This is a genomic window from Sedimentitalea sediminis, assembly GCF_042687825.1.
GTDB lineage: Bacteria > Pseudomonadota > Alphaproteobacteria > Rhodobacterales > Rhodobacteraceae > Sedimentitalea.
Genome location: NZ_JBHUQE010000002.1, coordinates 227747 through 283994 on the forward strand (window position 1 = coordinate 227747; position 56248 = coordinate 283994).

Sequence of the window (56248 nt, forward strand, 5' to 3'; positions counted from 1 at the left end):
CGCCGATGTCGATTTCCTGACCATCGGCCAGTATCTGCAGCCGACACCGAAACATCACCGGGTCGACCGCTTTGTCACGCCCGAGGAATTCGCGGCCTATGAAAAGGCCGCCTTTGGCAAGGGGTTCCTGATGGTGTCGGCGACGCCGCTGACCCGGTCCTCGTATCATGCCGGCGACGATTTCGCGCGCCTGCGCACGGCGCGGCAGCAAAAGCTGGAACAGGTCTGAACCTCTGCCCGCGATCCAGCGGCCATGATGCGGCATCGGGCGCGGTGCTGCGCCCGGTGTTACGGGGTCAGGGCAGGGCCAATAGATAGGCGGCGATGGCGGCGCGATCCTCTTTCGTCAACTTGCCCATGTTGGCCACGACCTTGCCCATCTGGCCGCCGGCGCTGTCGTAATCCGGGGTGAATCCGGTTTCCAGATAAAAGGCGATGTCGGTGGCGTTCCATTTCAGGTTCGCCGGGTCGATCGCCGGGATCTTGCCCTTGCCCGACGGGTTCGGTGCGCCGGCCATCCAGCGGCTGCGGTCCAGTCCGCCGGTGGCATCACGGGGCGTGTGGCATTCGCCGCAATGGCCCAGCGCCTCGACCAGATAGCGGCCACGTTCCAGCTCGGGCGTGGCGGCCTCGGTCAGAACCCAGTCCGGCGACATGTTGATGCGTTTCCACAGGCCCAGCGCCCGGCGGATATTGAACGGAAAGCCCAGCTCGTGCGGCAGGCTGGCCACGTCCGATACCGGAAGCGTGTCCAGAAACGCCTTGAGATCGGCGACATCCTGCGGCTGCATCCGGACATAGGTTGTATAGGGCAGCGAGGGGTACAGATGCCGGCCCTCGGGCGAGACGCCGGCGATCAGCGCATTGGCCAGGTCCTGGGCGCTCCAGCCACCGATGCCGGCCGGGCCGGGCGAGATGTTGGGCGCGATGAAGGTGCCAAAGGGGCTGACCATGCGATAGCCGCCCGAAAGAACCAGTTTGTCGTCCTCCTTGGCGTCAGGTGCCGTGTGGCAGGACGCACAGCCGCCGGCCCAGAACACCGTTTCGCCTTTTGCCGCATCGCCGGTCAGACCGGCCATCAGATCGTCGCGTACGGGCCGGGGGGCGCTCAGAATATAGGCCGCGACGGCCGCTAGTATCGCCAGCCCAAGGCCCAGCCTGATCACTCGTGACATCGGGTTCCTCGTTATCGGTGGCCGGTTCGGGGCCGCATGGAACGGGGCGGCCGAGACCGCCCCGAAAATCAGTATCGCCGTGCCGTCAGTTCATGGGCTTGCGATAGGTCTCGTGGCAATTGGTGCAAGCCTTGCCCAGCGGTCCGATGGCGCCCCGCAGCGCGTCCAGACCACCGCCGGCGGCCTGTTCCATGTTGGCCGCGGCTTCGACCATTGCCTTGGCGCTTTCGCCGACCTTGCTGTCGGCTTCCCAGATTTTCGGCAGGGCCTCGGTGGCCTCGTCGCCCAGGGTCTGATTGTCGGAACCAGGCGGCCAATAGCGCGACTGGTCCAGTTTGATCAGGGTCGTCAGATTCGATGCGGCGGCGCTGGCGGCAGCGGCATCGTATTCGACGGCCCCTTTTGCCATTTCGCCCAGCAGCTCGATATTGAACGCATACAGCGTCATCTGCGATTGCCGGGCCTGAACCGCGGCCATGGTCGCCTTGTTGGCGTGACCGTCACTTACTGCGGTTGTACCGACTACGCCCGCTACAAGCAGACCGGTCATCAGTGTCAATCCGTATTTCATCGAAACCCTCCAGGAAAACTGTTATGCGATCCAATATACATGTGAGTTTTTTGGGGTATACTGGAAAAATACGCATAGGACCTCTTAATTCATGCACAGTCAGAATTGGGACAATCTGCGCTTTGTTCTGACCGTGGCAGATCATGGATCGGTCAGCGCAGCCGCGCGGGCCCTGGGGGTCAATCATGCCACCGTGCTGCGCCGGGTGGCGGCCTTTGAGGCAGACCATGGCGGCCCGGTATTCGAAAAATCCGCCAGTGGCTATCGGGTTCTTCCGGCACGGGAAAAAGTAATCGAGGCCGCGCGGGACGTGGAAAACGCGGTCATGTCGGTGAGCCGGCTGATGCATGGCGCGATGGCGCCGCTGCGCGGGCTGGTGCGAGTGTCGTCCACCGATTCTTTCTGTCAGATGCTGTTGCCCCCGGTGGCGGCGCGGTTGCATGCCGAATCCGCCGAGTTGCAGATCAATCTGCTGAGCAGCAACAGCCATCTCGATTTCGCCCGGATGCAGGCCGACATTTCCGTGCGCCCGGCGCGGAACCTGCCCGAGGGCATGGTCGGAAAATCCGTCGCGAATCTGGCCTTTCGAGCCTATGCCACCGCCGATGCGCCGCGCCGCTGGCTGGGGCTGAGCGGCGCATTGGGGCGCTCGGCGCCGGGCGTCTGGATGGCCGAGGCGGTCGCACCAGATCAGATTGTGGCCGGGGCGGACAGTTTCATGGTGCTGCGGGAACTGGCGCGGACGGGGATGGGAATTGCGGTCTTGCCGGTCTTTGTCGGTGCGGTTACCCCCGGATTGCGACCGCTGCCCCGGGCGATTCCCGAAATGGCGGTGCCGATCTGGGTGGGCACCCATTCCGATCTGTGCGATGTGCCGCGCATTCGCATCGTGCGTGACCGCATCCTGCAGTTTCTGGCCGACCGGGCCGATGCGCTGGCGGGGACCAACTGATCCCGTACTCATCGCCGCAGCCGCTGTGCCGTTGCCCAGTCGGGCCACCAGCCCAGCCATTCCAGGACCACCACGGACAGGCACAGCACCAGTATCGCCAGCACCAGCGCGACTCGCCGGCCCGAAGGCGGGTTGCGCGCCCAGCGCGACATCCGCAACAGCCAGCGCATGTCAGGTGAACCGGACCTTGCCGATATAGGGCAGGTTGCGGTTGCGCTGCGCATAGTCGATGCCATAGCCGACGACGAACTCGTCCGGTATCTCGAAACCGATCCAGTCGGCGCGGAAATCCACTTCACGGCGGCTGGGTTTGTCCAACAGCGCGATCGAGCGCAGACGTGCCGGCTGGCGGCTGGCCAGCAGGTGGGTCACATGGTTCAGGGTATGGCCGGTATCGACGATATCCTCGACCACCAGCACGTCGCGGCCTTCGATGGCGCCGCGCAGATCCTTGAGGATACGCACCTCGCGGCTGCTTTCCATCGCGTTGCCATAGGACGAGGCCTCGAGAAAATCGACTTCGATCGGCAGGTCCAGTTCGCGCACCAGATCGGCGATGAACACGAAGCTGCCGCGCAACAGCCCGACCACAACCAGCTTGTCGGTGTCGTCGAATTCCGTCGCAATCTCGCGGCACAGCGCCTCGATCCGCGCCGCGATGGCCTTGGCCGAGATCATCTCGTCAATGACATATGGCCGCTCTGGCATGGTGTCCCCTTGATCTTTTGGCCCGAGCATACGACATCACGCGCCACTGTCATCCACGAAACGGCCGGTCTGATCCATGCCCACCCATTCGGAAACCCGCGCGCTGCCCTATTCGGCCCAGCAGATGTACGACCTGGTGGCGGATGTCGGGCGTTATCCCGAGTTTCTGCCCTGGTGTGCGGCGGCGCGGGTCCGCAAGGTGACCCCTGCGGGCGAGGCGCGCCTGATGGAAGCGGATCTGGTGATCAGCTTCAAGGCGTTCCGCGAACGGTTCGGCAGCCGGGTCATGCTGTGGCCCGAAAAAAAGAAGATCGACACCGAATATATCGACGGGCCGTTCAAATACATGATCTCGCACTGGGCCTTTGCCGATACGCCGACCGGGTGCGATGTCTCGTTTCACGTCGATTTCCAGTTCAAGAACGTGATCCTGCAAAAGGTCATCGGCCTGGTGTTCAACGAGGCGATGCACCGGATCGTCCGTGCCTTTGAAACCCGCGCCCAGGCGCTCTATGGGGCGGGTTCTTGACGCCGGTTGCCGCGCCGCGCAGTCTGGCGGCATGCTTATCCGGATTGTCCTGTTTCTGCTATCCCTGACCGGCCCTGCCATTGCCTCGGAGGCTTGCGACGATCTTTGGCTCAGCCGCAATCAGATCATGGATCGGGCCGGGTATTGCTTTGCCAGCCCGTTGGGGCAGGCGCTGTTTGACAATACCGGTTGTACCGCCGGGCAAATCCGGCTGTCCCCGGCGGATCAGCAGGATATCGGCAAGCTGCGCGCGCTTGAGGCGCGGATCGGGTGCCGGGTGGACACGAACCGGCGCTGGCTGAACCTGACCGACCTGAATTTCCGTCTGGCGCTGTCCAGTATTCCGGTGCTGGATGAGTTGCCCGGGGCTTGCCTGGCCTGGACCGGGCCGGAAACGCCGCTCTATGCCGGCCATCAGAAACCGTTTCACGCCATCGGCCAGATCGTGCCCGGCGACAAGATCGGGTTCGACCACTGGCCGGTCGGAGACTGGACCTATGTGACCGCCCACACGCCCCATGGGCACGCGTTCAAAAGTGCCGGCTGGCTCTATTGGCCGGGCCGGATCCCCTGTTCGGAAATGATCCCGTGACCTGCCCGGGCCGTTTGCGAAGATACCGGCAGGGCCGTGCCCGATCATGAAGGACGGCCTGACAGAACATCTGGCTGCCTTTGCCAGCGGGCCGCTCGCGCCCAGCGAAACCGTCCGGCAGGTCGTGCGCCTTTCGGCACTGGACTGGCTGGCCGTCGGGCGCGCCGGGGCGGATGAACCGGTGTCCCGCATCGTCCGCGACATGGTGCTGGCCGAGGCCGGGACCGGACAGGCGCGGCTGTTTGGCAGCGCAACAGCGGTTCCGGCGCGGGCCGCGGCGCTGGTCAATGGCACCACGTCACACGCGCTGGATTACGACGACACGCATTTCGCCCATATCGGCCATCCTTCGGTGGCGGTCTTTCCGGCGGCGCTGGCGGTGGCCCAGATGCAGAACGCGCCGCTGGCCGACATGCTGCAGGCCGCGCTGGTGGGAATCGAATTGTCGATTCGTGTCGGGCTGTGGCTGGGGCGGGACCACTATCAGATCGGCTATCACCAGACCGCCACTGCGGGGGCGTTTGGCGCCGCCGCTGCTGCCGGGCGTCTGCGGGGACTGGATGCGGCAGGAATGGAGCAGGTGATGGGCGTCACGGCCACCCGCGCGGCGGGGCTGAAGGCGCAGTTCGGCACCATGGGCAAGCCCTATAATGCCGGGATGGCGGCCGCTACAGGGATCGAGGCGGCGCTGCTGGTTGATCGCGGGTTTTCTGGCAATCCGCTGGCGTTGCAGGGCGGGCAGGGTTTCGGCGCCACCCATCACGGCGAAAACCGGGTCTCCACGGCGCTGGACGGATTGGGTGACCTGTGGCTGACCGAGACCATCAGCCACAAGTTTCACGCCTGCTGCCACGGGTTGCACGCGGCGCTCGAGGCGGCCCACGAGCTGGATGTCGCGGCTCCCGATATCGCGTCGATGACGGTGCGCACGCATCCGCGGTGGATGAGCGTCTGCAATCAGCCGGCGCCGACGACCGGTCTGGGGGCCAAGTTCAGCTACGCCACGGTGCTGGCCATGCGCGTCGCGGGTCATGACACGGCACGGCTGGACAGTTATGCCGATGCGATCTGTGCCGACCCGCGTGTGATCGAATTGCGCCGACGCATCACCGTTGTCGCGGATGACGCCCTCAGCGAGACCGGGGCCGTCCTGACCCTGGTGCGCCGCGACGGAAAACGGCATGAGGCGGCACATGATTTGCAGGCCGCGCTGCCGCTGGCTGACCGCACCGACCGGGTGCGGCGCAAGGCGGCGGTGCTGATCGGTGCGGAACGGGCCGCCCGCGCCTGGACCCTGCTGCAGAAAGACGAAAGCGCCGCAGAGTTCGCGGCGCTTTTGTGAGTGTTTCCTGCGCCTGCGGAGGCAGGCCCACATGGGGCTGGCTCAGCTGGTGAACTCGTAGGCACGTTCGCCATGCACGCTCAGATCCAGCCCGTTGGTCTCGGTTTCGGCATCCACACGCAAAGGCGTGATCGCACCGACCAGCTTGACCAATACCACGGTGACCACGACGGTGAACACGCCGACAATGGCCAGGCCGCCCAGCTGCGCGGCCCATGAGCCGGCGCCGAACACCGCGATCATCAGCGTGCCAAAGATGCCGCCGACCCCATGCACGGCAAAGACGTCCAGCGTGTCATCGATTTTCAGCGTATTGCGCACCAGGTTCACGGCCTCCTGGCACAGCACGCCGGCGACGGCACCGATGATCAGCGCTTCGATCGGGCCGACAAAGCCGCTGGCCGGGGTGATCGAGGCCAGGCCCGCGATGGTGCCGGTGACGATACCGACCAGGCTGGCCTTGCCGAACTTGATGCGTTCCCACAATGCCCAGGTCAGCGAGGCCGTGGCCGCCGAGATATGGGTGACGGTCAGCGCCATTGCCGCGCCGCCATCGGCCGCCAGCTGGCTGCCGCCGTTGAAACCGAACCAGCCGACCCACAGCATCGCCGCGCCGACCATCACGAAACCGGGATTGTGCGGAGGTGTCGTGCGGTTGCGCCGCGGGCCGAGGAAAACGGCGATGATCAGTGCTGCCAGACCGGCGGTTTCATGCACGACGATACCGCCGGCAAAATCGCGCACCCCGGTCTCGCCAAAGAGGCCGCCATCGCTCAGCATGCCGCCGCCCCAGATCCAGTGCACGACGGGGGCATAGCACAGCAGCATCCACAAAGCGGAAAACAGCATCACGAACCCGAACCCGACCCGTTCCACATAGGCCCCGACGATCAGGGCAGGGGTGATGATCGCAAAGGTCATCTGAAAGGCAAAGAACAGGATTTCGGGCAGGGTGCCGGACAGGCTGTCCGCATCCACGCCCAGCAGCATGACCTTGTCCAGCCCGCCCCAAAGGCCGGTGGTGCCGCCGCCAAAGGCGATGGAATACCCCAGCGCCAGCCAGAGCACGCTCATCAGACAGGCAATCGCATAACAGTGCATGAACACGCTGAGCACGTTGCGCGCCCGCACCAGGCCGCCATAGAACAGCGCCAGTCCGGGCAATGTCATGAACAGTACCAGCGCCGTGGCGACGATGATCCATGCTGTATCGGCTGCATTCATTGGCTCTTCCTTCCGGCGATATTTCGATTTCGCGGGTTAAGGCCGAGGCGGGCTGGGGAAAAAAGAGGCGAACGGCCAATTCCGGCGCAAAAAGCGGGCAAATCCGCAAATGCCGTTTTATTGGGCGCTCTTGCGGGTCACTTGCCCGATTTCTGTTCGATCGCCGAAACGCCCTGGGCCAGCAGGTCCAGCGCATGGGCGCAGGCGGCCCGACGCACCTGGTCGCGGCCCAACGCGCCGAAATCCACGGTTTCGCTGCGTGTCTCGCAGCCCTGCACGGCCAGGCCGAAACAGACCCGCCCCTCGGGCTTATGCTCTGATCCGCCGGGTCCGGCGATACCGGTTACCGACACGGCCAGTTCCACCTGCGCGCCGGTGCGGGCGCCTTCGGCCATCTCTTGCGCCACCTCTTCGGACACTGCGCCGACGGCCAGCAGGGTGCCGGCGCGCACGCCAAGCAATTCTTGTTTGGCCGAATTGGAATAGGTGACAAGCCCGCGTTCGAACACCTCGGATGACCCGGCGACATCGGTCAGGGCGGCGGCCACCAGGCCGCCGGTACAGCTTTCGGCAGTGACAATCCGAAGCTTGGCGGCGCGGGCCCGCCGCAGCAGGTCGGCCACGGTCAAGATGCGATCCCCCCGTGCCACAGGGCGGCCAGGACGATTACGCCGATCGCCGCAAACGCTCCGGCGATCATGTCGTCCAGCATGACCCCCATGGCGTCGTTGCGCCGGTCGGCCCAGCCCACCAGCCAGGGCTTGGTGATGTCAAACAGGCGGAACAGCAGGAAGGCCGCGATCCAGCCGGGCCACATGCGCAGGATGTCCAGCTCCATGCTCCAGGCGGCGTAGCTGAGGGGAAGCAGCGCGGTCAGTTGCCCGGCAACCTCGTCGATGACGATTTCCGAGGGGTCGTGATCGGCGCTGTCCCGGGTCATCACCCGTGTCGCCCAGAGCCCCTTGAGGAAACTGGCCGCCACCGCCACCAGCATCAGCGGAAAGCCTCCGATCACATGGAACAGCCAGCCCAGCGGCAGCGCCGCCAGCGATCCCCAGGTGCCCGGGGCGGGGCGCAGATACCCGACGCCACCCACCGTCGCGATCAGGCGCGCCAGACGGTTCATGACGTCACCAGCGTGGCGGTGGCAAGTGCCGCGATGCCTTCGCCGCGCCCGGTAAAGCCCAGTTGTTCCGAGGTCGTTGCCTTGACCGAAACCCGGTTGGCATCCAGCCCGGCGATCTCGGCAAGACGGGTGCGCATGGCCGCTGCATGCGGCCCGATCTTGGGATGCTCGCAGATCAGGGTGATATCGGCATGGTTCACCCGAAACCCCATCTGCATCGCCAGACCGACCGCATGGCGCAGAAAGATGTCGCTGGCCGCGCCCTTCCATTGCGGGTCAGAGGGGGGAAAGTGCTGGCCGATATCGCCGCGCGCCAGAGCGCCATAAATCGCGTCGGTCAGCGCATGCATGCCGACATCGGCATCGGAATGGCCGCGCAGCCCGTGGTCATGCGGCACCTGAACGCCGCATAGCACCACATGATCGCCGGGGCCGAAACGGTGCACGTCAAAGCCGTTTCCCAGTCTAATGTCCATGGCGCTCCCTCAATATGCGTTCGGCCCGGGCGAAATCGCCGGGCAGGGTGATTTTCAGATTGTCTTCGTCGCCGGGGACGATGGCAACCGTCAGGCCGGCGGCGCGCGCCACTTCGACATCGTCGGCGGCCCCGCCGGGATGCGCGGCATGGGCGGCGCAGATGGCGTCATAGCGAAACCCCTGTGGTGTCTGGGCGCGGTAGAGACCCGTGCGGTCCTGCGTGCCGGTGACGATGTCGTCCGCGCCGGTCCACAGGGCGTCGGTGACCGCCAGCGCCGGGGCGGCGCCGGTCGCCCAGTCCAGCGCTGCGATGACATCGGCGATGACCGTCTGCGACACGCAGGGCCGGGCCACGTCATGGATCAGCACCCGCTCGGTGCCGCTGTTCTGCAGCGCCGCCAGCCCGGCGCGCACCGAGGCGGCCCGGTCCGCGCCTCCGGTGACCACCAGGCAACCGCGCATCTGAAACCGGTCGCGCCGGTCCATGTCGTCCGGATGCAGCACGATGACGATCTGCCGGATGCCCGGCGCCATGAGAAAGGCATTCAGCGTGTGGCCGGCCACCGTGTCATCGCCCAGCTCTTGCCATTGCTTGGCCAGGGCACCGCCGGCGCGCGTGCCGCGTCCGGCGGCGACGATGATGGCTGCGGTGGTCATGAACATGTCCTGTTTGCCGGCGCCGATCTCCGGCTGTTTTTCCGTCAGTGTCTTTATGTTGTGATGCACCGTGAGGCAATCACCGGGGGCGATATGCTTAAAATATAGGCAAATGCTTTTTCTTGCGGCAGAATGCCCCCGCTAATTGTTGTCCAGCTGCGGTGCGACGGCTAAACCGGCGGAACCCGAACAAGGTTTGATCCCGTGATCCCGCAACCTCGCGACATATTACCGAACCCGCCCGTCCTGCTGGCGCCGATGGCCGGAATCACCGACAGGCCCTTTCGCGATCTGGTACAGGGCTTTGGTGCCGGGCTGGTGGTCAGCGAAATGGTTGCCAGCCAGGAGATGGTGCAGGCCAAGCCCGGCGTGCGCGAACGCGCCGAACTCAGCACCGATGTCGAGAACACCGCCGTGCAACTGGCCGGGCGCGATTCGCACTGGATGGCCGAGGCGGCCCGGCAGGTGGCGGATCGTGGCGCCGCGATCATTGACATCAACATGGGCTGCCCGGCCAAGAAGGTCACCAACGGCTATTCCGGCTCGGCGTTGCTGAAGACCCCCGATCACGCCCTGCGCCTGATCGAGGCGGTGGTGGCGGCGGTAGACGTGCCGGTCACCCTGAAGACCCGGCTGGGCTGGGATGCCGATTGCCTGAATGCCGCCGACGTGGCGCGCCGGGCCGAGGCGGCCGGGGTGCGGATGGTCACCATCCACGGCCGCACCCGCTGTCAGTTCTACAAGGGTGCTGCAGACTGGGGCGCCATTGCGGCGATCAAGCGCGCGGTCACCATCCCGGTGATCGCCAACGGCGACATACACGATACGGCCACCAGCCGCGCGGCCCTGGCGCAATCGGGCGCCGATGGCGTGATGGTGGGGCGCGGCGCGCAGGGGGTGCCCTGGCGACTGGCGCAGATCGCTCATGACATCTGGGGTGCGCCCGCCCCCCGCGTTCCGCAAGGCGACGATCTGGCGGCAATGGTCAGCGGTCATTATCAGGCGATGCTGTCCTTTTACGGCAGCGATCTGGGGCGGCGCGTCGCGCGCAAGCATCTGGGCTGGTACATGGACCATGCCGGTACACCGCCGGACCTGCGGCGGCGCATCCTGACCGAAACGGCACCCGCCGCAGTTCTTCGGCTGCTGCCCGCGGCACTGCGCCGGTCGCAGCAGGTGGCGGCATGATGTCGGATGCAGCGATCTGGGCCTCTCTGCCCGTGCCGGCCTTTCTGATCGATGCGCGGGACATCATCACCGACATCAATTCCGCCGGCGAGGGGTTTCTCAACGCGTCGGCCCGGACGGTGCTGGGGCAGCCGGTCTGGGACCAGATCGCGATCGATGCGCCGATCGAAGCCGCCTTCGACCGCGCCCGGGCCAATGGCACACCGCTGTTCGTCAACGATATCGATGTCGGCTCGGGCAACCGGGCGCCGCTGCAATGTGGGCTGCAATTCGCGCCGCTGCTGGACAGCCCGGGCACGATGATCCTGCTGATTTCGCCGCGCGAGCTGGCCGGGCGGATGACCCAGAGCCATTCGGTGAAATCCGCGGCGCAATCGGCCATCGGCATGGCCGAGATGCTGGCCCACGAGATCAAGAATCCGCTGGCCGGAATCACCGGAGCGGCGCAGCTGCTCGGCATGAACCTGCCGGCGGCTGATCTGGAGCTGACCGATCTGATCGTTGCTGAAAGCCGGCGCATCGTGAAACTGCTGGAACAGGTCGAGCAGTTCGGTAATCTGTCGGTGCCGGAACTTCGCGCCGTCAATGTGCATGATGTGCTGGACCGGGCAAGGCGCTCGGCGCTGTTGGGGTTTGGCGCGCAGATGCGGATCATCGAGGATTACGACCCGTCGCTGCCGCTGGCGCTGGGCGATCCCGACCAGTTGCTGCAGGTCATCCTGAACCTGCTCAAGAACGCCGCCGAAGCGGCCGGTCCCCAGGGCGGTACGATCCGCATGCGCAGCTATTACGAGCATTCCTTTCGTCTGCGCCGTGCCGATGGCTCTGGACAGGCCCTGCCGCTGCAGGTCGAGATCATCGATGACGGACCCGGTCTGCCCGACCGGATCCGGGCCGATGTATTCGACCCTTTCGTGTCCGGACGCGAGAATGGCACCGGGCTGGGACTGGCGCTGGTCAGCAAGATCATTTCCGATCATGGCGGGTGGATCTCGGTCACCTCTGTGCCCGGGCATACCGTGTTCCGTCTGTCGCTGGCGCGGGCGCCGAACGATCTGAAAAACGAGGAGACGTCCTGATGGATGGTACAGTTCTGGTTGCCGATGATGACCGCACGATCCGGACGGTCCTGACCCAGGCGCTGACCCGCGCCGGCTGTCGCGTGCATGCCACCAGTTCCCTGACCACGCTGATGCGCTGGGTCGCCGAGGGCAAGGGGGACGTGGTGATCAGCGACGTGATGATGCCGGACGGCAACGGGCTGGAAATGCTGCCGCGCATTGCGCAGGACCGTCCCGGTCTGCCGGTCATCGTGATTTCGGCGCAGAACACCATCATGACGGCCATCCAGGCCGCCGAAGCCGAGGCCTATGACTATTTGCCCAAACCGTTCGATCTGCCCGACCTGATGAAACGCACGGCGCGCGCGCTGGAACTGAAACGGCGCGCGCCCGCCGCCAGCGATGCGGCGTCGCAGGACCGGCCCGAAGACTTGCCCCTGGTTGGGCGCACACCGGTCATGCAGGCGCTGTACCGGCTGGTGGCGCGGGTGATGAACACCGATCTGCCGGTACTGATCTCGGGCGAAAGCGGCACCGGAAAATCGCTGATCGCGCGCGCTATCCACGATTTTTCCGATCGCCGGACCTTGCCGTTCATCACCGTGGCGGCCGCCGATCTGCAGGAACTGGAAGGCCCGGCGCGGGTGTTGGCGCGGGCCAAGGGGGGCACCGTTCTGATCGACGAGATCGCCGATGTCGATGACGAGATCCAGGCCCGCATCGTGCGGATGATGGATGCGCCGGGGGATCACATGCCGCGGTTCATGGCCACCGGCCAGGGCGATCTGGCAGCGGCGATGGAGCAGGGCCGGCTGCGTCAGGACCTTTACTATCGGCTCAGCGGCGCGGTTCTGGACGTGCCGGCGCTGCGCGAACGGGTGGACGATATCCTGTTGCTGGCAGATCATTTCCTGGCACGCAGCGAACGGGATGACGCGCCCAAACGTCTGCTGAGCGCGCAGGCCAAGGATCTGTTTCGGGCCTATAGCTGGCCGGGAAATGTGCGCCAGCTTGAGAACACGATTCGCCGTCTGGTGCTGACCAGCCGCACCGACGAGATCACCCGCAGCGAGGTCGAGGCGGTGCTGGGCAGCCAGCCCGAGATCGCGCCGGTGCTGGGCGGCGGCGAGTCCGAGAAACTGTCCGGCTCGGTGGCGCGGCACTTGCGGCGCTATTTCGATCTGCACGGAAATATGCTGCCGCCACCGGGGCTTTACAGCCGGATACTGCGAGAAGTTGAATTGCCTCTGATAGAAATCGCGCTTGAGGCGACAGGCGGCAATCAGGCGAAATGCGCCGACCTGCTGGGCATCAACCGAAATACGCTGCGCAAGAAAATCACCGATCTGGATATAGAGGTGACACGGCGCCGCAAGTTGATGTAAAAAGGCCACAGAAGCGTGGCATGCCGGTGCCAGACCCGTTCGAACCGGCGCACGACCACGACATCTGGCGGTCTGCCGCATTTGCGGCACAGCAACTATGAGGGCAGCACGTGACAGCACGGTCACAGAACAGGCCATTGCTGACATTCAACAGGTGGCGTCGCACGCGGCGGGCAAAGAATGTCGGCACGCTGGGTCTGGTGGTACTGGGGCCGTTGCTGGCGCTGGCGACCTTTATGGTCCTGGGTCCGTTCGATCAGAACGCTTCGGCACCGGCATTGCGGTTCATTCTGCTGGCGGACATGGTCTATATCCTGGTGGTCGCCACGCTGGTTCTGGCCCAGATCGTCCGTCTGATCGCCGCCCGGCGCGCCCGCTCGGCGGGATCGCGCCTGCACTTGCGGCTGACCGGCGTCTTTGCCCTTTTGGCGCTGATCCCCACGGTGATCGTCGCGGTCTTTGCCGGGCTGACGGTCAATATCGGGCTCGAAGGCTGGTTCTCGGACCGGGTGCGGCAAGTGGTCGGCACCTCGCTTTCCGCGGCCGAAGCCTATGAACTGGAACACCGTCAGAACCTGTTGCAGGACGCCAGCGCGCTGGGACGGTTTCTGGACACGGCCCGGCGGGCGACGTTTTTTCTGAACGATGCCGAGTTGCGGCAATTGCTGGGGCAGGGCCAGGCGCAGATCCAGCGCGGCCTGCGCGAGGCCTATGTCATCGACGGTACCGGCGATATCCGGGCGCGCGGCGAGGGTTCCTATCTTTTCGATTTCGAACATCCGGACCCGGACCAGATTGCGGCGGCGCGCGAAGAGGGAATGCTGATCGTTCAGGACTGGGACAACAACGAGTTCCGTGCGCTGGTGCGGCTGAACGCGTTTGTCGACCGGTTTCTCTATGTCAGCCGGGTGGTCGATGGCGAGATCCTCAGCCTGCTGGACGAAACCAAGGAAACCGCGCTGTTGTACCAGCAGCTGGAAAAGGAGCGCGGCCGGGTTCTGTTCGAATTCGGGCTGCTGTATCTCGGCTTTGCGGTGATCCTGATCCTGGCGGCGATCTGGCTGGGCCTGTGGTTCGCCGAGCGCCTCAGCCGCCCGGTCGGGCGCCTGACCACGGCGGCGCAAAAGGTCGGCAGCGGCGATCTGGACGTGCAGGTCGTCGAGGAAGAGGGCGATGACGAGATCGCCATGCTGGGCCGCTATTTCAACCAGATGACGCATCAGTTGAAGGGCCAACGCGACCGGCTGCTGGACAACACGGATCAGATCGAGCGGCGGCGGCGGATGTTTGACTCGGTTCTGTCCTCGGTCACCTCGGGGGTCGTCGGTCTGGACCCCGAGGGGCGGGTGACCTTCGTGAACCGTTCGGCCGAGCGGTTGCTGGACTGGTCCGGCGACGAACAGTCGCTGGCGCTGTCGGTGGCGGTGCCGGAGTTCGGGCCACTGTTCGAAACACTCCAGGCCGGCGATACCGAGGTCGCGCAGGGCGAGGTCAAGGTGTCGCGCCAGGGCCGGCTGGAGAACCTGCTGGTGCGCATGTCGACCCGGCGCGAGGCGGATGGCGGTCTCGAGGGCTATGTGGTGGCGTTCGACGACGTGACCGACCTGGTCAGCGCCCAGCGGATGGCGGCCTGGGGCGATGTGGCGCGGCGCATCGCGCATGAGATCAAGAACCCGCTCACGCCGATCCAGCTGAGCGCGGAACGGATCAAACGCAAATTCGCGCCTGTGCTGGGCGAGGACCGCGCCAAGCTGGAGGCGATGACCGATGTCATCGTGCGCCAGACCAACGATCTGCGCCGCATCGTCGACGAGTTTAGCAAGTTCGCCCGCATGCCGGAACCGGACCGCCGCAGCGAGGACCTGACCAAACTGGTGGCGGATGCGGTTCTGCTGCAACAGACCGGCCAGCCGGATGTGCAGATCGTGGCCGATCTGCCAGCGGTGCCGATTCTGGCCGAGGTGGACGCGACGATGATCTCCCAAGCATTGACGAATCTGATCAAGAATGCCGGAGAAGCCATTGAGACATATTGTAAAAGTGGCGTTTCTGACGAATTTCGGCCGCAGATTCGGATCGGCATGACAACGCGGCCGCTGGGCTGCGAGATCACCATCGCGGACAATGGCATCGGCCTGCCCGAGGATCGCGCCCGGCTGTTTGAACCCTATGTCACCACCCGCGACGCCGGCACCGGCCTGGGCCTGCCGATCGTCAAGAAGATCATCGAAGAACATGGCGGCACGCTGACATTGGAGGATGCGCCGGTGTTTGACGGGCAAAGTCATTTCGGCGCGATGGCCGTGATCAGGTTGGCCACGATCCAGGGCGACCCGATTTCCGACCGGACACATGCCGAGACAACCGAGGAAAAGGCAGGAACGAGATGAGCGATATTCTGATTGTGGACGACGAACGCGACATTCGCGAACTGGTTTCCGACATTCTCCAAGACGAAGGCTATGGCACGCGACTGGCCGGCAATTCCGACGATTGCATGGCGGCGATCAATGCCGAGCCTCCGGCGCTGCTGGTTCTGGATATCTGGCTCAAGGACAGCCGGATGGATGGCATCGACATCCTCAAGGCGGTGAAACGCGACAATCCCGATGTGCCGGTGGTGATCATTTCGGGTCATGGCAATATCGAGATCGCCGTCGCGGCGATCAAGCAGGGCGCCTATGACTTCATCGAGAAACCGTTCAACATCGACCAGTTGCTGGTGGTGATCCGCCGGGCCATGGAAACCTCGCGTCTACGTCGGGAAAACAGCGCGCTCAGGAACCGCGACGCGTCGGTGGCCGACATGATCGGCAACAGTGCGGCCTTTCGCGGCCTGATCGGCAATCTGGACAAGGTCACCAAATCCAATGGCCGGGTGATGCTGACCGGTCCGGCCGGGTCGGGCAAAGAGATCGCCGCGCGCTATATCCATGCGCATTCCAGTCGTGCCAATGCTCCCTTTGTCACTGTCAACTGCGCCAGCATCGAACCGGATCGCATGGAGGAGGTGCTGTTTGGCCGCGAAACCGCTGGCCGCGGTGTCGAACCGGGCCTGCTGGAACAAGCCCATGGCGGGGTGATCTATTTCGATGAGGTCGCCGACATGCCGCTCGGCACCCAGTCCAAAATCCTGCGGGTGCTGGTGGATCAGCAGTTTCAGCGGGTCGGCGGCAATGACAAGGTGCGGGTCGACCTGCGGGTGATTTCCAGTACCAACCGGAACCTCGAAGAAGAGATCCGCGCCGAACGGTTCCGCCAGGAACTGTATCATCGCCTGAACGTCGTGCCGATCGCGGTGCCGTCGCTGGAGGAGCGGCGCGAGGACATCCCCCTGTTGGCCGAGCACTTCATCCAGGCCTGCAATGCCAGCCAGGGTCTGCCGTTGCGGCCCCTGTCCGAAGAGGCGGTGGCGCTGATGCAGACAATGATATGGCCCGGCAACGTGCGCCAGCTCAAGAACCTGGTCGAGCGGGTGCTGATTCTGGGCGAGGGAACCGGTCCGATCGAGGCCCGCGAACTGCCCAATGACGAAGAGAAACAGGCCAATGATGGCCGCGTCGTGCTGTCCGGTGCGCTGGCGACCCTGCCGCTGCGCGAGGCGCGCGAAGCCTTTGAAAGGGAATATTTGCTGACGCAGATCAACCGCTTTGGCGGCAATATCAGCCGCACAGCCAGCTTTGTCGGCATGGAGCGCAGCGCTCTGCATCGCAAGCTGAAATCGCTTGGCGTCGTAACCTCGTCAAAATCCGGTGCCCGCGTGGCGCATGTCGAGGACGAGGCGACCGAACCCACCGGCTAGGCCGCGGCCGCGGCGGCTATTCGGCGGCGATGGGCGCCTGCGGCGTCACGATCTGCCAGGTTCCGTCGTCATAGGGAATGGCGCAGGACTCTTCTGTCAGGCGGGGCAGGGTACGGGTCGGCGCCGGCGGCACCGCCCGTGCCACAGCTGCCGAACAACGCGGTACGGTGACCGGCTGATAGCCCTTTTGCGCCATGCACATGTCCTGGACCCGCAGGCGCAGGTCGCGGTTCACATCCACCGTGTAAATGCCGCCATCGGCCCAGTATCCGGGCCGGTAATAGCATCCGCCACCGGTGCAATATTGCCCGCCGGGAAAATAGATCGGCGGGCGTTGCCGGATCTGGTTCGCCACAGGCGCGTCCTTGAGGGCGGCGACTTCGCAGCGGGTTGCATCCGTCTGCATCCGGCTGACCGAGGCGCCGGGTCGGTAATAGATCGACAAGGGACCGCAGGCACCCAGAAACAGTCCGGCGGCGATTATCCAATTCGCAGGCTTCATGGTTCCATTCTGCCCCGGGCCGGTGGCGGTTACAATTGAATTGACCCCCGTTTGGGCATCTGTCATGCAAAGGATCGCTGAATTCGCGGCCAGAGGGCAAGACGGCATGAAGGTCATCATTTGCGGTGCAGGTCAGGTCGGCTGGCAGATCGCGCGGCACCTGTCGGGCGAACAGAACGATGTCACCGTCGTGGACAGCAATCCCGATCTGGTGCGCCGGGCCACCGATACGCTGGACGTGCAGGGCGTCGCAGGTTTTGCCAGCTATCCCGACATTCTGGACAAGGCCGGGGCGCGGGATGCCGACATGATCATCGCCGCGACCTATTCCGACGAGGTCAACATGGTCACCTGCCAGGTGGCGCATTCGGTGTTCTCGATCCAGCGCAAGATCGCGCGCCTGCGGGCGCAATCCTATCTGACGGCGATCTATTCCGATCTCTACCGCCGCGATCACCTGCCCATCGACGTGGTGATCAGCCCCGAGCGCGAAGTGGCGGCGGCGGCGATGCAGCGCCTGTCCGCCCCTGCCGCCTTTGACACTGAAACCTTCATGAACGGCAAGGCGCAGCTGCTGGGCGTCTCGATCGAGGAAGACTGCCCGATCGTGAACACGCCGCTGCGCCAGCTGACCGACCTTTTTTCGACTCTGCGTTCGATCGTGGTCGGGGTGCGCCGCGACGGATCGCTTTTCGCCCCTGAACCCAATGACCAGTTGTTCGTCGGCGATGATTGTTACGTTTTCGCCCATGTCGACGACATCGGGCGGGTTCTCGAAGTCTTTGGCAAGACGCAGCAGAAACAGGAACGCCTGGTGATCGTCGGGGGCGGCAATGTCGGGCTGACCGTGGCGCGCACGCTGGAAACCCGTGCCGTGCGCACCCGCACCAAGATGATTGAACGCAGTCGCGCCAGCGCGGAACAGGCCGCCGAAAGGCTGGAACGCACCATTGTCCTGCACGGCGACGGGCTGGATACGGTGCTGCTGAACGAGGCCGGGATCGAACGGGCCGACGCGATGCTGGCGGTCACCGATGATGACAAGACCAACATTCTGGTGGCCGTGCGCGCCAAGGCCGAGGGCTGTCCCTATGCCATTGCGCTGATCAACGATCCGACCCTGGTGCCGCTGATGGCTCCGCTGGGGATCGATGCCTATATCAATCCGCGCGCAACCACGGTCAGTTCTATTCTGCGCCATATCCGCCATGGCCGGGTGCGCGCGGTCTATTCCGTCGGCGATGCCGAGGCCGAGGTGATCGAGGCCGAGGTGATGTCGACCTCGCCGCTGGCAGGCCAGCGCATCCGCGACATCGACTTTCCCGAGGGCGTGCTGGTCGGGGCCGTGATGCGCGACGGCGAGATCATGCGCCCGGTCGGCGGCCTGCGGATCGAGGAAAAGGACGTGATCGCCCTGTTTGCAATGGCCGACGACGTGCCCGAAGTCGAGCGGTTGATGCAGGTCTCGATCGACTTTTTCTGATCATGCAGGCCGAACAGACCAGCACCGGAATTTTCATGCGCTTGCCGATGTCCCTGCTGATCTGGGGCATCGCGGCGGCATCGATGTTCGTGCCGGCCTCTTACGCGCTGGTGCGCAACAATCACCCCGCGTCGCAATCCTTTTTCTATTCCGGGTTGCTGGGGTTGATCATCGTGACCCTGATTGCGATGTCCCTGGGCGGGCGCCGGCCGCGCTTCGGCACCCTGGGGCAATTGCTGTCCCTGCTCTTTGCCTATGCCATTCTGCCGGTCTTTCTGGCGATTCCCATGCATGAAGCATTGCAGAACACGCGGTTTCTGAACGCCTATTTCGATATGGTCAGCGCCATCACGACCACCGGAGCAGACCTGTTTGATGACCCCGGTCGTCTGTCTCCGTCGCTGCATCTGTGGCGGGCCCAGGTCGGCTGGATGGGCGGGCTGCTGATGTGGATTGCCGCCTCGGCGATCCTGGCGCCGCTGTCGCTGGGCGGGTTCGAAGTCACCGCGCGCGGTCAGCCCGGGCGCGACGCCATTGGTGCCGGCGCCATGCAGCGCGCCGAACCGCGCAAACGCCTGTTGCGCATCACCGTCGCGCTGGCGCCGATCTACGCCGGTCTGACCATGATCCTGTGGGTGCTGTTGCTGATCAGCGGCGAGGCCTCGCTGACCGCTCTGTGCCATGCCATGTCGGTGATGGCGACCTCGGGCATCTCGCCGGTCGGCGGGATGAACGGCGCCAGCGCCGGTATTGCCGGCGAAGCCCTGCTGTTCCTGTTCATGTTCTTTGCCCTGTCGCGCCTGACGTTTTCCAGCGACACCTCGATGGTCAGCGCCGCGCGGCTGGACCGCGACCCCGAGTTCCGCACCGCGCTCTTGCTGATCGTCGGTCTGCCGTCATTGCTGTTCCTGCGTCACTGGCTGGCCTCGCTCGAGGTCGGGGCCGGAGAGAGCTTTGTGCAGGCTCTGCATGCCTTTTGGGGGGCGATGTTCACCGTGATGTCGTTTCTCACCACCACCGGTTTTGAAAGCGCGGATTGGGACGAGGCCCAGCAATGGTCCGGTCTGGGCACGCCGGGTCTGATCCTGATGGGGCTGGCGGTGATCGGCGGCGGCGTCGCCACCACCGCCGGCGGGGTCAAGCTGCTCAGGGTCTATGCGCTGTATCTGAACGGGCTGCGCGAGATGCAGCGCCTGGTGCATCCCTCCTCGGTCAGCAGCATCAAGGGCAGCCAGCGCATCCAGCGCGATGGCGCCTTTATCGCCTGGGTGTTCTTCATGCTGTTTGCCATGTCTCTGGCGATGATCAGCTTGGCCCTGGCCGCGCTTGGGGTATCGTTTGACCATGCCATCGTGCTGAGCATCGCCAGCCTGTCCACCACCGGCCCTGTCATCCATGTGGCGGCCGAAACCCCGATCCGGCTGGTCGAACTGAGCGATGCGGCCAAGACCGTTCTATGCGCGGCCATGGTACTGGGCCGTCTGGAAACGCTGGCCATCATCGCGCTGTTCACGCCGGATCTCTGGCGCAATCGGTGAGCAGGTGCAAACAAGCATCCGTAAGGAACGTTTTTGGGTGGAAGTTCTTGGCGCGGCGCGACATACTTGTGCATCAGGGGCGTAGCAAAGCACATTAATTGGCAAGAACAACGGTGAGAATTTGAAATAATGGCATCTGACAGACAGAATCTTCAGGACGCATTTCTGAACCACGTCCGCAAGACCAAGGTCCCGGTCACGATCTTTTTGATCAATGGCGTGAAATTGCAGGGTGTCATAACCTGGTTCGACAACTTCTGTGTGCTGTTGCGCCGCGATGGTCAGTCCCAGCTTGTGTACAAACATGCGATTTCGACCATCATGCCGTCGCAGCCGATTAACCTGTACGAGGGCGAAGACGCCACTTGATGGAGCATGACCAGCGCCGCACCCGTGCCTGGGTGCTGCATCCCGATATCAAATCGGATCCTGATCGCCGTCCGGCCGAGCCGGCCTTGCAGGAGGCCGTTGCCCTGGCTGCGGCTTTGCCGGATCTCGAGGTCATCGACGCGCAAACTGTGCGTCTGCCGCGCCCGCATGCCGGCATGCTGTTCGGTTCGGGCAAGATCGATGAACTGGCCGAACTGTTCCGCGCGAATGAGGTCGAACTGGTTCTGATCGACGGACAGGTCAGCCCGGTGCAGCAGCGCAATCTGGAAAAGGCCTGGAACGTCAAGCTGCTGGACCGGACCGGCCTGATCCTGGAGATATTCTCGGATCGCGCGCGCACCCGCGAGGGTGTGCTGCAGGTCGAGATGGCGGCGCTGTCCTATCAGCGCACCCGGCTGGTGCGGGCCTGGACCCACCTGGAGCGCCAGCGCGGCGGGCTGGGTTTTGTCGGCGGTCCCGGCGAAACCCAGATCGAGGCCGACCGGCGTGCCATCGACGAACAACTGGTGCGGCTGCGCCGGCAGCTGGACAAGGTGGTCAAGACCCGCACGCTGCACCGCGCCGCGCGGGCCAAGGTGCCCTATCCGATCGTCGCGCTGGTGGGCTATACCAATGCCGGAAAGTCCACGTTGTTCAATCGCCTGACCGGGGCCGAGGTCATGGCCAAGGACATGCTGTTCGCGACACTGGACCCGACGATGCGGCGGGTGCAGCTGCCCGACGGCCCCGAGGTGATCCTGTCGGACACGGTGGGGTTTATCAGCGATCTGCCGACCGAACTGGTGGCGGCGTTTCGCGCCACGCTCGAAGAAGTGCTGGGGGCCGATCTGATCGTGCATGTGCGCGATATCAGCCATGCCGACACCGAGGCCCAGGCCCGCGATGTCGCGGCGATCCTGACCGCTCTGGGAGTCGGTGAGGACCGGCCGCAGCTGCAGGTTTGGAACAAGCTCGACCTGCTGGACGCCGAGGCACGGCAGGCCATGCTGGCGCGCGCCGCGCGCGACGAGGCGGTCTTTGCCATATCGGCGCTGTCCGGGGACGGTATCGCCGATCTGCTGGCCGCCGTCGCCGAGACGCTGCAGGGCGTGCGGTCCGAGGCGCAGTTGCATCTGGGTTTTTCCGAGGGCAAACGCCGGGCCTGGCTGTTCCAGCAGGATCTGGTGCAGTCCGAAGTCCAGACCGAGGACGGGTTTGACATTACCGTTCTCTGGACGCCGAAACAGCACGCCCAGTACGACGCGCTATAGGCGCTCCGGGAACGGGAAAAGGGGCAAATCCGGCTCAGCCTTTGGCCTCTGGGGCGGCATTGCGCCGGATCGCGTGGCCGGTGGCCAGCGGCCCGATCAGTTCGAACACAACGGTCGCCCCGATGGTCAGAGCCATGATGAACGGGCCATGTTCGGGCAGGTATTCCGCGGCGATGAGAGCCATGCCGATCGCCACCCCGGCCTGGGGCAGCAGCGCAGGGCCGAACCAGGGGCGCTGATCGGGCGCAACGCGGGCCAGCGTGCCGCCCAGCCAGCCGCCCAGTATCCGGGCCAGACTGCGCAGCACCACATAGGCGGCGCCAAAGGGACCGATGGACAGCAGCGCCCCCAGATCCAGCGTCGCCCCGGCGAGCAGGAAAAAGATCACCATGAACGGCCATTGGATATACTCGATCTCGTGGAAGGCCTTGGTATGGTGGCGCGCCAGGTTGACGATAATCGCGCCCACGGTCATGCCGCTGATCAGATAGGACAGGTCCAGCCATATCGACAGGCCGGCGGTCAGAAAGACCAGCCCCAGCGCCTCGATGCGCAGTGGCTCGCCGTCTGACAGGCGTCCGGTCAGATAGGCTGCGGGCAGACCGATCACCAGCCCCAGTGCCAGCGAGCCCAGGATTTCTTTGACGGTCTTGATGAGAATGCCGTTATCGGTGCCGTTGCCCAGCCAGATCTGCACCAGCACCATCACCAGACTGAATGCGATCAGCCCCCAGGCATCGTCGATGGCCACGATGCCCTTGAGGGTGCGGGTGAAGCCGTTGTCGATACCGGTTTCGCGCAGCACGTCGTAGGTTGCCGCCGGATCGGTCGCGGTCGCGATCGCCCCCAGCACCAAAGCAGCGGCCAGCGGCAGTCCCAACGCCGCCAGCCCCAGCGACACGACGGCCAGTGTCACCGCAATCACCGCCAGCGAGATCAGCAGGATGGCCGCGCCATGGGCGCGCAGGGTTTTCAGCGACAGCGCGCTGCCCAGCAGAAAGGCCAGCATGCTCAGCGCGATGATCGAAACCAGCGGGTAAAGGTCCGAGATCATCGTCGGAATCAGGTCCAGCCCGGCGCTGCCGGCGGCCAGCCCGCAACCCAACAGCAGCGTCACACGGGGCAGGCGGGTGCGGCGGCCGGCCTGGTCGGCGACCAGACCCAGCAGAAACAGGGCGCCCAATGCGATCAATCCGATGGCGGTGTCATGCATCGGCTCAGTTCCCCGCCGGGATCAGCTGTGTGACGCCAACTGCGGCAGCCCGCGCCAGCCCCTGATCCAGCGACATGGGAATGTACTCGCCGCGCCGCCAGAGTTGCGCCAGATCGTCATAGTGGCGTGACAGGAAATGCCCGGATTGACCGGTCGAGGTCACAAAGACCGAACTATCCGGGTCGGCGAAATCATAGACCCCGCGATAGCCGGCGCCATGAATGTTGTCGAACGGCGCCGGATCCTGGCCCGAGGTCATGCCGCGCATCAGTGTGTTGTCGCCGCCGCTGGTGGACTGATGGATGTTGACGAAATAGCGCAGCACCGGAACATCCCCCAGAACCGGATGATCGTGGCGGGCCTGGTGGGCATCGCCCCAGCGCAGGCTTTCCAGCGCTGTACCATAGGTTTCGCCGATCCAGATCAGTGCATCGTCCAGGGCCAGCCGGGCCATGTCGGTGCAGGTTTCGACCGGCGCGCTCTGGCGCACGTCGCACCAGATGCTGGCCCCGTCGATATCGCGGTAGACACGTTCGATGAACAGCGGTTCGACATGGGTGAATTCATCCGCCAGCGGCCCCAGATCGTCGCGGATCAGCCGATCCTGCAGGGCACGCAGCCAGGCGGCATAGATCAGCGGTTCGGGCAGGTGTTCATTCATCTCTCCGTTCCAGTCGGCCAGCAGCGACAGGGCGATCTGGCGCTGGCGCTCGGGAGTGCCTTCGGGGGCGGATTCGCCGGTGAACCACAGATCGGCACCGATCAGCGGCAGCAGCGAACGGGCCGTAAAGCTGACGGGATCAAGCTGTGCCTCGATAAAGCTGTCACGGGTATGGACCTGCCGGGACTGCATCAGCTTGCGCCAGCGGTTCACCCGCTGCGTGTCGCCCCAGGAAAACGCGACATGGTCTGGAAAGGGCCGGTCCACCAGCTTGTTGTTGGTATTGCCCAGAATGCCGCCATCGGGGGCGACGAATTCGGGATTGTCCGCGTAGTCGGCGCGGCCCTGCCAGCGGTTTTCGGGCCGCCAGCCCTGCGCGGGCATCCGCCCCTGGCTCTGGTGGCGGGGATCGCGACGGGGCACCGCGCCGATCAGCTTCAGTGCAATGGTGTCCTGATCGACCAGCGACAGGTTTTGCGGCGGCGCCACGAACCCGGCGCCGATCTCGATCGCCTCTTGCACCGATTTTGCCCCCATCAGCGCGATCGCCGCTGACAGCGATGTGTCGTTCGGACTCAGCGCGGTCCAACTCAGCGACGCGACATGGCCTGGCGGCGTGACCTGGCCCAGACCGTAATGGCTGCCCGGCAGGACCGGGCCGTTTTCGGTCCAGCGCAGGGTCAGGGTAATCGGCGTTGCGTCCTTGATCTCGATGATCGAGGCGCGCCTTTCAAAGGCCTTGTAGCCATCGGGCGTCAGGTATTCCTCGGGATTGTCCGGGTTCAGCTGTTCGATAAACACGTCCTGATCGTCGACATGGGGCGACGTCAGCCCCCAGCCCAGGTCGGCGCTGCGCCCGGTCAGCACCACTGGCAGACCGGGAATGGTGCCGCCGATGACGCCGCCGCTGGCCAGTTCCAGCCGCGCCAGATACCAGATCGACGGGGCCGAGAGGCCCAGATGCGGATCGTTTGCCAACAAGGTGCCGCCAGCGGCCGACCGCGACGGTGCCGCTGTCCAGGCGTTGCTGGCACCGGCCAGGCCGAGCCTGGGAAAGGGCGAAAGGGGATCGTCGCGCATCATTGGCCCGGTCATGGCCGCCTGGCGGGGCAGGCGGGGCACCAGGCTGGCATATTCCGGCAGCGCCGCGATACCGGGACCGGGGGCGTCGGGCAGGATATCAACCAGTCGCGCCTGATCCTCCAGTTGCAGCGACACGCGGGCCCGCAGCACTTCGCCGGGCAGCTGATCGGTCAGGCGCAAGGCCATCAGCTTGATGATCACGATGGAATCCGCCGGCGACCAGGGGGCCACCGGGGCGTTGAACAGGAACATTTCCGGGGCGCCGCGTCCCAACGCTTTTTGGTTGATTTCGGCCAGCCGGGCATTGACCCCGGCGGCATAGGCGGTCAGCGCCTGTTGCGCCGGCGCGTCCTGTACCTGGACCGACCGCGCGGCCAGCCGATACAGATCGAGCCGGCGCAGCAGCTTGTCGATAGGAACCGTGCGCGCGCCGAAAATCTCGGACAGCCGGCCCTGCGCGGTGCGCCGCAGCATGGTCATCTGCCACAGCCGGTCCTGAGCATGGGCATAGCCCAGGGCAAAGAACACGTCCGCGTCGGTTTCGCCAAGGATATGCGGCACGTTGGCATTGTCGCGCACGATCTCGACCGGCGCGCTCAGCCCCTGGACCCGCACAGTCTGATCGTAATCCGGCAGCGATTGGCTGGCCAGGTAATAGACAAGCCCGACAGCCAGCACGATTAGCGCGATCAGCCCGACGGCAAATCGCAGCAACCAACGAAACACGATACCCATACTGGCCCTCTGTTTGCGCCGTGAAAGTTTCCGGGCAATTGATGATTTTTTCCGGCGGGAATGCCTGCTACCAAGACCTCCAGTCTATTTTATGCGCGCGCGGAGGGAAAGCACATGGCGAAACTGGCGTTTTTGGGTCTTGGGGTCATGGGATATCCAATGGCTGGGCACTTGCAGGCCGCCGGGCATGACGTGACGGTCTATAATCGCACCGGGGCCAGGGCCCGCGACTGGGTGGCACAGCATGGCGGCGAGCATGCCGCAACACCGCGTGCCGCAGCCGAGAACGCGGAATTCGTGATGGCCTGTGTCGGCAATGACGATGATCTGCGCAGCGTCTGTCTGGGAGAGGACGGCGCCTTTGCCGGAATGCCGGACGGAGCGGTTTTCGTCGACCACACCACGGTGTCGGCCAAGGTCACGCGCGAGCTGTACCAGGCGGCTGACAAGGCCCGGATCAGTTTCGTCGACGCGCCGATCTCGGGCGGGCAGGCCGGTGCCGAGAACGGCGTTCTTTCGGTCATGTGCGGGGGCGATTCCGGCGCCTATGAGCGCGCCGAGCCGATCATCGCAACCTATGCCCGCATCTGCCGCCGCATCGGCGACAGCGGCGCCGGGCAGATGACCAAGATGTGTAACCAGATCGCCATTGCCGGGCTGGTCCAGGGTCTGTCCGAAGCGCTGCATTTCGCCGAAAAGGCCGGTCTGGACGGGCGCGCGGTGGTCGAGGTGATCAGCCAGGGGGCGGCGGGCAGCTGGCAGATGCAGAACCGCTATGAGACCATGCTGGACGATCATTTTGAACACGGGTTCGCGGTGGACTGGATGCGCAAGGACCTGGGTATCTGCCTGGACACTGCCGACGAGACCGGCGCCAGCCTGCCGGTAACCGCGCTGGTCGATCAGTTCTACAAGGACGTGCAAAAGCTGGGCGGCGGGCGCTGGGACACCTCAAGCCTGTTCAAGCGTCTGCGCGCGATGGGCTGAGGGCGGCCCCGGGCAAAGGATCGTCGAAATTACCCTGAACCAAGAGGGCCCGCGTCGCAGCGCGGGCCGTTACCCCGGAGGCAGCCGGGCGATCAGGGAATGATGCGGGTGTATTTCGCGCCTTCCAGCGAGGCCCCGGCATACAGGCCGGCCTGTCCGAAGATCGCCGCCAGGATCGGTGCGCGCAGGGTGTTGGTGTCTGCCGAGACCGAGTCACCGCGATCGGTCAGCACATAGTCGAGATCGGCACCGGCGGTCCATCCGTTCGAGCGCCGGAATCCTTCGAGCGCGTCATTGGTCATGAAGAACAACACATGTGCATATTGTTTGGCGCCGATCTGAAAGCCTGCGCTGGCCTTGGTGTTCGAGTAATAATCCACCGTGACGCCGTTGACGCGCAGCGCGCCCCGGCCATAACCGCCGCCAAAGCCGAACCCGGCCTCGGTGACCAGCGGCATCACCAGCATGCCGGTGGATTTGCCGGCCAGATCGACGGTGTTGGGGAACTGGCTGTACATCTGGTTCAGCGTGGCATCCACGCGGGCGTCGATGGTCGCCGCGCCGGCACTGCCGACGCCGTTGCCGCAGGCGGCGGTCACGGTCAGACCGGCCAGGGCATATAGGGTGAATCCGCGCCGGCTCAGCGGGCGGGACATGGGTCTGTTCGTCATGCTGCTCATGTGATTGTCTGCCTGTAAATTGCGCCTGATATGGCCGTTTTGACCGGCCTTGCCACAATATATACGCCTGAAATGGCGCAGTGTCACGCGGCAAGCGGCGCGATTGGGCGACAAATTGCTGGGCAATCCGCCCGGGTCGCGCAAATTCACGGCCCGGTTGTGCGTTACAGCAGAAAGTCTCCGGCGTCCGGTGTCAGCAGCCCGGCCAGATCGATGCGCAGGTCGGCCACCGCGTCGCCGCCGATATCGACCAATACCCGGGTTTCGCCCGCCACCTGGCGCAGAATCAGGCTGGGGCCGCTGCCGGTAAAGCCGGCAAACCCGCGAAAGACGATGGACGGCCCGGTCAGCCCCGACAGGTCGATCTGGTCGATGCCGGTCTGAAAATCCAGGATCGTGTCCGGTGCCCCCGAGGTCGGGCTGTCCGAGACTTGCTCGAAACAGAAAATGTCGGCGCCGGCCTCTCCGGTCAACCGGTCCAGTCCACCGCCCCCGATCAGCAGATCCTCGCCGCCACCGCCCAATATCCGGTCGTCGCCGCCCCCGCCCAGCAGCCGGTCAGCACCGCCGCCGCCCTTGAGCGTGTCGTTGCCATTGTTGCCGAACATCCGGTCGTTGCCATTGCCGGCGATCAGCCGGTCGATGCCCGCGCCGCCGCGCAGCACGTCCTTGCCGCCCTGACCCAGCAACGTGTCGTCGCCGCCCAGTCCCAGCAGGGTGTCCAGACCGTTGCCGCCTGAAAGCCGGTTGTCGGCCTGATTGCCCGACAGGCTGTCATCGCCCGACCCGCCGATCGCGTTCTCGATCAGCGACCGGCTGTCGCCCTGATATTGCAGCGCATTGTAGATATTGCCGCTGGCGTAGATGCCCGACCCCAGCCGCGCCAGTTGGGCCGAGCCGAAAGACGAGGATTCGCCCGGCGCCAGATCGATGTCCAGATCGGCGGAATAGGCGCTGAGATCGTAGGTGTCGGTGCCGCCGCCATCCCAGATCGTGGCAAAGATGCGATTGCCGCCGGGCGCGATGCCGACCCCGCCATTGACCAGGGTCTGACCCGATCCCGGGGCCCAGGCATAGACCGTGTCGCCGCTGTTGACGGTGAAATTGGCGCCATACATGTATTGCAGCGCCGCGATGTCCTGCATCATCCAGCTTTGCGAATAACCCCAGGTCTCGTTCGTGTAGGGACCGGCCGACGCATTCTGATAGGGCCGGTAGGTCATCGCGGAATATTCCATTGCGTCATAGGCCGCGGGCAGGCTGCCAAAGGTGCTGGAATCGTGGCCGTGTTCCAGCCCCAGCGCATGGCCAAGTTCGTGCGTCACCGCGTGGCCGGCATAGCCGCCCGGGGTCGGCGTGGTATAGTCTTGGCTGACCGTGCTGAACCAGACATCGCCCCCGGCGCGCCCGGTCGAAGGATAATAGCCCCAGGCGGTGCCATAGCTGTACGGATCGGCGCTGGTCTGGGCGACGCGAATATGCGGGGTGGCCGAGCTGTTCTCGACAATGTTCAGAGCGGTAAACCCCTCGACCGAAAAGCCGTCATCGGCGGCGATACCGGCCTGCACATCCAGCGACAGGCGCACCAGGTCGGTCATCGCTGCGGTGGCCTGCAGGAATCCCAGATGTTCGTCCGAGGCATAGCCCGCCCCATAGACCGAGGAACTGCCAGGTGCATTGAAATAGAGCGTGGCATCGTTCCAGATCCGGTCCGAGAGAATGCCGTCGATTCGCGCGTTTCCAGACGCACTGATTAATATCGTGGACTTTCCCGTTCCGCTCATTGGGGTAACCTCCCATATACATTCATACCGTCACAGTGATGCGGTCGGGATACGCGCCGCACCGCGCAGCCGGGCCAGAAAGAATCCGGTCGCCAGCCGCCATTCGCCCGGTCTGTTTCCGGCCGTATAAAACCGACGCGACCCGGGACCGGGCATCCCGTGATGCCAGCAAAAGGTTAACAAAAATCGTCCGTCAGGCAAACCCGGCATGTGTCGCGCGTAAAACCGGCGGCGCGCGGTGCCGGCCGGCTAGCCGCGCAACAGCCGTGCGGCGTCCGGAGCGAAATAGGTCAGAATGCCGTCACAGCCGGCGCGTTTGAATGCCAGCAGGCTTTCCATCATCACCCGGTCGCCGTCGATCCAGCCCTGTTGCGCCGCCGCCCGGATCATCGCGTATTCGCCGCTGACCTGATAGGCGAAGGTCGGCGCGCCAAAGGTGTCCTTGACCTGCCGGCAGATGTCCAGATAGGGCAAGCCGGGCTTGACCATCACCATGTCCGCACCTTCGCGCAGGTCGCGTTCGATCAGGCGCAGCGCCTCGCGGGCATTGGCCGGGTCCATCTGATAAGTCTTCTTGTCACCGGTCAGCGCCGCGCTGGCGCCGACCGCGTCGCGGAACGGTCCGTAAAAGGCGCTGGCGTATTTCGCGGCATAGCTCAGGATCATCACGTTCTGGTGGCCGGCCTCTTCCAGGGCGCGGCGCATCGCGCCGATACGCCCGTCCATCATGTCGCTTGGTCCGATGATGTCGGCCCCGGCCTCGGCCTGCGCCAGGGTCATCTTGACCAGCGCCTCGACGGTGGGGTCGTTGACGATTTCGCCGTCCACGACAAAGCCGTCATGGCCGTGAATATTGTAGGTATCCAGCGCCACGTCGGTCATGATGGCCAGGTCCGGCACCGCGGCCTTGATGGCGCGGATGGCGCGGTTGGCGTTGTTCTCGGGGTCCCAGGCTCCGGCGCAATCCTCGGTGCGTTCCTCCAGCGCGGTGTAGGGAAAGATGCAGATCGCCGGAATGCCCAGGTCGGCGGCCTCGCGCGCCGCCTCGACCAGCTTGTCGACGCTGCGCCGCATCACGCCGGGCATCGAGGGCACCGGTTCCTCGATCCCGGTGCCGCTGCGCACGAAGACCGGCCAGATCAGATCGTCGACCGTCAGCACGTTCTGCCGCACCAGTCCGCGGATCGCGGGCGACTGGCGGGTGCGCCGCAAGCGCGTCGCGGGAAAGGGGGCAACCGTGGGTTTCATCGCAGGGGCTCCTTGAACAATCCGCCATTGGGTGGCATGGAAAACCGGCCTCTTCAAGGGCATCGCGGGGAATGATCCGGCGAGAGATCGGAAACGCCGACGGAAAAGGGCAGAACGTTTGAATTGGTACAATTCTGTTTTCGAGCTGATCGACATGCGGTCCTTCTCGAACCTGTGGTACTGGATTGCCCTGGCCGTGGCCTGGTCCTCGGCCAGCCATTGGGTGCTGGGCGTGCCCTATGACATGGTGCTGCGCGCCCGGCGGGTTGGCGGACAGGCCGAGATCGACCTCGAGGACATGATCCGCATCAACGTCAACCGGCTGCTTTATATCGGCCGGGTGTCCGGCCTGTGGCTGCTGGGGATCAGCTGTTTCCTGCTGTCCAGCCTGTTCGTGCTGGCGATCTGGTACGGCATCGAGTTCGCTCAGGCGCTGTTGCTGCTGGCCTTTCCGCTGTCGATCGTCGGCGCGCTCAGCCTGTCCACCGCGAAGCTGATCGAGACCGAAGGCGCGACCGGGGAACTGCTGCACAAGCGGCTGGCGCGGCACCGCCTGTTCACCCAGATGATCGGCACGGCTTCGATCTTTGTCACCGCCCTGTGGGGCATGTATCAGAACCTGACCATCGGCGTTCTGGGCGGCTGAGCCCGATGCCACATTCAGACAGGGACGAATAGACAGGGACGAGCCGATGAAGCCAGCCGGACATATCACCGTAGGCGGCGCGCCCGAGGGGTTCGACGCGCGGCTCATTCTGGACGAGATCGAGAAATCCGGGGCGCCGGTCGTTCATGTGGCGCGCGACGACAAGCGACTGGCGGCATTGCGGGCGGCACTGGCCTTTTTCGCGCCGGACATGCCGGTTCTGACCTTTCCCGGCTGGGACTGCCTGCCCTATGACCGGGTGTCGCCCCATGCCGACATCTCGGCAGCGCGGATGGCGACGCTGGCGGCGCTGGTGCATCAGATGCCCGGCCGGTTCGTGTTGCTGACCACGCTGAACGCCGCCAGCCAGCGCATTCCGGCGCGCGATGTGTTGCGCAACGCTGCCTTTACCGCCCGCGTCGGCAGTCGGCTGGACGAGACGGCGCTGCGCCAGTTTCTGGTGCGCATGGGATTCAGCCAGAGCCCGACCGTGCTGGAGCCGGGCGACTATGCGATCCGGGGCGGTATCATCGACATCTATCCGCCGGGCGAGGGCGGCCCGGTGCGGCTGGACCTGTTCGGCGACGTGCTGGATGGCGCGCGGCGTTTTGATCCGGCGACCCAGCGCACCACGGCGAAACTGGACCTGGTCGAACTGGCCCCGGTCAGCGAGGTCATCCTGGACGACGCGGCAATCACCCGGTTTCGCCAGAACTATCGTATCGAGTTCGGCGCTGCCGGCACCGACGATCCGCTGTACGAGGCGGTCAGCGCCGGGCGCAAGCATCAGGGCATGGAGCACTGGCTGCCGTTCTTTCACGACGGGCTGGAGACCCTGTTTGACTATCTGCCCGGCGTGACGGTGTCGCTGGACGATCAGGTGACGCCGGCGCGGCTGGCCCGCTGGGACAGTATTCTGGATCAATACGAGACCCGCAAGCTGGCGATGCAGCAGAAATCGCGACTGGACAGCGTCTATAAACCGGCGCCGCCCGGATTGTTGTATCTGGACGACGCGGCCTGGGACGCGGCGCTGGGCGGCCGTCGGCAACTGCATTTCTCGCCTCTGCCGCAGGCCTCGGGCCCCGGGGTGATCGACGCGGGCGGCCGCATCGGGCGCAACTTCGCGCCGGAACGCCAGCAGGAGCAGCTGAGTCTCTTTGGCGCACTTGTCGATCACATCCGGGCGCGGATGCAGGACGGTCCGGTGGTCGTTGCGTCCTATTCCGAGGGCGCGCGCGAGCGTCTGGCCGGGCTGATCGAGGACGAGGGGCTGGCCGAGACCATCGAGATCGCCAACGCCACCCGCATCGGCAAACACGGGTTGCATCTGGCGGTCTGGGCGCTGGAACACGGCTTTCAGACGCCGAACCTGACCGTGATCGCCGAACAGGACGTGCTGGGCGACCGGCTGATCCGCAGCGCCCGCAAACGCCGCAAGGCCGAGAATTTCCTGACCGAGACGCAGTCGCTGTCGCCCGGTGATCTGGTGGTGCATGTGGATCACGGCATCGGGCGCTATCAGGGCATGGAGGTGATCACTGCCGCCGGGGCCGCGCATGAATGCCTGAGCCTGGAATATGCCGAGGCGGCGCGCCTGTACCTGCCGGTCGAAAACATCGAACTGTTGTCGCGCTACGGCCACGAAGAGGGGCTGCTGGACCGTCTGGGCGGCGGCGCCTGGCAGGCAAAAAAAGCCAAGCTCAAGGAACGCATCCGCGAGATGGCCGACCGGCTGATCCGGGTCGCGGCCGAACGGGCCCTGCGCCGCGCGCCGGTTCTGGAGGCCGAGCATCATGCCTGGGAGGCCTTCTCGGCCCGGTTCCCCTATCAGGAGACCGACGATCAGCTGGGCGCCATCGCCGACGTGCTGGGCGACATGACCAGCGGCACGCCGATGGACCGGCTGATCTGCGGCGATGTCGGCTTCGGCAAGACCGAGGTGGCGATGCGCGCCGCCTTTGTCGCCGCCATGTCCGGGGTGCAGGTGGCGATCATCGCGCCGACCACCCTGCTGGCGCGCCAGCACTATGCCAGCTTTGCCGAGCGGTTCCGGGGCTTTCCGTTTCAGGTGCGGCAATTGTCGCGCTTTGTCTCGGCCCGCGACGCGCAGTTGACCCGCGACGGCATGGCCAAGGGCACCGTGGATATCGTCATCGGCACCCATGCCCTGCTGGCCAAGGGGGTGCGTTTCGCCAATCTGGGCCTGTTGATCATCGACGAAGAGCAGCATTTCGGCGTCAGCCACAAGGAGCGCCTGAAGGCCCTGCGCAGCGACATCCATGTGCTGACCCTGACCGCCACGCCGATCCCGCGCACCCTGCAATTGTCGCTGTCGGGCGTGCGCGATCTGTCGATCATCGGCACGCCGCCAGTGGACCGTCTGGCGATCCGCACCTATGTCAGCCCGTTTGACGCGGTGACCATCCGCGAAGCACTGCTGCGCGAGCATTATCGCGGCGGGCAGAGCTTTTATGTGGTGCCGCGCATTTCCGATCTGCGCGAGATCGAGGAGTTCCTCAAGGAACAGGTGCCCGAGGTCAGCGTGATCGTCGCCCATGGCCAGATGGCGGCGGGCGAGCTGGATGACCGGATGAACGCGTTCTATGATGGCAAATACGACGTGTTGCTGGCCACCACCATCGTCGAAAGCGGGTTGGACATTCCCACGGCGAACACGATGATCGTGCATCGCGCCGACATGTTCGGGCTGGCGCAGCTTTACCAGATCCGCGGCCGGGTGGGGCGCAGCAAGACGCGCGCCTATGCCTATCTGACCACCAAGCCGCGCGCCAAGCTGACCGCAACGGCCGAAAAACGCCTGCGGGTGCTGGGCAGTCTGGATACGCTGGGCGCGGGTTTCACCCTGGCCAGTCAGGACCTGGACATTCGCGGCGCCGGCAATCTGTTGGGCGAGGAACAGTCGGGCCAGATGCGCGACGTGGGCTATGAACTGTATCAGTCGATGCTGGAAGAGGCGATCGCCAAGATCCGCGCCGGCGAGATGGAGGGGCTGAGCGACGCCGACGAGCAATGGGCGCCCCAGATCAACCTGGGCGTGCCGGTGCTGATCCCTGAGGCCTATGTGCCCGATCTGGACGTGCGTCTGGGCCTGTATCGCCGCCTCAGCGCGCTGACCACCAAGGTCGAACTGGAAGGTTTTGCCGCCGAACTGATCGACCGGTTCGGCAAGCTGCCGCGCGAGGTCAACACGCTGCTTTTGGTGGTGCGGATCAAGGCCATGTGCAAACGCGCCGGCATTGCCAAGCTGGATGGCGGCCCCAAGGGCGCGACGATCCAGTTTCACAACGACAAGTTCGCCAGCCCCGAAGGGCTGGTCGCGTTCATCCAGGACCAGCGCGGGCTGGCCAAGGTCAAGGACAACAAGATCGTGGTGCGGCGCGACTGGAAAAAGGACAGCGACAAGATCAAGGGCGCCTTTGCCATCGCCCGCGATCTGGCGGAAAAACTGGTGGCGGAACGGAAAAAAGCGCGCAAGTCGGCGTGAGGTCCCCCGGCACGGCCAGCGACCAAACAGCGTCAGGCATCGACCTGCATTGCCGCCTGGGCACAGAAACACGACGCCGCGACGGCCCCGTCGGCCCGGGCCAGTGCCAGGTTTAGCCGCTGTTGGATTTGCACGATCTCGATGGTCTCTCCCCGTGCTTTAAGACAGTCATGCAAACCCTTCAAACTCCAGACATTGTCCGGATGAATGCTGGCGCGGCTCAGGGGGCCGCCCAGGCCCAGGTCCTGACGATAGACCGCCTCGGCCTCGGCCACCTGGCCCTGTTCGAACAACAAGGCCCCCAATGCATGTCGGGTCGGCTGCATCCAGCCCCAGGGCTCATCATAGGGCAGGTCGTCATCCAATGTCACCGAGCGGCGCAGATGGGCAAAGGCGGCATCGAAATTACCCTTGCGGTATTCGATCTCGCCGCGCAGCATTTCTGTCGCGATTTCAAGAAGATCTCGGACGGTGTTGTTGTGCAGCAGGCGGGTTTCCGGGACCCGATCTCGGGCGGCCAGAAAGACCTGTTCGACGGCTTCGGCTTCGGCGACGCGGCCGGTCGCTGCCAACGCCACGGCGCGGGCATAGTGAATAGTGGCCGTCAGGGTGCAATAGAGATCGGGATCGGCGGGCGGCTGCAGGGCAATCGCCTCGTCCCAGCGGCCGAAACGGATCAGGACATGCGGCTCCATCGCCATGTAACTTTCGAAATAATCTGCCATGGGCGGGCTTTCGATGCGCAGCATCTCTTCGGGCACGGTGGCGGCCATGCCGTGCACCGCCGCAAGTGCGGGTTCGATTTGTCCAAGGAAAAGAGCGCCATAGATGACGAAATGATAGTTGTGCTGGCGATAGCCCGTATAGATGTTAAAAGCCCCTTCGCGCTGATAATATTTCAGGTCGGCCTCGACCGCCTTCTGGTTCCAGTGCACAACGTTCTGGTAATCGCCGCACAGCACGTCGATATGGGTCGGCATGTGCACCAGATGCCCGGCATCGGGCACAAGGGTGCGCAACACGTCGGCGGCTTTCAGCGCCTTTTCCGGAAACGGCGACATCTCCATCAGGTGCACGTAAAGATGCAGCAGGCCGGGATGTGCCATCGCGCCGGGAATTTCGGCCATGGCGGATTCCAACAGGTCTTGCGCCTCCTGCGTTGCGGCCCCGGGCGCCGGTGCGCCGCTGGCCAGGTCCCACATCTGCCAGGGCGTCAGATTGAGCAGGGAATCCACATGGATCGTCCGCACGTCCAGATGGTCCGGCGCGGATTGCAGAGCCAGGCGCATGGCGGCGGCGAAATCATGGTCCCATGCGTGCATGTCCGGCCCCGGATCGCGTTGCGGATAGCGGGCGGGCAGGGCCCGGATCAGCGCCTGTTCCACGGGGGTGCAGGCATCGCACAGCGCCAGCGCCGCCAGGGTCGCGTCATGGGCCTGGGCCAGGGCCTGGGCGCGGCCGGCCGCGTCAAACAGGTGCCAGGGCATGTTGTAGTTCGGACCCGCAGCATAGGCGATGCCCCATTGCGCCATGGCGCACGCCGGATCGCAGTCCAGCGCGCGGCGAAAACAGGCAATCGCCTCTTCGTGATTGAACCCGTAGATCCAGATCAGCCCGCGGTCGAACCAGATCTGTGCCTCGGCCGAATGGGTTGTCACCGGAAGACTGTGGCGGCCCAGATCGTAATATTGCTGCATGATCGTCCCCCCTGTTGCGACGCAGATTAGCGGAAAATGCCATCTGGCAACAGAGGCGTCAGATCGGCAGACGGCTTTCGACCCGGGCCATCCGCAGCATCAGGGCATAGCCGACGATCGCCATCAGCGTGACGCTGCCGGCCAGCGGCACAAGCGAGCCGTCGAACAACTGCCCGATGGGCGCGGCAATGGCGGCAGCCAGCACCGTCGAAATGGCGCCGATCACCGAGGCCGCCATACCGGCGATATGGCCCATCGGCTCCATGGCGATGGCATTGAGATTGCCCAGTGTGGTGCCGACCATGAAAAAAACACAGCACTGCCAGGAGACAAATATGACAAACAGCGTATCCAGCGGCAGGGCCTGGGTCGACAGGAGCAGAACACTGGCGGAGAGCAGGATCTGGGCCGCCAGCGACCAGGTGACGATGCGGCGCATGCCGATGCGCACGACAATCACCGCGTTCAGCACACTGGCGCTACCCGACACCACGGCGACGGCTCCGAACCAGAAGGGAAAACTGTCAGCGCGGTCAAAGATCACGTCATAGACCGGCTGGATCATCGTCAGCATGGTGAACAGCATCCCCAGGCACAGCGTCTGCACCATGATCGACAGGCGGGCGGTGGGATGGGCCAGCATCTGGCGCACCGCGTCCAGCAACAGGTTTGCGCGCATGGGGCGCCGGTTTTGCGGTGGCAGCGGTTCGGGCAGGCGCAGGTTCATCCAGAGGATGGTGAACAGTGAGAACAGGATGAAGGCAATGAAGATCGCCCGCCAGCCGAACAGCGCGATGATGACCGCGCCCATCATCGGCGCAAAGGCGGGAAAGATCGTGAAAATCATCATCGCAATCGACATCATCCGGGCCATCTCGCGCCCGGAATAGAGATCGCGCATGATCGCCACCGAGACCACGCGCGGTGCCGCGGCGCCGATGCCCTGCAGAATACGGGCCACCAGAATGATTTCGAGCGACGAACTGACCCAAGCCACCGCCGACGCCAGAATATAGACCGCCGACCCGGCCAGAATAACAGGTTTGCGGCCAAAGGCGTCGGACAAGGGGCCGGTAAAGAAAGTGCCCAGACCCATGCCCAGGACAAAGGAGGTCAGGATCAGCTGGGCCCGGTTGATGTCGTCGGGGCTGAGCTCTTCGCCGATCCGGGGCAGGGCCGGCAGCATCGCATCGATGGAAAAGGCAATGGTCGCGAACATCACTGCGATCAGGGCGATGAATTCGGAACGGGACATGGGGTTGCGCATGAAACCTCCGGGCTGTCACCCGCCGCTATCACAGGTTCCGTCGCACCGCCAGATGGGTCGTTTTTTCGGGGTTGTCATTAAACATAGTAAAACAGTAAGAATAAGCGAACGCGACAATGTAAATAGTGAGATCACCCGATGAACGATTTTCTGTCCCTCTGCGCCGCCGCCATGTTCTGCGCCGTTGCGCTGGCATCGTCCGTCCCGAATGAATTGCGGGATACGGCCTTGCAGCCCGGCAGCGCCGGTCTGATCGCCCCCCCTGCAGCCGACCCGCAGGCGGCGCCGGTCCCGAGAATCGTTCTGGCCGGGGCGGCTGATGTCACGCACAAGGATGGCGACGCCGACTGCCCCGACGCTCTGGCTACCGGCGCATCTGTATTGGACGACGTAGTGGCGAGGCTGTTCTGTCCGGCCGCGCCGAGGATGGCGTCTGCGTCCTATGGGCGAGGGGCCGAACCGGGGCTGTTCTGAACGGCCGGGCCGTCGGCGGAGGGCGGGTCGTCCTCGTTGGCGACCTGCTCGGGATCCCGCGCCTGGCGATGTCCCAGCCGGCCAATCAGCCATTCGGTATGTTCCTCGCGTTTCTGCATGTGAAACAGCGCAAATTGCTGGATGGCCACGGCAAAGATGCCCAGACCGATAAAGATGAACGCCGTCGTGCCCAGCTTTCCCAGGGCGGTGACCGGCACCAGCGAGCCATAGCCGACGGTGGAAATGGTCACTACGGTAAAGAAATATGAGTCCAGCCAGCTCCAGCCCTCGACCACCCGGAAAAACACCGTGCCCATGGCGACGATGCCCAACAGGCTGATAATGACGGTATGGGCCTTGAACTGCTTCACTCGACTGCACCCGCCCCGGCCAGCTGGCTCTGCAATTCGGCGATGACTTTCTGCCACAGCTCCGGCGCCTGCGCGCCGGGCACCGCATGTTTGCCGGCCACGATGAATGTGGGCACCGATTGCACGCCCATCTCGCGGCTGTGACGGTCACGGCTGGCGATGTCGTCGCGGTCGGCATCCGAGGCCAGCAGCCGCATCACCACCGAAGCATCCATGCCGATGCCGTCGGCAAGGTCGGCCAGCACTTCGTGGTCGCCAATGTCGCGCGCCTCGACGAAATAGGCGTGAAACAGTGCGTCCACGGCCTGGGCCTGCAACTGCTCGATCCCGGCCCAGTGGATCAGCCGGTGCGCGTCCATCGTGTTGGGCGTGCGTTGCATGTTCTCGAAATTGATCGTCAGCCCGGCCGCCGCGGCATGTTCCACCACCGGGGTATAGGCCTTGACCGCGCCCTCCTTGCTGCCGAACTTGGTCTCCAGATAGGTGCGGCGGTCCATACCCTGGGGCGGCATGTCGGGGTTCAACTGGAACGGGTGCCACTGGATCGCAAAGGGGTGGTCCGGCACCGCCTTGAGCGCTGCATCCAGCTGCGCCTTGCCGATATAGCACCACGGGCAGATCGGGTCGGAGAGGATGTCAAGCGTGATGGTCTGGTCTGTCATGTATTCCGGGCCTTGAAATAGGCGGGCAAGGCGCTGCGTAGCAGCTTGCCGTTGGCATTGGCGGGCAGCGCCGGCAGGTGAACATAGGCGCGCGGCTGTTTATAACGGGCCAGCCTGTCCTGCACATAAGCTTGCAGCACGCGTTCGTCCAGTGGCGCCGGCCCGGTGTAAAAGGCGGCGATGATGCGGGTGTCCTCCTTGACCTCGACATCGGTAACCCCGACCTGGGTTATGCCGGGATGGCCCGACAGCGCGGCCTCGACCTCGAGCGGCGAGACCCGATAGCCGCCGGCGTTCATCAGATCGTCGTCACGCCCCAGATAGGTGATCTGGCCGTCCTCGGCCATGCGGCCGCGATCGCCGGTCAGGAACCACTCGCCCTCGATCCGGGCGGCGCCTTCGTCCGGGGCATTGAGATAACCCAGCATCAACCCGGCGTCGCCGCGATGCACGGCGATGATACCGTCCTGCTCCAGGGGCACCGGCCCGTCATGATCGACGATGGCCACGCGCCGTCCCGGCTGTGGTTGCCCCAGGGCACCGTCGCGGGCCGGGCGCGCCGGGCTGGCGGAAATGAAGGTCGAGCATTCGGATTGGCCATAGGCCTCGAAAAGTTCGGTGCCGGTGGCGCTGCGCCACAGCTGGTGCAGATGCGGCGACAGCTTTTCGCCGGCACATAAGCCATGTCGCAGATCGGGTAGGGTCAGATCGGCCCGCGACATGAGGATTTTGCGGTAAACACCTGGCGCGGCAGCAAAGATCGTCGTCTTGTGCTGCCGTAGCAGGGCCGGCAGATCGGCCGGATCGGTGCCTGCTTGCGGGATCAGCGCGGTGGCGCCGATGGTCCAGGGATCCATCAGGCCGGTGCCCAGCGTATAGGTCCAGTTGAAGGCGCCAGCATGGCAGACCCGGTCGCCGGGGGTCAGCCCGTACCAGCCGTCGACCATCAGATGCCGCGCCCAGATCGCCCGGTGCGCATGCGCCACGGCGCGCGGCTTGCCCGAGGTGCCCGAGGTATAGACGGCATAGGCGAGACGGTCGGGATCGCCCATCGCCCAGTCGCAGCGCGGCAGGTCGCGCATGGCGCGCAAACTGTCCAGCGCGATCTGGCGCGGATGCGCGGCACAGGCCACGTCCGGGTCGCGCAGCACCGCCGCCGGCGATAGGTCGGCGATCATCGCGGCGGTCTCGGGCTCGGTCAGTTGCGTCGAGGTCGGGACCGGAACCAGGCCGACGGCGATGGCGCCCAGATAGGCGATGGGAAAATCCACGGTGTTGCCCAGCCGCATCAGCACCAGATCGCCAGGGCTTAGCCCGGTGGCCAGCAGGCCTGTTCCGGTTGCCCGGACCGCCTGTTCCAGCCGAGCATAGCTCCAGGTCTGCGCGTCTGCGGGCCCGAGAATCGCCAGCGCCAGTTTGTCGGGTAGAGACTCGGCGCGCCCCAGCACATGCGCGGCCAGGTTGAAGGGCGCCGGGCAGGGCCGGGGCGGCCCCTGATCATAGATCGACAACATGGCCCGTGGCTAGCCTGACGTGGCAAGCGTTGCAAGCCATGCATGCCCTGCCTATAGAGGCGCCATGACCCGGCGCGACCCGAAATCCCTGATCCATATCGCTCGCAATTCGGGCATGGAAACGCATCCCGAAGCGCTGGACCTGGGGGCGCGGGTCCGCGAGTTGCGCAGGGCGCGGGACTGGACGATGGAACAGGCCGCCAACCAGGCCGGTCTGGCGCGTTCGACCCTGTCCAAGATCGAAAACGGCCAGATGTCACCGACCTATGATGCGCTGAAGAAACTGGCCGTAGGGCTGCAGATTTCGGTTCCCCAGCTGTTCACGCCGCCACAGCGCGATCAGGCGACCGGGCGCATGGCGGTGACCAAGTCGGGCGAGGGCACGGCACAGGCCACGGTGACCTATGAACACGAGTTACTGGCCGATACGCTGAGCAAGAAAAAGATGCTGCCATACCGGGCGCGGGTCCGCGCGCGCGCAATGGAAGAGTTCGATGGCTGGGTGCGCCATGACGGCGAGGAATTCCTGTATGTGCTGACCGGTGTGGTCCGTCTGTACACGGAATTCTATGAACCGGTGGACATGCAGCGCGGCGACAGCGCCTATTATGACGCCACAATGGGGCACAACGTGATTTCGGTCAGCGACGACGACGCGCTGATTCTCTGGGTGACGTCGCTGAGCTGAGCGTCAGGCCGCAGCTTCCGAGTCTCCGGCCTCGCGGATCAGCGATTCAACATAAAGGAAGTCATCGACCTCTTCATGCGCTTCGGTCAGCGAAAGGTTATGGGTTTCCGCCAAATACGCCTCGAACCGCGCACGGTCGAGCTTTGTATACGGCATCGCACTGTCATCCAGATACGGAAACCGGTCTTGCAGGCGTCTGAACCAAGTCGCCCAGTCCGCCGTCAAATCTGTCCAGGTCACGCGAACATGCCCCCTCTGGCAATTCCTTGCCTCCCGCAGATCAGCCTAGCGATGCCGCAGCGCAGAGAAATGGGGCGATCTGTCGCAGGGGCGAATTATTTCTCAAAAAGCCAGGGCAGCACCAGCATGGCGATCCCGACGGCGATGATCTGCATGAGGATGAACATAGGAATGTGACCGGGATTGATGCCGGCAAAGGTGTCGATACATCCGCGCGCGATGGTCACCGACGGATTGGCAAAACCGGTGGACGCGGTGAACCCGTAGGCGCCGGTAATATAGAACCCGACCAGCGGCGGCACCGCGTCCGGGCGGTGGCGCACACCGCCAAAGATCACGAAAAGCAGGCCGAAAGTGGTCAGGATTTCCGAGAACCACTGGGCCACACCGGTGCGGTGCATCGTGCCCGACAGCTGCAACACCGGCAGATCGAACATCACATGCGCCGCCCAGACCCCGCGCACGCCGCCAAGGATTTGCGCGGCGACATAGGGCAGAACCCGGTGCCAGGGATGTTCGCCATGCAGTGCAAAGGCCAGGGTGACCGCCGGGTTGAAATGCGCGCCCGATACCGGATCCAGTGTCGTGATGATGGCATAGAGCATGCAGCCGGTGGCGATCGCATTGTTCAGCAGGGCGATGCCGACATTGCCGCCGGACAGGGCCTCGGCCATGATGCCCGAGCCGACGACGCCGATCAGCAGCATGGCGGTGCCAAGGCCTTCGGCGAACAGGCGCTTGGCGATCATGGCAGGTCGCCAATTTGCGCCCGAGCGGGCTTCAGCGTCTCAGGCGGCATGGATTCGATCGGCAGCGCCAGCAGCGCAGCGGCTGGCGCTGCAGGATATCATGGGGAGCGCGGAACGCCGCGCCCTGATCCGCCGGGGCGGCGGCTGCCGGATCCGCAGACGGTGATCATCGGATCCATGCGCGGCGCATCCGGGGTGGCGAACTCGTCCCGGCTTTTTGAACGGGCGGCGCTGGTGTCATGGCCCATCGCCTTCAGCAGGCGCGGCGATTGCGGATGCACGGCGCCGGTTGGTTGCGAGCCGGCCGATCAGGCCCGGAGGCGGCCGCCGGATCCGGTGTTCAGGATCGACCGGGCCGAGTTGCCGGTGCACAGAACCGGAATATTCACGAGCGTTCCCTCAGCGCAGGATGAAAGATGCAGTTTGACGCGCGGCGGTGCCCGGTCCGGACCGGGTCCGGACACGCGCCGTGCCGCGCCTCTAGCAGCGGCATGTAACTGATTCTTGATGCGCGCCCTGCGTCATTCCGGCTGGTACCACCAGACATGGGGAAGAAAGTCGATGCCGTCGCCATAGATCGGCAGACGTTCAGGATAGCGCAACTGGCGGGCATGTGCGATGCGGCCGACATCGAATTGCCAGATCGGGATCACATAGCGCCCGGTCGTCAGTACCCGGTCCAACGCGCGCACGGCAGTGACGAACTCGGCGCGGCTGTCGGCGGCCAGCATGGTGTCGATCATCGCGTCCACCGCCGACGACGCCACCCCCATCAGGTTGCGCGATCCCGGCACCTGAACGCCGGCGCTGCCCCAATACAGCCGCTGCTCGTTGCCGGGCGACAGGGACAGGGCGCGGCGAAACGTGGTCATGTCGAAGTCATAGGCGTTGATGCGGGCGGTATACTGCGCGTCATCCACGGTGCTGACCGTGACATCGATGCCCAGGCGCTGCAGCGCCCGGCCATAGATTTGCATCACGCTCTGGTTGCCGGTATCGCCCTGCCGCAACAACACTTCGAAGGCAAAGCGCGCGCCTTGCGCATCGCGCAATTCGCCGTCGCGCACCGACCAGCCGGCCTGCGCCAGCAGTTCCACGGCCTGGCGCAAGTTGCGGCGGTTGCGGGCGGTGCCGTCACTGACCGGCAATGCGTATCCCTGCACCGCGCCGGGCAGCAGATGTTCGGCATATGGGCTGAGCAGGGCGCGTACTGCCTCATCCGCTGGACCCGGACGCATCGCCAGTTCGGAATTCGAGAAATACGAGGTGATGCGCGGTTGCGCGCCGCCGGTCATCGTGTCGTTGATATATTCGAAGTTGAAGGCCAGCAGCATCGCCTCGCGCACCCGCCAGTCGTCGAACGGCGTGCGCCTGGTGTTCATGACGAACCCGGTCATGCCCGAGGGACGGCGATGCGGAATCTCGGATTTCACCACATCGCCGCGCAGCACGGCCGGAAACCCGTATTGGCGGTCCCATTTCTCGGCGTTGAACTCGCGGATGGCGGTCAGTTCTCCGGCCTTGAAGGCCTCGAACAAGACGGTTTCGTCGCCATAGAACTCGATGCGCATCTCGTCGAAATTCTGGGTGCCGCGCCGAAACGGCAGATCGGCGCCCCAATAGTCGGGATCGCGCCGCAGGGTCACGTGACGTCCGGCCTCGAAATCGTCGATGACATAGGCGCCGGTGCCGATCGGGACCTCGTCCAGCCCCGAGGCGGTGAAATCCTTGTCCTGCCATTGCGATTTCTTCAGGATCGGACGCATGCCCGCGATCAGGGCCAATTCGCGGTCGGCAGTGTTGAAGTCCAGGCGCACGCTGCGCGGGCCGGTCTGGCGGATCGCGGCGATCTGTTCTGCCATGCCGCGATAGCGCAGGTGCCCGCGGCTGCCCAGAGTTTCGTAAGACCAGATCACATCCTGCACCGTGACCGGACTGCCGTCAGAGAATCGCGCCTCTGGGCGCAGGTCGAATTCGACCCAGGACCGGTCCGGCGCGGTACGCACCGATTCGGCCAGCAGACCATACAGGGTGAACGGTTCGTCCCAGGACCGGCCCAACAGCGATTCATATCCCCAGAACCGCAACTGCCAGGGGGCGGTGCCTTTTTGCACGAACGGATTGAGCGAATCAAAGCCGCCGGTGTTGCCGAAAACGATGCGTCCGCCCTTGGGGGCGTCGGGGTTCGCATAGGGCAGCGACACAAAATCCGGTGGTAGGGCCGGGGTGCCGTACATAGCTATGCCATGGGATGATTCTGCTGCTGCCGCACCATCCGCCAAAAACGCGGCGAATCCGATCGTCAGCGCGCATGCGCGTTGGAAAAAAACTGGTCGCACTTTGGCAACAATCCTGCTCTGGCCTTATTTCGTTAACGATTAGGCTAACGAGGGATTCACGTCTTTTCAAACTTTTAGCTTGGATGCCTTCGGGGAATTGCGTATAAAGGGGTCACTGCTCGATAGGTTTCTTGCCTGTATGAAACCTGCCTCAATAACTTAACGCCCGCCTTGAGCGGGCGTTTTTTTTGGCAGATCGTATCAGCAACGGCTTTTGCCGTTTCCTTTGCACATGCAGCATGTCATTTTGCAACCCGATCAATGCAACAGAGAGGGGCCAGCATGTCGCTGAATGGAAAAACCGCCGTCATCACCGGATCGAACTCGGGTATCGGACTTGGAGTCGCCTGGGAGTTGGCACGGGCCGGCGCGAACGTGGTTCTGAACTCGTTCACCGACCGCGACGAGGACCATGCCCTGGCGCGCCAGATCAGCGAGGAAACCGGGGTCACGGCGCGCTATGTCAAGGCCGACATGTCCAAGGGTGCGGAATGCCGCGCATTGATCGAACAGGCCGGTGCCTGCGACATCCTGATCAATAATGCCGGGATCCAGCATGTCTCGCCGATCGACGAGTTTCCCGAGGACAAGTGGGACGCGATCATCGCGATCAACCTGAACTCGGCCTTTCACACCACCGCCGCGGCGCTGCCGCTGATGCGCAAGGCCGGCTGGGGCCGCGTGGTCAACATCGCCAGCGCTCACGGGCTGACCGCCAGCCCGTTCAAATCCGCCTATGTCGCCGCCAAGCACGGTGTCGTCGGCATGACCAAGACCGTGGCGCTGGAAACCGCCGAAGAGCCGATCACCGCCAATGCGATCTGCCCCGGTTACGTGCTGACACCGCTGGTCGAGGGGCAGATTCCCGACACCATGAAGGAATACAACATGAGCCGTGAAGAGGTGATCCGAAACGTCATGCTGACCCGTCAGCCGTCCAAGGAATTCGCCACGGTCGAGCAGTTGGGCGGCACTGCGGTTTTCCTGTGCTCGGACGCGGCGGCACAGATCACCGGCACCACCATCAGCGTCGATGGCGGCTGGACTGCGCTGTAGGACAGGCCCGCCCAACGGGCGGTGGTTTCAGCCGATGTTTACCTGCGGCTGGCACTGCCGCCACGGGGCGGTTGCGGCGATTTTGGTGTGTACCGGCGCGAAACCCGGTTCCGGCTCCACAGGACGCGGTTAGGCAAAGGAAAAGAGCAGCATATGGGCAAAACGAAACGGATCAACCTGGCCCTGCAGGGCGGCGGCGCGCATGGCGCCTTTACCTGGGGTGTGCTCGACCGGATCCTGCAGGAGGACGATATCGAGATCGCCGGCATTTCCGGCACCTCGGCAGGGGCGCTGAATGGCGCCGCGCTCAAGGCAGGAATGATCACCGGCGGGCGCGAGGGTGCCCGCGAGAACCTGGATTGGCTGTGGACCAAGGTCGGGGCGCAACAGGATGCGCGCATGACCGACTGGATGCGCGGCCTGAATCCGGGGCATGTGGCCCGGGCCATCGAGTATTCGCCGGCCTTTGCCTTTGCCGATCTGTGGTCGCGGGTGGTCTCGCCCTACAGCTATGGACCGTTTTACCGCAATCCGCTGACCCCGATTGTCGAGGCCTTTGACTATGACAAGGTCTGCGCCGATACCGGGCCGGAACTGTTCATCTGCGCCACCCGGGTGCGCACCGGCAAGATCCGGATTTTTTCCGGCGACGATATCAGCACCGATGCGATCCTCGCATCGGCCTGTCTGCCGACGCTGTTTCAGGCGGTCGAGATCGACGATCCGCAGACCGGGCGTCGCGAGGCTTATTGGGACGGGGGCTATACCGGCAACCCGGCGCTGTTTCCGCTGTTCGCGGACCGGCTGCCGGCGGATATCTTGATCATCAACATCAACCCGCTGGAACGCGACACGGTGCCGGTTACGCCGCACCAGATTCAGAACCGCATCAACGAGATCAGCTTCAACTCGTCGCTGCTGCGCGAATTGCGTGCCATCGGGTTCGTGCAGCGCCTGCTGGAGGACGGCACCCTGTCGACCGACCGCAAGAGCCGGGTTCTGGTTCACATGATCGCCGATGATGCGCTGATGAACGATTTGTCGGTGGCGACCAAGCTGATGCCGAACGCCTTTATCCTGGACCGGCTGAAACTGGCCGGACGCGCGGCGGCGGATGCCTTTCTGGCGGCGCATAAGGATGATCTGAACCGGGTCGGGACCGTCGATCTGGCCAGCACCATCGGCTGAACCTGTCTTACCGGCGGGCCTTGAGCATGACCGTGGCGTCTGACTCGTCCGCCGGCACGGTCGGGTCCTTGCCGTTGGGATAGACCAGCCCCGCCGAGATCACCAGCTTGGCCGCTTCTTCGACGGTCATGTCCAGTTCGATCACGTCCTCGCGCGGCAGGAACAGCAGGAACCCCGAGGTCGGGTTCGGGGTGGTCGGCAGAAACACGCTCAGCATCTGTCCGGTGGTCTGGGCGCGCTTGGCAATCTCGCCCTTGGCCGTGGTCGAGATGAACCCGATCGCCCAGATATCCTTGCGCGGATACTGGATAAGGCAGGCCTTTTCAAAGGACCGCTCGGACTGGGCAAAAACGGTTTCCGAGATCTGCTTGATGCCGGAATAGATCGAACGCACCACCGGCATGCGGTCGACGATGCTTTCCGCCCACAGGATCAGCGATCGGCCGATCAGCCCCTTGGCGATCCAGCCGATGAAGATGGTGAACAGGAAAAAGATGATGACGCCGACACCGCGCAGGTTGATGCCGATATAGCTCTCGGGGCGCAGCTTGTGCGGCACCAGTGGCAGAACGACACTGTCGATCCAGCCGGTCACCCCCCAGATCAGCCAGATCGTCAGACCCACCGGCGCGATCACCACCAACCCGGTCAGAAAGGACGACCGAAGTCGGGCGAACAGGCTGGCCTTGCGGATGGGGGGGTCTTCGTCAAAGGGCGTGGTCATGGGCGTTCCATCAGATTCGATGCGCAACCTAGGCACTCGGCTGCCCGGCCACAATGGGCGGGCGGCGGCGGTGCGCGGTTCAGTCGCCCAATTGATGCATTGCCAGGGCTATTTTTGCCGCCAGACGGGCATTGTTGCGCACCAGCGCAACGTTGGCGGTCAGCGATCGGCCCTGGGTCTGCTCATAGATGCGTTGCAGCAAATAGGGCGTGACCGCTTTGCCGGTGATCCGGAAATGCACCGCGTCGGCCTGGGCGGCGGCGATGATCGGCGCCAGAGTGTCGGCGGGGATCTCGGCGTCGGGCGGAATCGGGTTGGCCACCAGTTGTCCGCCCGGCACCCTCAGGTCGCGGCGCATCCGGTGGGCGCGGGCAATGGCGCCGGCATCGTCCAGGCGCAGCGGCGCGGCAAAGGGCGATTGCGCCGACCAGAAGGCGGGAAAAGCGTCCTGCCCCACGGCGATCACCGGCACCCCCAGGGTTTCCAGAACTTCCAGCGTCTTGCCGATGTCCAGGATCGCCTTGGCGCCGGCGGCCACCACGGTGACCGGGGTCTGCGCCAGTTCCTGCAGGTCGGCCGAAATGTCGAAACTGGTTTCCGCCCCCTGATGCACGCCGCCGATTCCGCCGGTGGCAAAGACCTCTATTCCGGCCAGGTGCGCCGCGATCATCGTCGCCGCCACGGTTGTGGCGCCGGTGCCGCCGGTCGCCAGACAGACCGCCAGATCGGCACGCGACAGCTTGGCGACGCCCTGGGCCTGTCCCAGCGCGGCCAGTTGTTCCGGGTCCAGTCCGATTTGCAGATGCCCCTCCAACACGGCGATCGTCGCCGGGGCGGCGCCGGCGGCGCGAATGTCGTCCTCGACCTGCCGGGCGACCTCGACATTCTGCGGATAAGGCATGCCATGGGTGATGATGGTGCTTTCCAGCGCCACGATTGGGGTTCCGGCCGCGCGCGCGGCGCGGATTTCGGCAGACAGCACGAGATCGGTCAAAACGGAGTCTCTCCTGAAACATAGGTGGCGGCCGCGTGCAGCGCCTGCGCCAGCGCCGCCGCGCGGTCCTTTCCGGCGGCTTCGGCGGCGATATGGGCGGCCATGAACGTGTCGCCGGCGCCAGTGACCCGCGTCACCAGAACCTCGGGCGGGGGCAAGGTGACCCGGTGGTCGCAGTCGGCCTCGGTGGCGGGTCGGCCGCCATCGGTGACCAGCACCCGCACGGCACCCCGCGCCAGCAAACCGGCGGCGGCCGCCGCCGAGTCGGCAAACTCGGTCTGGCACAACAGCCCGGCCTCTTCGAGATTGACGTAAAGCGTGGCGCGCCGATGGCTGAGAAACGGCAGCAGCCGCTCGGCCTTGCCCGGGCTGGCCGGCGCCACGCGCAGGTCCGCCGCCGCGAAAGCCGGGCTGGTGGCGATCTGTTCCAGCAATTCCTGCGTCAGGTTGCCGTCGACGGCGACCACCCCGGCAAAGGGCGCGCCGGCATGGCCCAGCGGACCCATCGTCAGCGGGCGCAGGATCTTGTCGCCGGCGGCTTCCAGCGAATGCGCATCGGCAATGGCGGCGATCAGCCCGTTGGCGCCCTCGACCGCCATGTACCGGTCGGTCGGCAGATCGTCCGAGCGATAGACATGATCGGTGTTCATGCCCAGTCGGGCGCAGGCCGCGACCAGCTCATTGCCCTCGGAATCGCGCCCGATGGCGGTCAGCAGCACCGGTGTCAGGCCAACGCGCACCAGCGTCATCGCGATGTTCATTGCCACCCCGCCGGGCAGCCGGGTGATCCGCCCCGGCACGTCCGAACCCTGGCGCATATGGCTGGCAGATCGTCCGATGACGTCCCACAGGACGCTTCCGATACACAGGATCTGGGCGGGCTGACCGGTCATGTCAGTCTTGTGCCGAGAAACGCAGGCAGGTGCAAGCCGGCCGGATCAGGGCACGGCAAAGCTGAGAGCGGCCCACAGACTTTGCCAGACTTCGGGACTGTCCGTCGGCATCTCGCGCAGCACCACGGCGTCCAGCAGATAGGCATGGCCGGACAGGACCGGCACCCGCACCTGTCCCCGCGCATCGGTGCGCAACAGGCGGATCGTCACCACGCCCGCCGGGTCGCGCTGAAAGACTTCGACCTGAGCATCGGCGCGGGGACGGCCCTGATAAAGCAGTTGCACCGGCAGACCATCGGTCAGATTGTCGGTATAGGGGTTGGCCCGCGCAACGAACTCGGTTTCCATGCCGGTGGCCACGTCCTGCCCGCGCCCATGCCCCACCGCCACCAGCGCCTTGGCATGGCGCGTATAGCTTTCGGTGAACCCGCTCTCGGGCAGGCCGCGTGCCAGATGGCGGGCGCGGATGTCGGGGAAATCCTTGTGATCGGCAAAGGCCTGGAATTTCTCCCATTTGGCGTAATTCAGGGTCGAAGGCATGGTCTGGTGCACGATCACAAGCAGACCGTCAGCACCGGCCGTGGCCTGCAGCGCCGGGATATCTCCCAGGCGCGGCCGAACCGGCGAGACCTTGCCCCCCTGGATCAGGTCGAACCGGGCGCTCTGTTTTTCGAAATAGGCCAGGGTCGCACCGCGAAAGTTCTGACCGTTGCGAAAATCGGCAACCAGCGGCGCGCCGCTTTCGACTTGAAATTCCACCGGTTCGATCCAAAACTCATGGGCAAACAGGCGCGTCGCGGATAGACAGCAGGCAGCCAGCAGGGGCATCAGGAAGCGGAGCGACATGGGCAGAACCTTTGAATTCGCGGGGATCAAGCTGGGCTGTTTGGCGCTGCTGTCAAGCCTGATTCTGTTGATCGCTTCGGCGCCGGGACGGGCACATGAGGTCACCCCGACCATCGCCGATCTGACGGTTGAAAATGGTGCACTGACGCTGGAGTTGCGCCTGAACATCGAGGCGTTTCTGGCCGGGATCGACCTGGACGGCATGGCCGACACCAACGCGTCGGACCGTTCGGACCGGTATGACGCCCTGCGTGCCATGAACGCTGATGAGCTGGACCCGCTGATCCGGGATTTCGCCGCCCGCTGGGTGCAGAGGCTGCAGATCGAGGCCGGGGGCAGGGTGCGGTTGACCCTGTCGGCGGCGCGGGTCCCGGAGATCGGCGATGTTGATCTGCCGCGCGCCAGTCATCTCGTGCTGCGCGGCCCCGTGCCCGCCGATGCCGCCGCGCTGGTGCTGCGCTGGCCCGCGGGCAGTGGCGATCTGGTTCTGCGCCAGCAGGGCGTGGATGATCCCTTTACCGGCCTGATCCCGGGCGGCGGGGCCAGCCCGCCGATCCCGCTGGCCGGGGGTGTGCAGACCGGCGGGTGGCGGACATTTTTCGCTTATGTGCCGGTCGGCTTTGATCACATCCTGCCCAAGGGCCTGGACCATATCCTGTTCGTGCTGGGCCTGTTCTTTCTCACCACCCGGCTGCGGCCGCTGGTCTGGCAGGTCAGCGCCTTTACCCTGGCGCATACGGTGACGCTGGCGCTGGGGGCTCTGGGATGGGTACAGGTGCCGGCGACCATCGTCGAGCCGCTGATCGCGGCCTCGATCACCTATGTCGCGATCGAGAACATATTGACGGACGGGCTGCATCGCTGGCGGCCGGTGGTGATCTTTGGATTCGGCTTGCTGCACGGGCTGGGCTTTGCCAGCGTTCTGGGCGAATTCGGTCTGCCGGCTGATCAGTTCCTGCCGGCATTGATCGGGTTCAACATCGGTGTGGAATTCGGGCAACTGACGGTGATCGCCATCGCCTTTCTGGCGGTCGGACTGTGGTTTCGCGACAAACCCTGGTACCGCGCCCGCATCGCGGTGCCGGCCTCGGCGGTCATTGCCGCGATCGGGGCGTATTGGTTCGTCGAACGGGTGATTTAGGTCTGGCCAATTGCCGCCATCAGATCGCTCAGCGCTGCGGTGGGGGTCTCGGCTCGCCAAATCTCGTCACCGATGCCAAAGAAATCGGTGCAGGATGCCAGGGCGCGCATGGTGTCGGCGGTCAACCCACCCTCGGCCACCACCGGCACCTCGATCATCTCGGACCACCACTGAAACAGTTCGACCCCGGCCAGCGAGCCATCGCCCAGCGCGGCGCCGCCGACCGGGCCAAAGCTGACATAGTCGGCACCCGCCTCGCCGGCGCCCAGCCCGTCATGGCGCGAAGTGCCGCAGAAACTGCCGACGATGGCGTCCGGTCCCAGCGCCTTGCGCGCCGCGCGTACCGAATTGGCGGCATTGCCCAGATGCACGCCGTCCAGCCCCAGACGTTCTGCCAGCACCAGATGTTCGGCGATCACCAGCGCCACGTCGCGGGCATGGGCGACCTCGCGCAGGGCATCCGCCGCCCGCGCGATCTGGTCCTCGTTGCGGCTGGCCAGTGCCAGCCGGACGCAGGCGATGGGCAGGCTGTCCAGAACCTGCGCCAGGGCATCGGGAAACTGGCTGAGCTCGAACGCGGCGGGGGTGATGAGATAGATCTGCGGCTGCTCGGGGCTGTCCATCGGCGCGCTCCTTGTTCTGTTTCGCGCCGGTTTAGCGGATCGGCGGCGCGATGAAAACGCCCATGCGGCCAAGGTTCGGCATTTCACCGGCACCTGTGGGCGGCTTGCCCCCGCGCCGATGGCGTTCTAAGGCGGGGCCGGACTTTCCGGAGGTGAGAATGCCCAGCGACCATCCCCAGCCGGCCTTTGTGCTGGTGCGCCCGCAGATGGGCGAGAATATCGGCGCTGCGGCGCGGGCGATGTGGAATTTCGGTCTGGACCGGATGCGCCTGGTCGCGCCGCGCGACGGCTGGCCGAACCCTGCCGCCGATGCGCTGGCCAGCGGTGCAGGACGGCTGCTGGACGAGGCGCAGCTTTTTGGCGACACCGCCAGTGCGGTCGCCGACTGCACCTATGTTCTGGCCACCACCGCGCGGTCGCGGGATCTGACCAAGCCGGTGGTCAGCCCGGAACAGGCCATGCGCCTGGCGGCCGCGCGGATCGGCCAGGGGGAAAAGGTGGCGGTGCTGTTCGGCCCGGAACGGGCCGGGCTGGAAAACGCGGATATCGCCCGCGCCAACGCCATCGTTTCGGTGCCGGTCAACCCGGATTTCGCGTCGCTGAACCTGGCGCAATGCGTGTTGCTGACCGCCTATGAATGGCGCCGCCAGACCGGCCATGTCGCGGACGAGGTCAACGCGCCGGGCAGTTCCGGCTGGGCCAGCGGACACGAGGTCGAAAAGCTGGCCGAACATTACCAGGACCGTCTGGCCGAGGCCGGTTTCTTTTTTCCCGAAACCAAGGCCGACAGCATGAAGCTGAACCTGCGCAACCTGTGGTCGCGGATGCCGCTGACCCGGGCCGATGTCCAGATGCTGCACGGGATCATGCGTCAGATGGTCCGCTGGAAACAGCGTGGCGACTGACGCGGCTGGACGGGCCACAATGACCGGCCTAGGGTCGGACCACATCTGGGAATACGTGAAATTCGGGGCGAAATCGGGGCGGACATGAGCGGAAAACGCAGCATCTTTGAAGAGGTTTCGGACGACAAGTCGTCCACGCCGGCGGTGCAGCCGGGCCTGATCGATCAGGGCAGGGGCGGCGCGCGGCGCGGCATACGCATGTGGCTGATGCTGCTGTTTGCTCTGGTCGTGGTGATGATCGTGGTGGGCGGTCTGACCCGGCTGACCGACAGCGGCCTGTCGATCACCGAATGGCGCCCCATCAGCGGTGCGTTGCCGCCGATGAGCGAGATCGAGTGGCAGTCCGAATTCGACAAATACAAGGAGATCGACGAATTCCGCATTCAGAACCAGTGGATGGAACTGGCGGATTTCAAGGCGATCTACTGGTGGGAATGGGGGCACCGGCAGTTGGGCCGGGGGATCGGTCTGGTCTGGGCCATTGGATTTTTGGGCTTTCTGCTGGCGCGCAAGATCCCCACCGGCTGGACCGGGCGGCTGTTGCTGCCCGGGGTGCTGGGCGGCGTACAGGGGGCGATCGGCTGGTGGATGGTGGCCTCGGGCGTGACCCAGGGTGCGGGCGTGACCGATGTCGCCAGCTATCGGCTGGCGGTGCATCTGGGGCTGGCCTTTGCCATTTTGGGCCTGCTTGCCTGGTATGTCTTTATGCTGGGGCGCACCGAGCGCGACCTGATGCAGGCCCGCCGCGCCAAGGAGGGCCGGCTGTTCGGCCTGTCCACCGGGTTGCTGCATTTCGCCTTTCTGCAGATTTTGATCGGCGCGCTGGTGGCCGGCATCGATGCCGGGCGCAGCTACACGGACTGGCCGACGATGGCGGGGCAATGGCTGCCGCCCGATCCGCTGCTGTTCGAGCCGGCCTGGCGCAACCTTTTTGAAAACCCCGGTCTGGTGCAGTTCATCCATCGGGTGACAGGTTATCTGCTGCTGCTGTTCGGCCTTGTTGTCTGGCTGCGCGGGCGGCGCAGCGCCCATAAGGCAACGCAATTTGCCTTCAACGCGGTTGTGGCGGCGCTGTCCCTGCAGATCGCTTTGGGCATTGCCACCGTGCTGTACGGCGCCCCCTGGCATATCGCGATCCTGCATCAGGTGCTGGCGGTGCTGCTGTTCGTGCTGATCCTGCGGGCGCGGTTTCTCAGCGCCTATCCGGTGGCCGGCTCGGTGCGCGGTTCCGGCGGGGGCACGAAACCATGAGCGCCTATGCGCAGATCTTGGCCCACGCCAGCGAAACCGCGGCGCTGGCGCAGATCGCCGGGCGTCTGGGCTGGGATCAGGAAACCGTGATGCCGCGCGGCGCGGCGCGTCAGCGCGGCGCCGAAATGGCGGCCATCGAGGCGGTGCTGCATGCCCGCCGCTCGGCGCCGCAGGTGGGCGAGTGGCTGGCCGAGGCACAGGCCGCCGATGCCACCCAGGCCGCCCAGCTGCGCGAGATCCGCCGGGCCTATCTGCGCGCCACCAAAGTCCCCTCCGATCTGGCCAAACGCCTTGCTCAGGTGACCTCCGAGGCACAGGGCAAATGGGCCGCCGCCCGCGCCGACGAGGACGTGGCTGCCTTTCTGCCCGTTCTGCAAGAAGTGGTTGCGCTGAAGCGCGCGGAGGGCGCGGCGCTGGCCGAGGGCGGCGATGTCTATGATGCCCTGCTGGCGGATTACGAACCGGGCACGACGGCGGATCAGATCGCCGCGATCTTTGACGCCATGCGCGCGCCGCTGGTCGAGCTGCGCGCGGCAATTCTGGCGCGGCCGATGCCGCAGGGGCTGAGCGGCACCTTTGCCGAGGCGGCGCAGATGCGCCTGACCCGCGAACTGGCCGAGACCTTTGGCTATGATCTGGACCGGGGCCGGATCGACAAGGCGGTGCATCCGTTCAGTTCCGGCAGCGGTGACGACGTGCGCATCACCACCCGGACCAGCGCCACGGACCCGTTCAACTGCCTCTATTCCACCATTCACGAGACCGGCCACGCCGCCTATGAGCAGGCGATCGATCCGGCCTATGCGCTGACTCCGCTGGGGCAGGGCGTGTCCATGGGCGTGCATGAAAGCCAGAGCCGCATCTATGAAAACCAGCTGGGCCGCAGCCGCGCCTTTACCGGCTGGCTCTACGGGCGTATGCGCGATGTATTCGGCGATTTCGGGATCACCGATGCCGATGGATTCCACGCCGCGGTCAACCGGGTGCATAACGGACATATCCGCACCGAGGCCGACGAGGTGCAGTACAACCTGCACATCATGCTGCGGTTCGATCTGGAACGCGCGCTGATGTCGGGCGATCTGCAGGTCGCCGATCTGGAGTCTGCCTGGAATGACCGCTTTGCCGCCGATTTCGGCTATGCGGTGGACAAGCCCAGCAATGGCTGTCTGCAGGATGTACACTGGTCGGTGGGTCTGTTCGGCTATTTCCCGACCTATGCGCTGGGTAATGTCTATGCCGGCTGTCTGTATCAGGCGCTGCGTCAGGCGGTGCCGCAACTGGACGACCAGTTGGCCCGGGGCGACACGTCGGCAGCGACTGCATGGCTGCGCGAACACGTGCAGCGCCATGGCGGATTGTATGAGCCGCGCGAGCTGATCGCGCAGGCCAGCGGCCTGCAACCCGGGCCGGCGCCGCTGCTGGACTATCTGCAGCGGAAATTTGGCGCTCTGTACGGGCTGTAACCCCACAAAGCGGGGCGATGCGACATGGGCCGCCGGCCTCGGGCCCCCGTGATTCGGGGCTGGCGTTTCGGGTCTTGGGGCGGCGTTATGTTGCCGCGACTCCCCGCAACTGGTAGGTTGCGGGAACCACAGAATGCAATGCCACCTGTGATTGCGCCAGGCTTCGGTTCTGGCCATCGCCCATTGGGAGTAGACCATGTTGAACCAATTCTTTCCCAGCGTTCCGGCCCTGACTGCGGCTCTGGTTCTGACCGGCACCATGGCGCAGGCCACGGTCATCGGTTTCGAAACCGGCACCTATGCGCAACTGCCCGCAAACCAGACCTATTCCGAAGCGGGCTATACCTTTACAACCGGGCTGAACGACCACTTTGACAGCAACGATTTTTCGGGCAACACCGTGTTTCCCGGAGGATTGCCCTATCTGGTCTTTCACGAGGCCGAGGCCAATCCGACAAACAATATCGTCACACTGGATTTTGGCGGCGCTGCCTTTGATCTGCTGCGGTTCGATCTGGCGACGGATCCCCGGGTGCTGCAACGCAATCCGGTGATCAACCCGGCCATGACCGTCACGGGGTCCAACGGCGCGACGATGACCAGCACGGCGGGTCTGGTTGGTCAGGTCGATGTGAACTTTCTGAACGTCACCTCTGTGACCTT

54 protein-coding genes (2 of these 54 cut by a window edge) are annotated in these 56248 nt (G+C 64.8%); 26 read left to right on the forward strand and 28 right to left on the reverse strand.

Annotated elements, in window-relative coordinates; translation table 11 throughout:
- Window positions 1-229, forward strand: the 3' end of a protein-coding gene (gene lipA, locus ACFMPD_RS02830; protein ID WP_380991584.1) for a lipoyl synthase. Its footprint begins 722 nt before the window's first position; 229 of the gene's 951 nt are visible here — the last part of the coding sequence; its start codon lies off the left edge, out of view; it ends in the stop codon at window positions 227-229.
- Between the two features lie 67 nt (window positions 230-296).
- Here the strand turns inward: lipA and ACFMPD_RS02835 are convergent, their stop codons facing one another.
- Window positions 297-1175: a c-type cytochrome gene (locus ACFMPD_RS02835; protein WP_380991586.1), complete on the reverse strand. Its 879-nt coding sequence runs from the start codon at window positions 1173-1175 to the stop codon at window positions 297-299.
- 85 nt (window positions 1176-1260) lie between these two features.
- A complete protein-coding gene (locus ACFMPD_RS02840; RefSeq protein ID WP_380991588.1) occupies window positions 1261-1746 on the reverse strand; it encodes a c-type cytochrome in 486 nt (161 codons plus the stop codon).
- A 91-nt stretch (window positions 1747-1837) separates the two neighbouring features.
- On the opposite strand from ACFMPD_RS02840, the gene ACFMPD_RS02845 reads away from it, so the two are divergent.
- Entirely contained in the window at window positions 1838-2698 is an 861-nt protein-coding gene (locus tag ACFMPD_RS02845; protein ID WP_380991590.1) for a LysR family transcriptional regulator, read from the forward strand.
- An 8-nt stretch (window positions 2699-2706) separates the two neighbouring features.
- Here ACFMPD_RS02845 and ACFMPD_RS02850 read toward each other — a convergent pair whose 3' ends face one another.
- Window positions 2707-2868: a hypothetical protein gene (locus ACFMPD_RS02850; protein WP_380991592.1), complete on the reverse strand. Its 162-nt coding sequence runs from the start codon at window positions 2866-2868 to the stop codon at window positions 2707-2709.
- 1 nt (window position 2869) lies between these two features.
- On the reverse strand, window positions 2870-3406 hold the full coding sequence (gene hpt / locus ACFMPD_RS02855) for a hypoxanthine phosphoribosyltransferase (RefSeq protein WP_380991594.1): 537 nt from the start codon (window positions 3404-3406) through the stop codon (window positions 2870-2872).
- 76 nt (window positions 3407-3482) lie between these two features.
- Between hpt and ACFMPD_RS02860 the strand changes: the two genes are divergently transcribed.
- Genes ACFMPD_RS02860 through ACFMPD_RS02870 form a run of 3 tightly spaced genes read left to right on the forward strand, consistent with a single transcriptional unit; the run spans window position 3483 to window position 5869 of the window.
- The gene (locus ACFMPD_RS02860) at window positions 3483-3935 is read left to right on the forward strand and encodes a type II toxin-antitoxin system RatA family toxin (protein ID WP_380991596.1); all 453 of its coding nucleotides are present in this window, start codon (window positions 3483-3485) and stop codon (window positions 3933-3935) included.
- 31 nt (window positions 3936-3966) lie between these two features.
- On the forward strand, window positions 3967-4527 hold the full coding sequence (locus ACFMPD_RS02865) for a DUF4453 domain-containing protein (RefSeq protein ID WP_380991598.1): 561 nt from the start codon (window positions 3967-3969) through the stop codon (window positions 4525-4527).
- A 46-nt stretch (window positions 4528-4573) separates the two neighbouring features.
- Window positions 4574-5869 (forward strand): MmgE/PrpD family protein, encoded by a 1296-nt coding sequence (locus tag ACFMPD_RS02870; RefSeq protein WP_380991600.1) that lies wholly within the window; start codon window positions 4574-4576, stop codon window positions 5867-5869.
- A 42-nt stretch (window positions 5870-5911) separates the two neighbouring features.
- Here ACFMPD_RS02870 and ACFMPD_RS02875 read toward each other — a convergent pair whose 3' ends face one another.
- The 5 genes from ACFMPD_RS02875 to ispD all read right to left on the reverse strand — a co-directional run bounded on the left by ACFMPD_RS02875 (window position 5912) and on the right by ispD (window position 9353).
- Complete coding sequence (locus ACFMPD_RS02875) at window positions 5912-7093, reverse strand: ammonium transporter (protein ID WP_380991602.1); 1182 nt, start codon at window positions 7091-7093, stop codon at window positions 5912-5914.
- A gap of 137 nt (window positions 7094-7230) precedes the next feature.
- The gene (locus tag ACFMPD_RS02880; protein ID WP_380991604.1) at window positions 7231-7722 is read right to left on the reverse strand and encodes a CinA family protein; all 492 of its coding nucleotides are present in this window, start codon (window positions 7720-7722) and stop codon (window positions 7231-7233) included.
- A complete protein-coding gene (locus ACFMPD_RS02885; protein WP_380991605.1) occupies window positions 7719-8219 on the reverse strand; it encodes a phosphatidylglycerophosphatase A family protein in 501 nt (166 codons plus the stop codon). The genes ACFMPD_RS02880 and ACFMPD_RS02885 overlap by 4 nt, the downstream gene beginning before the upstream one ends.
- Window positions 8216-8695, reverse strand: coding sequence for a 2-C-methyl-D-erythritol 2,4-cyclodiphosphate synthase (gene ispF, locus ACFMPD_RS02890; RefSeq protein WP_380991607.1), 480 nt, complete (start codon window positions 8693-8695; stop codon window positions 8216-8218). Before ispF ends, ACFMPD_RS02885 begins: the two co-directional genes overlap by 4 nt.
- On the reverse strand, window positions 8685-9353 hold the full coding sequence (gene ispD / locus ACFMPD_RS02895; protein ID WP_380991727.1) for a 2-C-methyl-D-erythritol 4-phosphate cytidylyltransferase: 669 nt from the start codon (window positions 9351-9353) through the stop codon (window positions 8685-8687). Before ispD ends, ispF begins: the two co-directional genes overlap by 11 nt.
- Window positions 9354-9557: 204 nt before the next feature.
- On the opposite strand from ispD, the gene dusB reads away from it, so the two are divergent.
- The 5 genes from dusB to ntrX all read left to right on the forward strand — a co-directional run bounded on the left by dusB (window position 9558) and on the right by ntrX (window position 16789).
- Window positions 9558-10541, forward strand: coding sequence for a tRNA dihydrouridine synthase DusB (gene dusB / locus ACFMPD_RS02900; protein WP_380991609.1), 984 nt, complete (start codon window positions 9558-9560; stop codon window positions 10539-10541).
- Complete coding sequence (locus ACFMPD_RS02905) at window positions 10538-11620, forward strand: two-component system sensor histidine kinase NtrB (RefSeq protein WP_380991611.1); 1083 nt, start codon at window positions 10538-10540, stop codon at window positions 11618-11620. Before dusB ends, ACFMPD_RS02905 begins: the two co-directional genes overlap by 4 nt.
- Window positions 11620-12987: a response regulator gene (locus ACFMPD_RS02910; RefSeq protein ID WP_380991613.1), complete on the forward strand. Its 1368-nt coding sequence runs from the start codon at window positions 11620-11622 to the stop codon at window positions 12985-12987. The genes ACFMPD_RS02905 and ACFMPD_RS02910 overlap by 1 nt, the downstream gene beginning before the upstream one ends.
- A 110-nt stretch (window positions 12988-13097) precedes the next feature.
- On the forward strand, window positions 13098-15377 hold the full coding sequence (locus ACFMPD_RS02915) for a sensor histidine kinase NtrY-like (protein ID WP_380991615.1): 2280 nt from the start codon (window positions 13098-13100) through the stop codon (window positions 15375-15377).
- Window positions 15374-16789, forward strand: a complete 1416-nt coding sequence (gene ntrX / locus ACFMPD_RS02920) for a nitrogen assimilation response regulator NtrX (protein WP_380991617.1) — start codon at window positions 15374-15376, stop codon at window positions 16787-16789. Before ACFMPD_RS02915 ends, ntrX begins: the two co-directional genes overlap by 4 nt.
- Window positions 16790-16805: 16 nt before the next feature.
- On the opposite strand, the gene ACFMPD_RS02925 is transcribed toward ntrX, so the two are convergent.
- A complete protein-coding gene (locus ACFMPD_RS02925) occupies window positions 16806-17291 on the reverse strand; it encodes a hypothetical protein (protein WP_380991619.1) in 486 nt (161 codons plus the stop codon).
- Window positions 17292-17397: 106 nt separating this feature from the next.
- Here ACFMPD_RS02925 and trkA point away from each other — a divergent pair, with 106 nt between their 5' ends.
- The 4 genes from trkA to hflX all read left to right on the forward strand — a co-directional run bounded on the left by trkA (window position 17398) and on the right by hflX (window position 21952).
- On the forward strand, window positions 17398-18774 hold the full coding sequence (gene trkA / locus ACFMPD_RS02930) for a Trk system potassium transporter TrkA (protein ID WP_380991621.1): 1377 nt from the start codon (window positions 17398-17400) through the stop codon (window positions 18772-18774).
- A 2-nt stretch (window positions 18775-18776) separates the two neighbouring features.
- On the forward strand, window positions 18777-20312 hold the full coding sequence (locus tag ACFMPD_RS02935) for a TrkH family potassium uptake protein (RefSeq protein WP_380991623.1): 1536 nt from the start codon (window positions 18777-18779) through the stop codon (window positions 20310-20312).
- Between the two features lie 129 nt (window positions 20313-20441).
- The gene (hfq, locus tag ACFMPD_RS02940; protein ID WP_284484793.1) at window positions 20442-20681 is read left to right on the forward strand and encodes an RNA chaperone Hfq; all 240 of its coding nucleotides are present in this window, start codon (window positions 20442-20444) and stop codon (window positions 20679-20681) included.
- Window positions 20681-21952: a GTPase HflX gene (gene hflX / locus ACFMPD_RS02945; protein WP_380991626.1), complete on the forward strand. Its 1272-nt coding sequence runs from the start codon at window positions 20681-20683 to the stop codon at window positions 21950-21952. The genes hfq and hflX overlap by 1 nt, the downstream gene beginning before the upstream one ends.
- Before the next feature lie 34 nt (window positions 21953-21986).
- On the opposite strand, the gene ACFMPD_RS02950 is transcribed toward hflX, so the two are convergent.
- Both ACFMPD_RS02950 and ACFMPD_RS02955 read right to left on the reverse strand, forming a co-directional pair.
- Complete coding sequence (locus tag ACFMPD_RS02950) at window positions 21987-23165, reverse strand: cation:proton antiporter (protein ID WP_380991628.1); 1179 nt, start codon at window positions 23163-23165, stop codon at window positions 21987-21989.
- 4 nt (window positions 23166-23169) lie between these two features.
- Entirely contained in the window at window positions 23170-25644 is a 2475-nt protein-coding gene (locus ACFMPD_RS02955; RefSeq protein WP_380991630.1) for a penicillin acylase family protein, read from the reverse strand.
- A 114-nt stretch (window positions 25645-25758) separates the two neighbouring features.
- Between ACFMPD_RS02955 and ACFMPD_RS02960 the strand changes: the two genes are divergently transcribed.
- A complete protein-coding gene (locus tag ACFMPD_RS02960; RefSeq protein WP_380991632.1) occupies window positions 25759-26631 on the forward strand; it encodes an NAD(P)-dependent oxidoreductase in 873 nt (290 codons plus the stop codon).
- 92 nt (window positions 26632-26723) lie between these two features.
- Here ACFMPD_RS02960 and ACFMPD_RS02965 read toward each other — a convergent pair whose 3' ends face one another.
- From ACFMPD_RS02965 to hemB, 3 genes are all read right to left on the reverse strand, one after another.
- Window positions 26724-27302 (reverse strand): lipid-binding SYLF domain-containing protein, encoded by a 579-nt coding sequence (locus ACFMPD_RS02965; protein WP_380991634.1) that lies wholly within the window; start codon window positions 27300-27302, stop codon window positions 26724-26726.
- A gap of 173 nt (window positions 27303-27475) precedes the next feature.
- Entirely contained in the window at window positions 27476-29095 is a 1620-nt protein-coding gene (locus tag ACFMPD_RS02970) for a M10 family metallopeptidase C-terminal domain-containing protein (RefSeq protein WP_380991636.1), read from the reverse strand.
- A gap of 249 nt (window positions 29096-29344) precedes the next feature.
- Window positions 29345-30343, reverse strand: coding sequence for a porphobilinogen synthase (gene hemB, locus ACFMPD_RS02975; RefSeq protein WP_380991638.1), 999 nt, complete (start codon window positions 30341-30343; stop codon window positions 29345-29347).
- 154 nt (window positions 30344-30497) lie between these two features.
- On the opposite strand from hemB, the gene ACFMPD_RS02980 reads away from it, so the two are divergent.
- Together ACFMPD_RS02980 and mfd are read left to right on the forward strand one after the other, a co-directional pair.
- A complete protein-coding gene (locus ACFMPD_RS02980) occupies window positions 30498-30989 on the forward strand; it encodes a component of SufBCD complex (RefSeq protein WP_380991640.1) in 492 nt (163 codons plus the stop codon).
- 46 nt (window positions 30990-31035) lie between these two features.
- Complete coding sequence (gene mfd / locus ACFMPD_RS02985; RefSeq protein WP_380991642.1) at window positions 31036-34497, forward strand: transcription-repair coupling factor; 3462 nt, start codon at window positions 31036-31038, stop codon at window positions 34495-34497.
- A 32-nt stretch (window positions 34498-34529) separates the two neighbouring features.
- Here mfd and ACFMPD_RS02990 read toward each other — a convergent pair whose 3' ends face one another.
- Window positions 34530-36194 carry a tetratricopeptide repeat protein gene (locus ACFMPD_RS02990; protein WP_380991644.1) on the reverse strand — a complete coding sequence of 555 codons (1665 nt, stop codon included), beginning with the start codon at window positions 36192-36194 and terminating at the stop codon, window positions 34530-34532.
- A 58-nt stretch (window positions 36195-36252) separates the two neighbouring features.
- A complete protein-coding gene (locus ACFMPD_RS02995; RefSeq protein ID WP_380991646.1) occupies window positions 36253-37449 on the reverse strand; it encodes a multidrug effflux MFS transporter in 1197 nt (398 codons plus the stop codon).
- A gap of 150 nt (window positions 37450-37599) precedes the next feature.
- On the opposite strand from ACFMPD_RS02995, the gene ACFMPD_RS03000 reads away from it, so the two are divergent.
- Window positions 37600-37935: a hypothetical protein gene (locus ACFMPD_RS03000; RefSeq protein WP_380991648.1), complete on the forward strand. Its 336-nt coding sequence runs from the start codon at window positions 37600-37602 to the stop codon at window positions 37933-37935.
- On the opposite strand, the gene ACFMPD_RS03005 is transcribed toward ACFMPD_RS03000, so the two are convergent.
- Genes ACFMPD_RS03005 through ACFMPD_RS03015 form a run of 3 tightly spaced genes read right to left on the reverse strand, consistent with a single transcriptional unit; the run spans window position 37902 to window position 40482 of the window.
- Window positions 37902-38306: a potassium channel family protein gene (locus ACFMPD_RS03005; protein WP_380991650.1), complete on the reverse strand. Its 405-nt coding sequence runs from the start codon at window positions 38304-38306 to the stop codon at window positions 37902-37904. The two genes, ACFMPD_RS03000 and ACFMPD_RS03005, sit on opposite strands and share 34 nt — an antisense overlap.
- The gene (locus tag ACFMPD_RS03010) at window positions 38303-38968 is read right to left on the reverse strand and encodes a DsbA family oxidoreductase (RefSeq protein ID WP_380991652.1); all 666 of its coding nucleotides are present in this window, start codon (window positions 38966-38968) and stop codon (window positions 38303-38305) included. Before ACFMPD_RS03010 ends, ACFMPD_RS03005 begins: the two co-directional genes overlap by 4 nt.
- Window positions 38965-40482, reverse strand: a complete 1518-nt coding sequence (locus ACFMPD_RS03015; RefSeq protein WP_380991654.1) for a class I adenylate-forming enzyme family protein — start codon at window positions 40480-40482, stop codon at window positions 38965-38967. The genes ACFMPD_RS03010 and ACFMPD_RS03015 overlap by 4 nt, the downstream gene beginning before the upstream one ends.
- Before the next feature lie 64 nt (window positions 40483-40546).
- On the opposite strand from ACFMPD_RS03015, the gene ACFMPD_RS03020 reads away from it, so the two are divergent.
- Complete coding sequence (locus ACFMPD_RS03020) at window positions 40547-41170, forward strand: helix-turn-helix domain-containing protein (RefSeq protein ID WP_380991656.1); 624 nt, start codon at window positions 40547-40549, stop codon at window positions 41168-41170.
- A 3-nt stretch (window positions 41171-41173) separates the two neighbouring features.
- Here ACFMPD_RS03020 and ACFMPD_RS03025 read toward each other — a convergent pair whose 3' ends face one another.
- From ACFMPD_RS03025 to ACFMPD_RS03035, 3 genes are all read right to left on the reverse strand, one after another.
- Window positions 41174-41410 (reverse strand): hypothetical protein, encoded by a 237-nt coding sequence (locus ACFMPD_RS03025; RefSeq protein WP_380991658.1) that lies wholly within the window; start codon window positions 41408-41410, stop codon window positions 41174-41176.
- 95 nt (window positions 41411-41505) lie between these two features.
- On the reverse strand, window positions 41506-42159 hold the full coding sequence (locus ACFMPD_RS03030) for an aquaporin (RefSeq protein ID WP_380991660.1): 654 nt from the start codon (window positions 42157-42159) through the stop codon (window positions 41506-41508).
- A 521-nt stretch (window positions 42160-42680) separates the two neighbouring features.
- A complete protein-coding gene (locus ACFMPD_RS03035) occupies window positions 42681-44396 on the reverse strand; it encodes an extracellular solute-binding protein (RefSeq protein WP_380991662.1) in 1716 nt (571 codons plus the stop codon).
- Window positions 44397-44780: 384 nt separating this feature from the next.
- On the opposite strand from ACFMPD_RS03035, the gene ACFMPD_RS03040 reads away from it, so the two are divergent.
- Together ACFMPD_RS03040 and ACFMPD_RS03045 are read left to right on the forward strand one after the other, a co-directional pair.
- Window positions 44781-45554: a 3-hydroxybutyrate dehydrogenase gene (locus tag ACFMPD_RS03040; protein ID WP_380991729.1), complete on the forward strand. Its 774-nt coding sequence runs from the start codon at window positions 44781-44783 to the stop codon at window positions 45552-45554.
- A gap of 153 nt (window positions 45555-45707) precedes the next feature.
- The gene (locus ACFMPD_RS03045; protein ID WP_380991664.1) at window positions 45708-46742 is read left to right on the forward strand and encodes a patatin-like phospholipase family protein; all 1035 of its coding nucleotides are present in this window, start codon (window positions 45708-45710) and stop codon (window positions 46740-46742) included.
- Between the two features lie 7 nt (window positions 46743-46749).
- Here ACFMPD_RS03045 and ACFMPD_RS03050 read toward each other — a convergent pair whose 3' ends face one another.
- From ACFMPD_RS03050 to ACFMPD_RS03065, 4 genes are all read right to left on the reverse strand, one after another.
- Window positions 46750-47466, reverse strand: a complete 717-nt coding sequence (locus ACFMPD_RS03050; RefSeq protein WP_380991666.1) for a DUF502 domain-containing protein — start codon at window positions 47464-47466, stop codon at window positions 46750-46752.
- 79 nt (window positions 47467-47545) lie between these two features.
- On the reverse strand, window positions 47546-48460 hold the full coding sequence (locus ACFMPD_RS03055; RefSeq protein WP_380991668.1) for a pseudouridine-5'-phosphate glycosidase: 915 nt from the start codon (window positions 48458-48460) through the stop codon (window positions 47546-47548).
- Complete coding sequence (locus ACFMPD_RS03060; protein ID WP_380991670.1) at window positions 48457-49353, reverse strand: PfkB family carbohydrate kinase; 897 nt, start codon at window positions 49351-49353, stop codon at window positions 48457-48459. Before ACFMPD_RS03060 ends, ACFMPD_RS03055 begins: the two co-directional genes overlap by 4 nt.
- Window positions 49354-49398: 45 nt before the next feature.
- A complete protein-coding gene (locus tag ACFMPD_RS03065) occupies window positions 49399-50181 on the reverse strand; it encodes a DUF4198 domain-containing protein (RefSeq protein ID WP_380991672.1) in 783 nt (260 codons plus the stop codon).
- 16 nt (window positions 50182-50197) lie between these two features.
- Here ACFMPD_RS03065 and ACFMPD_RS03070 point away from each other — a divergent pair, with 16 nt between their 5' ends.
- Complete coding sequence (locus tag ACFMPD_RS03070; protein ID WP_380991674.1) at window positions 50198-51340, forward strand: HupE/UreJ family protein; 1143 nt, start codon at window positions 50198-50200, stop codon at window positions 51338-51340.
- Here the strand turns inward: ACFMPD_RS03070 and ACFMPD_RS03075 are convergent.
- Window positions 51337-51963 (reverse strand): thiamine phosphate synthase, encoded by a 627-nt coding sequence (locus ACFMPD_RS03075; protein WP_380991676.1) that lies wholly within the window; start codon window positions 51961-51963, stop codon window positions 51337-51339. The genes ACFMPD_RS03070 and ACFMPD_RS03075 overlap by 4 nt on opposite strands.
- Before the next feature lie 158 nt (window positions 51964-52121).
- On the opposite strand from ACFMPD_RS03075, the gene ACFMPD_RS03080 reads away from it, so the two are divergent.
- The 4 genes from ACFMPD_RS03080 to ACFMPD_RS03095 form a co-directional block, all read left to right on the forward strand.
- On the forward strand, window positions 52122-52868 hold the full coding sequence (locus ACFMPD_RS03080) for an RNA methyltransferase (RefSeq protein WP_380991678.1): 747 nt from the start codon (window positions 52122-52124) through the stop codon (window positions 52866-52868).
- Between the two features lie 84 nt (window positions 52869-52952).
- Window positions 52953-54119, forward strand: coding sequence for a heme A synthase (gene ctaA / locus ACFMPD_RS03085; RefSeq protein WP_380991680.1), 1167 nt, complete (start codon window positions 52953-52955; stop codon window positions 54117-54119).
- Window positions 54116-55585, forward strand: coding sequence for a carboxypeptidase M32 (locus tag ACFMPD_RS03090; RefSeq protein ID WP_380991682.1), 1470 nt, complete (start codon window positions 54116-54118; stop codon window positions 55583-55585). Before ctaA ends, ACFMPD_RS03090 begins: the two co-directional genes overlap by 4 nt.
- A gap of 196 nt (window positions 55586-55781) precedes the next feature.
- Window positions 55782-56248 carry the 5' portion of a VPLPA-CTERM sorting domain-containing protein gene (locus ACFMPD_RS03095; RefSeq protein WP_380991684.1) on the forward strand. It continues 163 nt past the right edge of the window, so the window shows 467 of its 630 coding nt (coding positions 1-467); it begins with the start codon at window positions 55782-55784; the stop codon falls past the right edge of the window.

Excerpts from the sequence above, each read along its gene's own strand:
- ACFMPD_RS02835 (WP_380991586.1), bottom strand. The coding sequence starts at position 1,175 with ATGTCACGAGTGATCAGGCTGGGCCTTGGGCTGGCGATACTAGCGGCC.
- ACFMPD_RS02840 (WP_380991588.1), bottom strand. The coding sequence starts at position 1,746 with ATGAAATACGGATTGACACTGATGACCGGTCTGCTTGTAGCGGGCGTA.
- ACFMPD_RS02845 (WP_380991590.1), top strand. The coding sequence starts at position 1,838 with ATGCACAGTCAGAATTGGGACAATCTGCGCTTTGTTCTGACCGTGGCA.
- ACFMPD_RS02850 (WP_380991592.1), bottom strand. The coding sequence starts at position 2,868 with ATGCGCTGGCTGTTGCGGATGTCGCGCTGGGCGCGCAACCCGCCTTCG.
- hpt (WP_380991594.1), bottom strand. The coding sequence starts at position 3,406 with ATGCCAGAGCGGCCATATGTCATTGACGAGATGATCTCGGCCAAGGCC.
- ACFMPD_RS02860 (WP_380991596.1), top strand. The coding sequence starts at position 3,483 with ATGCCCACCCATTCGGAAACCCGCGCGCTGCCCTATTCGGCCCAGCAG.
- ACFMPD_RS02865 (WP_380991598.1), top strand. The coding sequence starts at position 3,967 with ATGCTTATCCGGATTGTCCTGTTTCTGCTATCCCTGACCGGCCCTGCC.
- ACFMPD_RS02870 (WP_380991600.1), top strand. The coding sequence starts at position 4,574 with ATGAAGGACGGCCTGACAGAACATCTGGCTGCCTTTGCCAGCGGGCCG.
- ACFMPD_RS02875 (WP_380991602.1), bottom strand. The coding sequence starts at position 7,093 with ATGAATGCAGCCGATACAGCATGGATCATCGTCGCCACGGCGCTGGTA.
- ACFMPD_RS02885 (WP_380991605.1), bottom strand. The coding sequence starts at position 8,219 with ATGAACCGTCTGGCGCGCCTGATCGCGACGGTGGGTGGCGTCGGGTAT.
- ispF (WP_380991607.1), bottom strand. The coding sequence starts at position 8,695 with ATGGACATTAGACTGGGAAACGGCTTTGACGTGCACCGTTTCGGCCCC.
- ispD (WP_380991727.1), bottom strand. The coding sequence starts at position 9,353 with ATGACCACCGCAGCCATCATCGTCGCCGCCGGACGCGGCACGCGCGCC.
- ACFMPD_RS02905 (WP_380991611.1), top strand. The coding sequence starts at position 10,538 with ATGATGTCGGATGCAGCGATCTGGGCCTCTCTGCCCGTGCCGGCCTTT.
- ACFMPD_RS02910 (WP_380991613.1), top strand. The coding sequence starts at position 11,620 with ATGGATGGTACAGTTCTGGTTGCCGATGATGACCGCACGATCCGGACG.
- ntrX (WP_380991617.1), top strand. The coding sequence starts at position 15,374 with ATGAGCGATATTCTGATTGTGGACGACGAACGCGACATTCGCGAACTG.
- ACFMPD_RS02925 (WP_380991619.1), bottom strand. The coding sequence starts at position 17,291 with ATGAAGCCTGCGAATTGGATAATCGCCGCCGGACTGTTTCTGGGTGCC.
- trkA (WP_380991621.1), top strand. The coding sequence starts at position 17,398 with ATGAAGGTCATCATTTGCGGTGCAGGTCAGGTCGGCTGGCAGATCGCG.
- ACFMPD_RS02935 (WP_380991623.1), top strand. The coding sequence starts at position 18,777 with ATGCAGGCCGAACAGACCAGCACCGGAATTTTCATGCGCTTGCCGATG.
- hfq (WP_284484793.1), top strand. The coding sequence starts at position 20,442 with ATGGCATCTGACAGACAGAATCTTCAGGACGCATTTCTGAACCACGTC.
- hflX (WP_380991626.1), top strand. The coding sequence starts at position 20,681 with ATGGAGCATGACCAGCGCCGCACCCGTGCCTGGGTGCTGCATCCCGAT.
- ACFMPD_RS02950 (WP_380991628.1), bottom strand. The coding sequence starts at position 23,165 with ATGCATGACACCGCCATCGGATTGATCGCATTGGGCGCCCTGTTTCTG.
- ACFMPD_RS02955 (WP_380991630.1), bottom strand. The coding sequence starts at position 25,644 with ATGGGTATCGTGTTTCGTTGGTTGCTGCGATTTGCCGTCGGGCTGATC.
- ACFMPD_RS02960 (WP_380991632.1), top strand. The coding sequence starts at position 25,759 with ATGGCGAAACTGGCGTTTTTGGGTCTTGGGGTCATGGGATATCCAATG.
- ACFMPD_RS02965 (WP_380991634.1), bottom strand. The coding sequence starts at position 27,302 with ATGACGAACAGACCCATGTCCCGCCCGCTGAGCCGGCGCGGATTCACC.
- ACFMPD_RS02970 (WP_380991636.1), bottom strand. The coding sequence starts at position 29,095 with ATGAGCGGAACGGGAAAGTCCACGATATTAATCAGTGCGTCTGGAAAC.
- hemB (WP_380991638.1), bottom strand. The coding sequence starts at position 30,343 with ATGAAACCCACGGTTGCCCCCTTTCCCGCGACGCGCTTGCGGCGCACC.
- ACFMPD_RS02980 (WP_380991640.1), top strand. The coding sequence starts at position 30,498 with ATGCGGTCCTTCTCGAACCTGTGGTACTGGATTGCCCTGGCCGTGGCC.
- mfd (WP_380991642.1), top strand. The coding sequence starts at position 31,036 with ATGAAGCCAGCCGGACATATCACCGTAGGCGGCGCGCCCGAGGGGTTC.
- ACFMPD_RS02990 (WP_380991644.1), bottom strand. The coding sequence starts at position 36,194 with ATGCAGCAATATTACGATCTGGGCCGCCACAGTCTTCCGGTGACAACC.
- ACFMPD_RS02995 (WP_380991646.1), bottom strand. The coding sequence starts at position 37,449 with ATGTCCCGTTCCGAATTCATCGCCCTGATCGCAGTGATGTTCGCGACC.
- ACFMPD_RS03000 (WP_380991648.1), top strand. The coding sequence starts at position 37,600 with ATGAACGATTTTCTGTCCCTCTGCGCCGCCGCCATGTTCTGCGCCGTT.
- ACFMPD_RS03010 (WP_380991652.1), bottom strand. The coding sequence starts at position 38,968 with ATGACAGACCAGACCATCACGCTTGACATCCTCTCCGACCCGATCTGC.
- ACFMPD_RS03015 (WP_380991654.1), bottom strand. The coding sequence starts at position 40,482 with ATGTTGTCGATCTATGATCAGGGGCCGCCCCGGCCCTGCCCGGCGCCC.
- ACFMPD_RS03020 (WP_380991656.1), top strand. The coding sequence starts at position 40,547 with ATGACCCGGCGCGACCCGAAATCCCTGATCCATATCGCTCGCAATTCG.
- ACFMPD_RS03030 (WP_380991660.1), bottom strand. The coding sequence starts at position 42,159 with ATGATCGCCAAGCGCCTGTTCGCCGAAGGCCTTGGCACCGCCATGCTG.
- ACFMPD_RS03035 (WP_380991662.1), bottom strand. The coding sequence starts at position 44,396 with ATGTACGGCACCCCGGCCCTACCACCGGATTTTGTGTCGCTGCCCTAT.
- ACFMPD_RS03040 (WP_380991729.1), top strand. The coding sequence starts at position 44,781 with ATGTCGCTGAATGGAAAAACCGCCGTCATCACCGGATCGAACTCGGGT.
- ACFMPD_RS03045 (WP_380991664.1), top strand. The coding sequence starts at position 45,708 with ATGGGCAAAACGAAACGGATCAACCTGGCCCTGCAGGGCGGCGGCGCG.
- ACFMPD_RS03050 (WP_380991666.1), bottom strand. The coding sequence starts at position 47,466 with ATGACCACGCCCTTTGACGAAGACCCCCCCATCCGCAAGGCCAGCCTG.
- ACFMPD_RS03060 (WP_380991670.1), bottom strand. The coding sequence starts at position 49,353 with ATGACCGGTCAGCCCGCCCAGATCCTGTGTATCGGAAGCGTCCTGTGG.
- ACFMPD_RS03065 (WP_380991672.1), bottom strand. The coding sequence starts at position 50,181 with ATGCCCCTGCTGGCTGCCTGCTGTCTATCCGCGACGCGCCTGTTTGCC.
- ACFMPD_RS03070 (WP_380991674.1), top strand. The coding sequence starts at position 50,198 with ATGGGCAGAACCTTTGAATTCGCGGGGATCAAGCTGGGCTGTTTGGCG.
- ACFMPD_RS03075 (WP_380991676.1), bottom strand. The coding sequence starts at position 51,963 with ATGGACAGCCCCGAGCAGCCGCAGATCTATCTCATCACCCCCGCCGCG.
- ACFMPD_RS03080 (WP_380991678.1), top strand. The coding sequence starts at position 52,122 with ATGCCCAGCGACCATCCCCAGCCGGCCTTTGTGCTGGTGCGCCCGCAG.
- ctaA (WP_380991680.1), top strand. The coding sequence starts at position 52,953 with ATGAGCGGAAAACGCAGCATCTTTGAAGAGGTTTCGGACGACAAGTCG.
- ACFMPD_RS03090 (WP_380991682.1), top strand. The coding sequence starts at position 54,116 with ATGAGCGCCTATGCGCAGATCTTGGCCCACGCCAGCGAAACCGCGGCG.